Here is a 56,903-nt window from a genome sequence, read left to right as displayed (position 1 = left end):
CGGCCGGCGGAGTCCCGCCCGGCGCGCTGTCGAGCTGCCCCGGCGGTGCACCCGTCCCGGGTGGCCGGCCGACGACCCCGATCCCGTCCCGGCTCATCCGCCGGCCCCCGCGAGCACCAGCGACACGTTGTTGCCGCCGAAGGCGTACCCGTTGACCATGATCCGATCGGATCCGAGCGGGGTGACCATGCCCTGCGGCAGCCAGACCCGGCACTCCGGGTCCTGCTCGGCGATCGGCACGTTCGGCGGCACGGTCCGGTGCCGCAGGATCAGCGCCGCCGCCACCGCGGCGACCGCGGCCGCCGCCCCGCCGGTGTGCCCGATCAGCGCCTTGAGGCTGTAGAGCGGCACGTCGGCGCCGAGCACCTCGTTGAGCGCCCGGCTCTCCACCACGTCGTTGAGCTGGGTGCCGGTGCCGTGCGGCAGAACGCAGCCGATCCGGTCCCAGTCGGCACCGGTCTCCGCCAGCGCGGCCCGCATCGCCCGGATGATCTGGGTGCCCGCAGGCTCCGGCGCGGTCAGGTGGTAGGCGTCGCAGGTCCAGCCGGAGCCCTCCACCACGGCGTGCACGGTCGCGCCCCGGGCCCGGGCGTGCTCCTCCGACTCGACCACCAGGGCGCCGGCGGCCTCGCCGAACGACGTACCCCCGCGGTGCAGGTCGAACGGGCGGCACCGGACCGGGTCCACCGCGCCCATCCGGTTGAAGCAGGCCAGCATCACCCGGCTGTACGCGTCCGCACCGACCGCCAGCACCACGTCCGCCTCGCCGGAGCGGACCAGGTCGGCCGCGGCACCGAGGGCGAAGCCGCCGGCCGCGCAGGCGTTGCTGATCGTGGTGGCGACGCTCAGCGGCCCGAGCCGGTCGGCGACCTCCGAGGCGACGCCGAGCGCCGTGGTGAACCGGGCGGCCGGCTTGCCGCCGTCCGCCCGCCACTGCTCGTGCAGGCTCGCGTCACCCATGCAGGTGCCCAGGGCCAGCCCGATCCGGGGCCCCGCCGTCGCCGCTCCGCCCAGCGGCAGGCCGGCGTCGGCGATGGCCTCGTCGACCGCGCGGAGCGCCAGCCGGGAGGTCCGGGCGAGCGCCTCCGACTGCGCCGGGAGGTCGGCGTCGGGGACGCCCTGCACCACCGGCACGTCCATGTTCGCGTACGGGTCCGGCACGGGACCCGGGTCGGTAACCGGTGCCGCCATCATCGCGTCCCAGAGGGCGCGCGTACCACTGCCGTGGCACGTGACGACACCGAGGCCGGTGATGGCGACGCCGGTCATCGACGCGTACTCGGAGCAGCCGGCGTGCCTTCCAGCGCGCTGGCGAGACGGTCGTCGAAGTCCACCAGGCTCCAGTCGCGGCGGTTCTCGATCACCGCGTACCCGTGGGTGATCTTGCCGGTGGCGGTCGGCACCAGGATGCCGTCGCGGAGCACGTAGCAGTCCATCCGCGAGGTGTAGGTGAGCCGCTTGAAGACGTTTTCGACGGTGAAGACGGTGTAGAGGTCCTCCTCCATCCGCGCCTCGTCCAGCAGCGTGATCCGGGAGTGCGGCACCACCGGGATCCAGTCCTGCTCGTCCAGCAGCCGCTTGATCGAGACGTTCCGGTCGGCCAGGAAGAGGTCGACGACCTCCTCCATCTGCCGCAGGTAGCCGGACATCTGCATCCGCTCGGTGAAGTGGCAGTAGAAGTACGGGATCCGCCACTTCCAGGCGTACGCGTTGCGGCCGGCGGTGAGCGCGGCCAGCAGGTCGCCATCGGGCGCCGGGCCGGCGGCGGCCGGCTGGCTCACCTTGACCGGCGCCTGGCCCAGCCGCGCCACCGTGTACGGGGCCAGCTCGGCCGGCGCCGGCTCCGCCGGGTGCCCGTGCGGGTCGAGCCGCAGCTCCACCCGGACCTTGGCACTGACCGCCTTGATCGGCGGGGTGCCGTTGACCGAGATCTCCACCGCGAAGGCGAGCGCCTCCCCGGGCAGCGGCCGGACCTCGGCCGTCGCCACGTCGTCGATGTGGAAGGCGTGGGTGATCCGGCTGTCGATGTCGACGACGTCGACGCAGAGGCCGTGCCGCTCGTAGAGCCCGCCGGGGGCGAAGCCGCGCTGCCGCAGGTGGTCGAGGACGGCCTCCTCCACCAGGTAGTTGACGTGCTTGAAGCCGATCCAGGTGCAGATGTTGGACCCCTCGTACCGGGGCCGCAGCTCCACACGGGTCACGCCGTCCGCGGCTGGTTCGGAGACGGGGCGGGGTGCCAGGGTCGTCGAGTTCACGTGCGCTCCAGATGTGTGTCGAGGATCGGTTCCGCAGATTGCGTCGGGGCCGACAGCGGGTGGGCGAAGTCCGCCACCAGGGCGGCGAACCGGTCGGGGTGCTCGGCCATCGCGAAGTGGCCGCAGTCGGTGAGCAGCGCGTACCGGCCGGCGGGTGCGGCGTCGGCCAGCGCCCGCCCGTCACCGGGCCGAGCGGCGAAGTCGCCGTCGCCAGCGATCACCAGCAGCGGCAGCGCCAGGTCGGCGACGGGCAGGAAGGGGGTACGCAGGTACGCGTCGAAGAAGCGCATCCAGCCGTACGGGCCGATCCGCTCCCGGACCCGCTCGCCCATCGCGGCACGTACCTCGGCGGGCAGCCCGGCCGGGGCACTGACCCGGATCCCCTCTTCCAGAATCCGGTGGAAGTGGTTGAGATAGAAGTCGATCGCCGCCCAGTCGAAGTCGTCGGCGGCCGGCCGGTAGAACGGCGAGACCAGCACCACCGCCCGGGGCAGCGGCACCGCGGCCGTGGCCGCCGGAGCCATCGCCATCGCCGGCCGGACGCTCTCCGGCTCCGTCGCCGCGCCGACCCGGCCGAGCAGTTCCAGCAGGGTGTTCGCGGCGAACGAGTGCGCGACCACCAGGTCGGCGCCGTCGGGGACCCCGGCCAGCGCCCGTGCCGCCCAGCCGGTGGCGTCGGCCCGGTGGCTCCAGCCGGTGTCGCCGACGCTCGCCCAGGGCAGCTCGGCGTCCCACAGCTCCAGCCACTCCGGCGCCCGCGACTCGAAGCGGTCCCAGACGCCCCGGCTGCTGCCCAGGCCATGCAGCAGCAGGGTGCGTACCGGCCGCACACCGACACCGGGCCGGCGGCACCGGACCGGTACCCCGGTCCCGGGCGACCCGGCACGGTCCGTCCTCGGCGGCGCGGAGATGCTCATCACCGGCCTCCACCGGCGGTCAGCAGCAGCGCCGCCGCCGCGTCCGAGCCCTCGCCGTCGGCGGTGGCCAGTACGGCGCCCCGGTCGTGCCCGTTCAGCCACGCGGTGCCGGCGACGCACTGGAGCACGCCGAGCGCCCCGGAGCAGTGCCCGTGGTACGCGGTCAGGTCGTGGCTGGTCCGCTCGGTCACCCCGGCCGGTCCACCCGCCCCGGCGCCGAACCACATGTCCACCGGTCGCGGGTCGGTACGCCGGATCGCCGCCACCGCCGCCGGCTGGTCCGCCTTGCGGGCGTACGGGCCGAGTTCGGCGAGCGCCTCGACGCCCCGGTCCCGCACCGACTCCGCCGACTCCAGCACCAGCGCGGCGGCACCGTCGAAGAGCCGCAGGTCGTCCTCGCCGTTGCTGCGACCACCGCTGACCAGGTGCCGCACCGGCGCGTTCGCCGGCTCGACCCCGACCACCAGCACCCGGTCCACCCGGCCGGCCAGCACCAGCAGCCGGCCCCAGTTGACCGCGTCCAGCCCGGAGGTCGGGCCGTTGCACATGGTCAGGTTGGCGCCGCGCAGCCGGAACCAGATCGCCAGCCAGGACGCGATCACGTTGCTGGCGGTGGCCGGCAGGGCCATCGGGCTCAGCCCGACGTAGGTCTCCGCGGCGATGGTCGACACCGTGTCGCATACCGTGTCGACGTTGCCGTAGTTGGAGCTGACCACCACGCCGACGGTCTCGCCGGGGACGGTCAGGCCCGGGTCGCCGAGCAGCCCGGCGTCGGCCAGCGCGTCCCGGCCGGCGCAGAGCGCGAGCCGGGTGGCCCGGTCCTTGTAGCGCAGCCCCTTGCCGACCAGGCGGCGGGTCGGGTCGTCCCCGTCGGCACCGGCCGGGGTACGCCGGAGCAGGTCGTCGGGGCCGGCGATCCCGGAGACCGCCACGCCCACCCCGCTGACCACCACGTCGACCGGAGCCATCAGGACACCTTCTCCACGATCGCGACGGCATTCAGCCCGCCGAAGCCGAACGAGTCCACCTGGGCGACCCGCAGGGTGGCCAGCTCGGCGTGCTCGCGTACCAGTCGGAAGCCGTCGACCTCGTCGATCGGGTTGTCCAGGCCGAGGATCGGCGGCACCACCCCGGAGCGCAGCGCCTCGACCGCCACCACCAGGCTGTGCAGCCCGGAGGCGCCGGCGGTGTGCCCGGTCATCGACTTGATCGCGGTCATGTACGGCGAGGGCGCCACCCCGGAGAAGACCTCCCGGACGGCCTGCGCCTCGGCCTCGTCGTTCAGCGCCGTCCCGGTGCCGTGCAGCATCAGCAGGTCGACCTCGGCCGGTTCCACCCCGGCCCGGCGGTGCGCCTCCCGGGTGACCAGCGCGATGTTCTTGGCGTCCGGCGCCGACGGGTGGTAGGCGTCGCAGTTCATCGCCACGCCCCGGACCCGCGCGTGCCGGTGCCCGGCACCGGGGCCGTCCGCCTCCCGGCGCAGCACCACGGCCACCGCACCCTCGCCCTGGAGCATGCCCCGGCGGTCCCGGTCGAACGGCCGCACCTGTGCGGGCGCCTCCGGGTAACAGCGGTCCAGCAGCCCGTAGGTGCTCTCGGTGATGGTGTCGACCCCGGCCACCACCACGGTGTCGGCGGCGCCGATCGCCAGCAGGTCCATGCCGAGCCCGAGGGCGTAGAGCGAGGCCGAGCAGGCGTTCGCCACCGTGTGCGTGTTGGTGGCGCCGAACCGCTTCCGCAGCGCGCTGCCGAAGTGCAGGTCGCGTACGTCGAACGGGACGCCGTCCCGCCAGCTCAGCTCGACCGACCGCAGTTCGCGCAGCGTGGTGCCGATCAGTACCGGCGTGTCGCCGAGGTCGTCGTCGAGGCCGGCGTCGGCCAGCGCGGCGGCGACCGCCTGCTCCAGCCACCGGCTGGCCCGCAGGGTCTCGTCGCAGCCCGGCCCCGGCCGGTCGTCGATCTCGTACGCGTGCTGTGCCCGGTACCGGCTGCGGTCGAAGCCGCGCAGTTCGGCCAGCCCGCTGTAGCCGGCGCAGAGCGAGTCGAAGAACTCGACGGTGTTGCCGCCGATGCTGGCCACCGCGCCCATCCCCACCACCAGCGCGGTCATGGCGTCACCTCGTACCTGCCGAGGATCAGCACCGCGTTGTTGCCGCCGAAGGCGAGCGCGTTGTTCTGCACCACCCGCAGGTCGGCGTCCTGGGCCACGTTCGGTACACAGTCGAGCCCGCACTCGGGGTCGGTCTCGACGTGGTTGATGGTCGGCGGGATGAATTTGTGGGTGATGGCCAGGGCGCAGGCCGCCGAGGCGAGGGCGCTCGCCGCCCCCATGGTGTGCCCGATCATCCCCTTGATCGAGACCGTACGCGGCGGGCGCTGCCCGAAGACCTGCCGGATGGCGCCGGCCTCGGTCACGTCGTTCGCCTTGGTCCCGGTGCCGTGCGCGGAGATGAAGTCGATGTCGCCCGGCTTCACCCCGGCGTTGCGGTGGGCCAGCTCGATGCAGCGGGCGATGCTGTTCCGGTCCGGCGCGACCGGGTGGTACGCGTCGCAGTTGAGCCCGTAGCCGAGCACCTCCGCGTAGATCCGGGCGCCCCGGGCCTGCGCCGAGTCGAGGCTCTCCATCAGCAGGATGCCGGCGCCCTCACCGGTGAGGATGCCCTTGCGGTTGCGGTCGAACGGCTGGCATGCCTCCGGGGCGATGGTGCCGAGCCGGTAGAAGCCGGTGAAGGTCTTCCGGCACAGCGCGTCGGCGCCGCCGCAGAGGGCCACCTCCACGTCGCCGCTGCGGATCGCGTCGAAGCCGTACCCGACCGCGTAGTTGCCGGCCGCGCAGGCGGTCGGGATCGTCACCGCCTCGACGTCGGTCAGCCCGAGTTCGGCGACGATGCTCGACGAGAGGCGGCCGGCGGGGACCCGACGCGCCACGACCGGGTCGAAGTGCTCGGCACCCCGGTCGACCTGCACCCCGACCAGTTGGTCGAGGTCGTGGGATTCACCGTCCGTGGTCCCCACCGACACCAGCGCGCGGCGGGACCGCAGCGCCTCGACGGACATGCCCGCGTCCGCGACCGCCATGCCGGCGGCGGCGGCCGAGAGCTGGCTCGCCCGGCCGAGCTGCGCCGGGTCGACGTGGTGCAGCCAGCGGGCCGGGTCGAAGTCGGTGATCTCGCACCCGTTGGCGTGTGCGAACCCGGTCGTGTCGAACGCGGTGATCGGCTTGACCCCGCTCCGACCGGCCCGCAGCCCGGCGAGAAACTCCTCGACCCCGATCCCGATGCTGGTCACCACGCCGAGCCCGGTGACGACCACCCGGCGGGGCGATCGAGCATCGCCTGGCAGAACGCTCATCATCGCGCCTCACTCACCTGTAGTCTTCCGACCCGACTCCGCCGTCCGCGCGACGCGCTCAGGCGTTCGACGCCTCGCCGACGACGGCGTAAACGCCCTGGAGATTCACCATTCGACTCAGTTCCGCCTGGTCGATGGTGACGTGCAGATTCCGCTCCAGCGCCGCGAGAATTTCGATCGCCAGCAGCGAGTCCGCACCGTGGTCCTCTTTGAAGAGACTGGTCTCGGTGACCTCGTCGGCGTCGATTTCCAGAATCTCGCAGACGATCTCCTTGACCTGCTCGCGGTCGATGTCGGTGCTGGTGGTCGGGGTCGTGCTGGTCATGTCGCCTCCAGAAACGGATCGGTTGAGTGAATATCTCGATGGCTACCTCTGGCCGGCGGCGCCGTGCGCCTCTTAGCCCGATACCGTTTGCCGCTCCGCCGTCTGGCGGCACCATCGGATCGCGGTACTGTCCCGAGTCTGTGAGCCGCGACTATATTTCTCCTATATGGCGACGGGCGGTCCGCCATATCCGGTCCGACCGCCGGATTTCCGACTAGCGCGGTCGCCGGCCCACCCGGATGGCAGGGTGGGGGCATGGCGGTCGACATCGTCTACGAGACGCACGCGATGACCACCGACAACGAGGCCGGGCTGGCCACCGGCTGGCAGCCCGGCCAGCTCTCCGAGTACGGCCGGCAAGAGGCCCACGAGTTGGGTGAGCGGCGCCGCGACGACGGGCTGCGCGTCGTCTTCTGCTCCGACCTGGCCCGCGCGGTGGAGACCGTGGAGATCGCGTTTCCGTTGCGGAAGCTGCCGGTGCACCAGGACTCCCGGCTCCGCGAGTGCGACTACGGCGAGCTGACCGGCCGCCCGGTGGCCGAGCTTGCCCCGCTGCGCCTCCGGCACCTGGACGAGCCCTTTCCGGGCGGGCAGAGCTACCGGCAGGTGGTGGAGCAGACCCGGAACTTCCTCCGGGACCTGGCCGCCGCCTGGGACGGGTCCCGGGTGTTGATCGTGGCGCACTCGGCGAACCGGTGGGCCCTCGACCACCTGCTGCACGGGGCCCCGCTCGCCGACCTGGTCGCCGCGCCGTTCGAGTGGCGCCCGGGCTGGACGTACCGGCTGCCGTCGCGCTGGGGCGCCGACCGCCGCCCGCCGGCCCGGTCGCAACCCGGGCAGCCCACCCCGGAACACTGAACCTTTTCCACCTGGACCGCGCGGCACTCACGCACCGCGTCCGACCTTGGGTCCGCCGGACCGCAAGGGGAGGTTGAGAAAGGTCCACCGGTAGCCGGTGCCGGGAGGGACGGTGTCGTCGCCGTCCCGCCTCGCCCGGCTGGTCGGGCCCCCGGACCGGAGCATCGGTAACTCGCGGGCGGTCGCCGCCCGGGCCTGCCTATTCTTGGCGACGACATGCAGACGCCACCGCCCGCCCCTGCCGTACCCGCCGCCGACCTTCCCGCGCTCCGGGCCCGGCTGCCGGAGTTGATGTTCCGCGACCAGCGCCGGATCCAGCGCCGGATGGAAGGGCTGGCCAAGATCCGTGATCTCGGGCGGCGGCAGGCGGCCACCGCCGAGATCGCCGCCGAGATCGCCGCCGCGGAGCAGCGGCTCGCCCGCCGCCGGGCCGCCGTACCGGTGATCACCTATCCCGCCGGACTGCCGGTCAGCGACCGCAAGGACGACCTGCTCGCCGCGATCCGGGACCACCAGGTGGTGATCGTGGCCGGCGAGACCGGCTCCGGCAAGACCACCCAGCTACCCAAGATCTGCCTGGAACTGGGTCGGGGCATCCGGGGGCTGATCGGGCACACCCAGCCGCGCCGGCTGGCCGCGCGTACCGTGGCGGACCGGATCGCCGACGAGCTCGGCACCGAACTGGGCGGGGTGGTCGGCTACAAGGTCCGCTTCACCGACCAGGTCGGCGACGGCACCCTGGTCAAGCTGATGACCGACGGCATCCTGCTCGCCGAGCTCCAGCAGGACCGGATGCTCCGGCAGTACGACACGCTGATCATCGACGAGGCGCACGAGCGCAGCCTCAACATCGACTTCATCCTCGGCTACCTCCGGCAACTACTGCCGCGTCGGCCCGACCTGAAGGTGATCATCACCTCGGCGACCATCGACCCGGAGCGGTTCGCCCGGCACTTCGCCGCAGGCGGCGAGCCGGCGCCGGTACTGGAGGTCTCCGGCCGGACCTATCCGGTCGAGACCCGCTACCGGCCGCTGGTCGAGTTGGGCGACAGCGAGGACCCGGACGACGACGGGGACACCGTACGGGACCAGATCCAGGCGATCGGCGACGCGGTGCAGGAGTTGGCCGCCGAGGGTCCCGGGGACGTCCTGGTCTTCCTCAGCGGCGAACGGGAGATCCGGGACACCGCCGACGCGCTGGGCAAACTCGTGCAGAATCGCCCCGCCCTGCGGGACACCGAGATCCTGCCGCTCTTCGCCCGGCTCTCCACCGCCGAGCAGCACCGGGTCTTCCAGCCGCACCGGGGCCGCCGGGTCGTACTGGCCACCAACGTCGCCGAGACCTCACTCACGGTCCCCGGCATAAAGTACGTGGTGGATCCCGGCACCGCCCGGATCTCCCGGTACAGCCACCGGCTCAAGGTGCAGCGGTTGCCGATCGAGCCGGTCTCCCAGGCGTCGGCCAACCAGCGCAAGGGGCGCTGCGGGCGTACCTCGGACGGGATCTGCATCCGGCTCTACGACGAGCCGGACTTCCTGTCCCGGCCCGAGTTCACCGACCCGGAGATCCTGCGTACCAATCTCGCCTCGGTCATCCTCCAGATGACCGCGATCGGGCTGGGCGACATCGCCGCGTTCCCGTTCATCGACCCGCCGGACAAGCGCAACATCGCCGACGGGGTCAACCTGCTGCGCGAGCTGGGCGCGCTGGAGGAGACCGGCGAGGAGACCGGGCACCGGCTCACCCCGCTGGGCCGGCGGCTGGCACAGCTCCCGGTCGACCCCCGGCTGGCCCGGATGGTGCTGGAGGGCGAGCGCAACGGCTGCGCCACCGAGGTGTCGGTGATCGCGGCCGCGCTCTCCATCCAGGATCCCCGGGAGCGGCCGGCCGACAAGCAGGCCCAGGCCGACCAGGCGCACGCCCGGTTCACCGACAAGGAGTCGGACTTCGCCGCCCTGCTCAACCTCTGGCGATATCTCCAGGAGCGGCAGCGCGAGCTGTCGTCCAGCGGGTTCCGCCGGATGTGCAAGGCCGAATACCTCAACTACCTGCGGGTCCGGGAGTGGCAGGACATCCACTCCCAACTCCGCCAGGTGTTGCGGACCACCGGCGGCGGGCCGCCCGACGGCCGCCCGGGGCGGGGCGGGCGCGGCGCGGGCCCGACCACCGACGGGGCCGCAACCGGCGGCCGCGCCGGCACCGACCGGGCCGACACCGGACCGGGTACGCCGACCGCGACCGGCGGGGCCGGTGACACCGCGCCGGACGGGTTCGACAGCGACCGGATCCACCAGTCGCTGCTCGCCGGGCTGCTCTCGCACGTCGGCCTGAAGGAGGCGCAGAAGAACGAGTACCTGGGTGCCCGGGGGGCCAAGTTCGCCCTCTTCCCCGGCTCGGCGCTGTTCCGCAAGCCGCCGCGCTGGGTGATGGCCGCCGAGCTGGTCGAGACGTCCCGGCTCTGGGGCCGGGTCGCCGCCCGGATCGAGCCGGAGTGGGTCGAGGCGCTCGCCCAGCACCTGGTGAAGCGCAGCTACAGCGAGCCGCACTGGGAGAAGAAGCAGGCCGCGGTGATGGCCTTCGAGAAGGTCACCCTCTACGGCATCCCGCTGGTCAGCGGCCGGAAGGTCAACTTCGGCCGGATCGACCCGGCGCTGAGCCGGGAACTGTTCATCCGGCACGCGCTGGTCGAGGGCGACTGGCAGACCCACCACAAGTTCTTCCACGACAACCGGGCCCTGCTCGACGAGGTCGAGGAGCTGGAGCACCGGGCCCGGCGCCGGGACATCCTGGTCGACGACGAGACCCTGTACGCCTTCTACGATCAGCGGATCCCCGCCGAGGTGGTATCCGGCCGGCACTTCGACTCCTGGTGGAAGAAGACCCGCCGGGACCGGCCCGACCTGCTCACCTTCGACCGGCAGATGCTGGTCAACGAGGGCCGGGGCGGGGTGGACGCGGCGGACTACCCGGACGAGTGGCACTCGGACGGGGTGGCGCTGCCGTTGACGTACCGGTTCGAGCCGGGGACGGCGACCGACGGGGTGACGGTGGACATCCCGCTGCCGATGCTCAACCAGGTCGACGCGGAGAGCTTCGACTGGCAGGTGCCGGGACTCCGCGAGGAGCTGGTGGTGGCGCTGATCCGGTCGCTACCGAAGGCCGTACGCCGCAACTTCGTCCCGGTGCCGGACTACGCCCGGGCGGTACTGGCCTCGATCACACCCGGCCGGGAGCCGCTGCTCGACGCGCTGACCCGGGAGCTGCGCCGGATGACCGGGGTGACCGTGCCGCGCGACGCCTGGGACACCGAGCGGCTGCCGGCACACCTGCGCCCCACCTTCCGGGTGGTCGGCGAGGAGCGGCAGACCGTCGCCGAGGGCAAGGACCTGCCGGCGCTGCAACGGCAGCTCACCACCCAGGTACGCCGGATGGTGGCCGCCGCCGCGCCGGACGTCGAACGCTCCGGCCTGCGGGAGTGGAGCATCGGCACGCTGCCGCGCTCGATCGAGCAGGACCGGGCCGGCTACCTGGTCACCGCCTATCCGGCGCTGACCGACGAGGGCGACAGCGTCGGCGTACGGGTCTTCGAGACCGAGGCCGAGCAGCGCCGGCAGATGTGGGCCGGCACCCGACGGCTGCTCCGGCTGACCCTCGGCTCGCCGCAGAAGTTCGTCTCCGGACGGCTCTCCAACGAGGCGAAGCTGGCCCTGAGCCGCAACCCGCACCGCAACGTGCAGGACCTGCTCGACGACGCCGCCGACGCGGCGGTGGACAAGCTGATCGCCGATGCCGGCGGGCCGGCCTGGGACGCCGAGGGTTTCGCCGCGCTACGCGACCGGGTCCGCTCGGAGTTGGTCGACACCACGTTCGAGGTCGTCGACCGGGTACGCCGGGTGCTGGCCACCGCCTACGCCGTGGAACAGCGGCTGGCCCGGACCAACAACCTGACCATGGTGGCGGCGCTGGCCGACATCCGCGCCCAGCTCTCCGGGCTGGTGCACCGGGGCTTCGTCACCGAGACCGGCTACGCCCGGCTGGCCGACCTGCCGCGCTATCTGACCGCGATCGAGCGACGCCTTGACCGGCTGCCGCAGAACCCGCAGCGGGACCGCGACCAGCAGGCCCGGATCGCCCAGGTGCAGCAGGAATACCAGGAGATGCTCGACGCGTTGCCACCGGCCCGCCGGGGCGACGACGCGGTACGGCAGATCCGCTGGATGATCGAGGAACTCCGGGTGAACGTCTTCGCCCAGGCGCTCGGTACGCCGTACCCGATCTCGGAACAGCGGATCTACCGGGCGATGGACGTGGCCGAGGCGGGCTGAGCCGGGAACGGTAAGGAACATGTCAAGATTGACGGGCCCGAATCGGTCCACGTAGGCTGACCAGGTCGGCGGCGGCAGTTTTCCCGTTTACTCAAGTCCGGGAGCGCCCGTATGAGACGCCACCGCACGACCGTCCTCGCCCTGCTCGCGATCGTGACCCTGCTGCTGGGCATGGCACCCGTCCCCGCCTCGGCAGCGGCCCGGTTCCGGGTCCTGGTCTTCTCCAAGACCACGAACTACTACCACGACTCGATCCCGGCCGGCATCGCCGCGATCGAGCGGCTCGGCGCCGAGCACGACTTCGAGGTCGAGGCGACCACCGACGCCGGGGCGTTCACCGACGCCAACCTCGGCCGGTTCGACGTACTCGTCTTCAACAACACCAACTCCACCCCGGAGTCCGGCGACCTGCTCGACGCCGCGCAGCGCAGCGCGTTGCAGAACTTCGTCCGGGCCGGCGGTGGCTGGGTCGGCCTGCACGCCGCCTCGGCCAGTGAACGCGACTGGGCCTGGTACGAGGGCCTGGTCGGCACGATCTTCGACTTCCATCCCGACTTCTCCTCGACCGGCGGCACGTACCCGGGCCGGGTCAAGGTGCTGGACGGGGCGCATCCGTCCACGAAGGACCTGCCGGAGCTGTGGGAGCGCGGCGAGGAGTGGTACAACTGGCGCACCAACCCGACCGGCCGGGTGCACACGCTCGCCCAGATCAAGGTCCGGGACGGCATCCCCGGGCTGGACGAGGGGCACGACCACGCGTACTCGTGGTGCCAGCACTACGACGGCGGCCGGTCCTGGTTCACCGCTGGCGGGCACGCCAGCTCCGCCTTTGCCGAACCGGCCTTCCTGGCCCACCTGCGCGGCGGCATCGAGTGGGCGGCCGGGGCGGTGCCCGGCGACTGCGGGGCCACCCGGACCGGCAACTTCCAGCGGGTACCGCTGGTCACCGCGGACCTGGCCGACCCGTTCGAGCTGGCCGTGGCGCCGGACCGGCGGGTCTTCTACATCCAGCGGACCGGCGCGGTGAAGGTGATCGACCAGGAGACCCTGGCCGTCCGCACGCTTATCGACTTCGCCTACACCCCGACCCAGACCAGCCAGTCCGACGGGCTGCTCGGGATGACCCTGGACAACGACTTCGGCACCAACAACTGGATCTATCTGCTCTGGTCGGACAAGACCGCCAACCAGCTCAACCTGTCCCGGTTCACCGTCGCGGACGACGCGATCGCGATGAGCAGCGAGCGGCGGTTGCTGACCATACCCACCTACCGGGGCGAGGGGCGGGCCAACTCGCACATGGGCGGCTCGCTGACCATGGACCGGCACGGCAACCTCTACGCCGGGATCGGCGACAACACCGACCCCTTCGAGTCCAGCGGCTACACCCCGATCGACGAGCGGGCCGGCCGGCGGGCCTGGGACGCGCAGGCGACCGCCGGGAACACCAACGACCTGCGGGGCAAGATCCTGCGCATCACCCCCCGCCCCGACGGCACGTACGCGGTGCCGGCCGGCAACCTCTTCGCCCCGGGTACCGCCCGGACGCGGCCGGAGATCTTCGCCATGGGGATGCGCAACCCGTTCCGGATCACCGTCGACCCGCTGACCGACGCGCTGCTGGTCGCCGACTACGGGCCGGACGCCCGGGCCGCCGACCCGAACCGGGGTCCGGAGGGGACGGTCGAGTTCAACCGGATCACCAGCGCCGGCAACTACGGCTGGCCGTACTGCACCGGCGACAACGTGCCGTTCAACGACTACAACTTCGCGACCTCGACCCCGGGGCCGAAGTTCGACTGCGCCGCCCTGGTCAACAACTCCCCCAACAACACCGGGCTGACCAACCTGCCGGCGGCCCGCTCGGCCCTGGTCTGGTACGCCTACTCCGCCTCGGCCCGCTTCCCCGAGCTGGGTACCGGCGGTGGCGGCCCGATGAGCGGCCCGGTCTACGACTTCGACCCGGCCAACCCGAGGCCGACGAAGTTCCCGGAGTACTACGAGGGCAAGTGGATCGTCTACGAGCTGACCCGGCAGTGGTGGAAGACCCTGTCGACACACGACACCGCGCAGACCTTCACCGACCCGAGGTTCGGGCCGACCCGGGTCGGCGACCTCCAGTCGATCAACGGGATCTTCGCCGACATGAGCTGGATCCAGCCCTTCGAGGCGGAGTTCGGCCCGGACGGCTCGCTCTACGTGATCGACTTCGGGGTCGGCAGCGGCAGCGGCCGGGGCGGCAGCAACGAGGGGGCCGGGATCTACCGGATCGACTACGTGGCGAACGGCCGCCCGCCGGTGGCGAAGCTGACCGTGGACCGGGACAACGGTCCGGGGCCGCTGACGGTCCGGTTCTCCAGCGCCGGCTCGGCCTCCGGTGACGGCTCGCCGATCACGTACGCCTGGGATCTCGACGGCGACGGTGACACCGACTCGACGGCGGCGAACCCGACGCACACGTACGCCGACCGGGGCCGGTTCACCGCCCGGCTGACGGTGAGCAGCGCGGGTGGGCTCAGTTCGGTGGCGACCGTACAGATCACGGTCGGCAACACCCGGCCGACGGTCGCACTGAACGTGCCGAACGGCGGCTTCTTCGACTTCGGCGACCAGATCCCGTACGCGGTCACCGTCACCGACCCGGAGGAGAGCACCGTCGACTGCGCCCGGGTGGTCACCCAGACCCAACTCGGGCACGACAGCCACAGCCACCCGATGGACAACTACCTCGGCTGCTCCGGCTCGCTCGGCACCGAGCCGGCCGGCGGCGACGGGCACGGCCCGGGCCAGAACCTCTACACGGTGCTGACCGCCCAGTACACCGACGGCGGCGGCCCCGGCGGGGTGCCGGCGCTGATCGGCTCGGTCCGGCACGAGTTGCAGACCAAGAGCAAGGAGGCGGAGCACTTCGACGCCTCGAACGGGATCCAGGTGCTGGACCGGGCGACCGCCCGGGCCGGGCGGCGGGTCGGCGACGTCGACCACGGCGAGTGGATCAGCTTCGGCCCGGTGAACCTGACCGGGATCGGCTCGGTCACCGCCGGGGTCAGCTCGGGCAGCGGCGGCGGCAGCATCGAGTTCCGGGCCGGTTCGCCGACCGGGCAACTGCTCGGCACGATGCCGGTCGGCAGCACCGGCGGCTGGGACAACGTGGTCTCCCCGACGGTCAACCTGGCCAACCCGGGCGCGACCTTCACCCTCTATCTGGTCTTCACCAACCCGGCGCAGACCGGTGGCACCCCCGACCTGCTCTCGCTGGACTGGTTGCGGTTCAACGGGGCGGGCGTGAAGCGGGAGACCGGCGGCAGCGTCTCGGTCACCGCCACCCCACGGACCGGGACCGCGCCGCTGTCGGTGGCGTTCACCGGTACGGCCACCGCGGCGGCCGGGCGGACGATCACCGACCGCGCCTGGGACTTCGGCGACAACACTCCGGTCGTGCACGGCGCGTCGGCGACCCACGCGTACGCCCGGCCGGGCACCTACACCGCCCGGCTGACCGTCACCGACAGCACCGGGGCGACCATGTCGAGTCACCTGACGATTACGGTCAGTTGACGGATCACCGGGTGGGCCGTGCGGCGGCGGCCCATCCGGCCCCGGAAGTCCCGCTCGGCGGTGGCAGGTGGCGAGCACCACAGCCATCCCGGCCCTGACCAGTTGGAACGTCGGGGCCCCGGTTGAGTAGGCTGATCACCGGCCATCCAGAGCGACCGAGAGACCTGGCTCGTCGACGTCGCAGCAACCCCCCACGTGGGTGCGGGTGCTACCGCCAGGACCGATGGAGGTTTCGCAGTGCGCAGCATCCAAGCCGGGCGGGCGAGCCGGCTGCATGTCACCTGGCACCGGTGGCGTCGACACGTCGACCTCTGCCGGACCAGCACCATGCTCTGTCGGGCCTCGGCGCTCTGTCGGGCCTCAGCCTGACCTGTCGGGCCTCGGCCTGACCCGTCGGGCCTCGGCCTGACCGCGACCGCCGGTCGGCGGCATCCGACCATCTCGTCAGCACCCCTGAGCGACGTCGTCCTGCACTGCTCGTGACCTGACCGGTCGGGGCAGTTGTCGGCCCATCGTCGCCGGATATTTCCTGGAGTTTCACTACAATGCGGATCAATACTCTCGCCACCCGCCTCCTCTCCGGAGTCGCCGCCGTCGCGCTGTTCGGCGCGGTCGCCGCGTGCGGCGGCTCCTCCTCCGGCGACGCCGCCGACAACCCGTACGACCTGCTGCAACCCGGCACCCTGCGGGTCGGCACGCTCACCGACGCCCCGCCGAACGTCTATCTGAAGGACGGGAAGTTCACCGGCTTCGACAACGACCTGATGACCGCCGTCGCCGGCAGGCTCGGGCTCAAGGTGGAGTTCGTCGGCACCGAGTTCTCCGCGCTGCTCGCCCAGGTCAACAACCACAAGTTCGACGCCGGCTCGTCGTCGATCACCATCACCGAGGCGCGGAAGAAGACCGTCGACTTCAGCAACGGGTACGACTTCGGCTACTTCGGACTCGACGTACCGGCCGGCTCGCCGATCAGGAGCTTCGGCGAGCTGAAGGGCAAGCGGGTGGTCGTGGTGCAGGGCACCGTGCAGGACGACTACGCCACCAAGGAGGGGCTGGACCCGGTCCGGGTACCCGACTACAACGGCGCGATCAACCAGCTCAAGGCGAAGACCGCCGACGCCTGGATCGCGCCCGCCGAGATCGGCGAGAAGTCCGCACAGGAGAGTGGCGGCAAGATCGTACTGGCCGAGAAGCAGCTCAGCTCGGCGCCGACCGCGTTCGCGGTGGCCAAGGGCGCCGACCCGCTGCGTGAGGCGCTGGACTCCGCGCTCGACCAGGTGATCGAGGACGGCACCTGGACCCGCCTCCAGGAGCAGTACTACCCGGGGCGGCCGGTGCCGGCCAGCTTCAAGCCGGGCAGCGGCACGGTGACGTACCCGCCGGTCAAGGCCGGGCCGACGAGCCCGGCCGCCACCCCGGCGAGCTGACCCGGCCAGCACCGCAGACAGCCGTCGGCCGGTCGCACCGCGCGCCGGCCGGCGGCTCCGGACCCCGAGACAGGTGAGGCCATGGAGACCCTGGCGACATTGTGGGAGACCTTCTTCGACCTGGAGTCGATGCGCGAGGCGCTGCCCGAGATGCTGACGGTCGGGCTGCCCAACACGCTGCTGCTGGCGCTGCTCTCGGCCATCCTGGGGACGCTGCTCGGCATGCTGCTGGCGATGGCCGGGCTGGCCCGGACCCGCTGGCTGCGCTGGCCGGCCCGGATCTACACCGATGTGTTCCGGGGGCTGCCGGCCGCCGTCACCATCCTGCTGATCGGGGTCGGGCTGGCGCCCCTCGGGCTCGCCTGGTGGGGCCCCAACCCGTATCCGCTGGGCATCCTGGCGCTGTCGCTGATCGCGGCGGCGTACATCGGGGAGATCTTCCGGTCCGGCATCCAGAGCGTGGAGGCCAGCCAACTGGAGGCGACCCGGGCCCTGGGCCTGTCGCACGGCGCCGCCATGCGCCTGGTGATCATCCCGCAGGGCGTACGCCGGGTCCTGCCGGCCTGGGTCAACCAGCTCATCGCACTGATCAAGGACTCCAGCCTGGTCTACTTCCTCGGCCTGGTGGCCAGCCAGCGGGAACTGTTCCGGATCGGCCAGGACTACGCGGCGAACACCGGCAACGAGTCCGCGTTGCTGCTCGCCGGGCTGTTCTACCTGGTCATCACCGTGCCGCTGACCCACCTGGTGAACTGGGTCGACCGGCGGCTGCGCGAGGGCCGGGCCGGTGGCCCGGAATCCGACTTCGACGATCCGGTGGCGCTGGCCGGCGAGACCGCGCTACCAACCGGTGGAAGGGAAACCCGGCATGCCTGAGTCTCTCCGTCCGACCGCATCCATCCGGTCGGCGTCGGCCGTCGAGGCCACACCGCCCGTCGGTTCGCCGACTCCGGCCGGCTCGACCGGGGACGGGACCGGTCCCGGGTACGAGTCGGTGAGCGTCGCGACCCGGGACGTACACCTCTCGTTCGGCCGGCACCAGGTGCTGCGCGGCATCGACCTGGAGGTCGGCCGGGGCGAGACCGCCTGCGTCATCGGCCCGTCCGGGTCCGGGAAGTCCACCCTGCTGCGGGTCGTCAACCGGCTGCTGGAGCCGGACCGGGGCGACGTACTGCTGGACGGCGTGAGCGTGCTCGACCAGGACCCGGACGCGCTGCGCCAGCGGATCGGCATGGTCTTCCAGCAGTTCAACCTCTTCCCGCACATGACGGTGCTGCGCAACGTCACGCTCGCACTCCGGCAGCTCAAGAAGCTCTCCCGGGACGAGGCCACCGAGCTGGCGCTGCGCCAGCTCGACCTGGTCGGACTGCGGCACAAGGCCGACGTCCGACCCGGCCGGCTCTCCGGCGGCCAGCAGCAGCGGGTGGCCATCGCCCGGGCACTGGCGATGTCGCCCCGGGTGATGCTCTTCGACGAGGCGACCTCGGCGCTCGACCCCGAACTCGTCAAGGGCGTGCTCTCGCTGATGGCGGAGCTGGCCGGCCAGGGCATGACGATGCTGGTCGTCACCCACGAGATGGGCTTCGCCCGGCAGGTCGCCGACCAGGTCGTCTTCCTCGACCGGGGCCGGGTGGTCGAGGCGGGCCCGCCCGCGCAGCTCTTCGAGGACCCGCGGAGCGCTCGGCTCGGGCAGTTCCTCTCCCAGGTGCTGTGACCCGGTCAGCCGCCCGAACGGATCCGGTCAGCCGCGCGGCCTGACCGGCAGTGCGGAGAGGCCACGGAGCAGCAGGCTGGACCGCCAGCCGATCTCCTCCGGCGGCGCCGCGAGGCGCATGTCGGGAAACCGGCGGGCCAGGGCGCCGAAGGCGATCTGCCCCTCCAGCCGGGCCAGCGGTGCACCGAGGCAGTAGTGGATGCCGTGCCCGAAGGCGAGGTTGGGGATGGGTGGCCGGTCGAGGTCCAGCCGGTCCGGCTCGGGGAACCGGTCCGGGTCCCGGTTCGCGGACAGCAGGGCCACCAGCACCGACGCGCCCTCGGGGATGGTCCGGCCGCCCAGCTCGACCGGCTCGATCGCGGTCCGGAACGAAGCGTTCTGCACCGGGCCCTCGTAGCGCAACACCTCCTCGATCGTCCCGGGCAGCAGCTCCGGCTCGGCCACCACCCGGGCCCACCGCTCCGGCTCGGCCAACAGCAGCAGCATGCCGTTGCCGATCAGATTGACCGTGGTCTCGTGCCCGGCGATCAGGAACAGGTAGACCATCGAGACGAGTTCGTCGTCGGTGAGCCGGTCGCCCTGCTCGTGCACGGCGATCAGCGCGGAGAGCAGGTCGTCGGCCGGGCACTCGCGCTTGGCCGCCAGCAGCGCACGGATGTAACCGACGATCGCGGTCAGCGCGGGCGGCAGCCCGGCCGGGTTCATCGGGCCGGTGACGATCGCATCCGTCCAGCTCCGGAAATCGGCCTGGTCCTCGGCCGGTACCCCGAGCAGTTCGCAGATCACCTGGATCGGCAGCGGGAAGGCGAAGCGGTCGATCAGGTCCACCTGCTCGGCGTCGGCGATGCCGTCCAGCAACTGCTCGGCCAGCTCCTCGATCCGGGGGCGCAGCGCGGCCACCCGACGTGCCGTGAACGCCCCGGAGACCAGCCGGCGCAGCCGGGTGTGGTCGGGCGGGTTCTGCGCCAGCATGTGCCGGCCCACCGCCCGGGCCACGTCGTCCGGGATCATGCCCCGATAGCTGAACCCGCCGGCCGAGGTGGTCTTGGCCAGCCGGGGGTCGCTCAGCGCCCGCTGTGCGTCCTCGTAGCGGGTGACGACCCAGGCGGTGGCGCCGGTCGGTAGTTCGACCTCCACGACCGGGCTGTCCCGGCGGAGTTCGGCGAGCACCCGGTGCAGGTCGGCGGTGGATCCGAACGGATTGGCAACGGCGGTCGACATCGTCTCCCCATCCGACGAGTGGACGCCCGGCAGCCGGAGCGGATCCGGGCTGCCTCCTATGCTGCCACCGTCGGCGCCGTGCACAGGGCCCCGCCGCCGGCCAATCTCCGGCACGAGCGGGCTACGATCTTGTGCATGGCGCTGCTGCACCGGGCCCAACTACATCCCGGCAAACTCGAACTCCTGGCGGACTGGCTGCCCGGCCGGCGCTGGTACCAGGGGTCGGCCCCCGCCCACGTCGTCCGCGTCGCGAGCTTCCGGTTCGACGACCCGGACGGAGCGGTCGGGATCGAGACCATGCTCGTCAGGTCCGGTGACGGGCCGGTGCACCAGGTTCCGCTCAGCTACCGCGCCGGACCCCTGCCCGGCGGCGACGACTGGCTGATCGGCACCGCCGAGCACTCGGTGCTCGGCCGCCGCTGGGTGTACGACGCCTGCGGCGACCCGGTCTATGCCAGCGCACTGGCCGGCGCGATCGTCACCGGCGGCGGTCAGGCGGAGGAGTTCTTCGAGGTCGACGGGGTACGCGAGGTCCGCGAGCCGAGCATGACCGTGACCGGCAGCGGCACCCCTGGCAGCACCGTGCCGTCGGTGCACGTCATCCGTCGGGTGGTCGAGGACGACGGGCACACGACCATCGTCACGGACGCCGTGGAACTCGCCGTCGCCCGCCGCCCCGGAGCCGGGGACGACGGGCTGACCGGCGCCACGCCGATCGGCGCCACACTGACCGCCACCTGGCCCGGCCAGCCGACCCCACTGCCACTGGCCTACGCCGTCCCGCGCTGAGCCCGGGCCGCCGAGCCGGCCGTGGCGGGACCTTCGGTGGCCCAGTCCGGCCCTGCCCTCCGGGCTGTGCGACCCTGCACGGCCGGCGAACCCGAGCGCCGACGTCGACCGTTCGGCTGCGGGCCGAGCGTCGTCACATGCCCCCGGACGACTGAACCTTTTTCAACCTCCCTTGCGGTCCAGTGGACCGCGAGGTCGAACGCGGAGCGCGAGCGCCCCGCGGTTCAGGTTGAAAAAGGTTCACTGTGGTGGGAGCGGGAAGTAGTCGCGGAGCTTCGCGATCCGGCCGTCGCGGATCCGGAAGATCTGCACCAGGGACATGGTCGTACGCTGCCCGGTCGGCCCGACGAGGGCGGTGTCGATCTCGACGACGAAGACGTCGGGATCGGCGGTGTCGTGCAGTACGTACCCGGACTCCGCCATGTCGACCGTACCCTGGTAGGCCGGCTCCCGGTGGTACGCGCCCATGCCGGCCCGGATCGCCTCCCGGCCGGCCAGCCGGCGCGGCAGCGGATGACCCTCCGGCACCAGTGGTGCCTCGTATTCACCGTCGTCGGTGAAGAGGGCGGCGGTCGCCTCGGGGTCCCGGCTGATCGCACCGGCGTAGACGTACCGTTCGAAGAGTTCCCGGTGGGTGAGGGTCACTCTCCCCAGCCTACCGACCGTCGTCCGGCCCGGGCGCCCACGACCATCTCCCCGCACCGCCCCGCCAGGAGGAGAGTGGGCGGTGCGGACCGCTCGACGTCAAGCGGCCCAACTGCCCAGCTATTTATACGCATCCCTGCCTTTCGCCGACCCTTCAGTGCTCTTACACCAAGATCGCCGGAAACATCCTCGGCGAGACGTCCTCTCCGCGATCAGCGCGGTCGGCTGTCGGCTACGTCGTGTCACCGGCGTGCGCGACACTTCCGCTGGTACGCCGGACTGCGCTGGTTGTCGTTTGATCGTTACGGTCGAGGCGATGGCCATGCGGCCGGAGTCGGAAGGGGTGGACGGTGGAGGGCCGGGATGAGCTGATCGGTGGGTTGGTGGAGGAGATGCCGCGCTACATCTCCGCCGCGGTGCGATTTCAGGTTGCGGTCGCTCATCAGCTCGACCTGTCGGTTTCCGATGTGCACGGGCTGGCCGCACTGCTGGAGACCGGACCGGCCGGGGTCAGGCGGCTGGCCGATCTGATGGGAATGACCACGAGTGCGGTGACCCGCCTCGTGGACCGGCTCGAACGTGCCGGATACGTGCGGCGGGAGCCGGATCCGGCGGACCGTCGGCGGGTCGTGATCCATGTGGTCCCCGAGCAGGTCGCGCGGGTCGCCGGGTACTACGAGCGGCTGAACGTTCGCTGGCAGCGGCAGATCAGCCAGTACTCCGACGCCGAGTTGCGGTTCCTGCTCGAGTTCCTGCGGCAGGGCCGCTGGGATGCCGGTGCCGAGACTGTCAACCTGCGTACCGGGGGCCGGCAGCACGCCACCCGGGGGCGCCGGGCCCGGCGACCGCCCTCTGACGAGTCTCCCGGAGGGCGCTAGGGGAGCACCCTGATCTACCCCGGATAGCTGCTGCAAGAACTTGCTGCTTGCAGCAGCGAATCGCTTGACTGAGCGGCAGACGGCAGAAGCCGTCGCTACTTGTCAATGGAGGTGGACAGTCATGCACGTACGACGCTTCCGGTTCGGTCAGTTCGTCGTCGCATCGGTCATCGCCGTGGCCGCGTTGGCCGCATGCGGCTCGGACAACGGTGGAGAGCGGGACAGGTCGGTGCCACCGTCTGCGAGTGTCGGCGCGGGAGCGGCGTCCGGAGCCGACGAGACCGAGGTTCGGGGATTGCTCGACAAGATCAACGAGGCGTGGGCGCGGGGTGACGCCGCAGCGTACGCCTCGTACCACACCGCCGACGCCGATCTGATCGACTTTCGCGGTACCCATGCTGCCGGCCGGCAGGCGATCGTCGACCTGCTTCAGCCCGCGTTCGACGGCGTACTGAAGAACAGCAAGGTCGAAGCGCGGATCGTCGACCTGCGCTTCCTCTCCGCCGATGTCGCGATCTTCCACACCAAGGGCAAGATCGTTCCAATGGGCGAGGATTCCGTCCAGACCTTCGTGGCCACCAACGGCCCCGACGGCTGGCTGATCGCGGCCTTCCAGAACACCCGCGTCCAGGCCAGCGAGTAAGGGTGTGCCTTGAATCGAAGCTGGTCCGCCAGGTCGGACGGCCCCGGCGCCGACTTCGGCACACGCGTCAGCGGCGACCGAGGAGTTCGGCGACCCGGAGAAAGCCGTCCGTGCCGTGGCCCAGCCCGATCACCCGGCGGGTCAGGCCCTCGACCGCCCGCATCACGCTGGCGTCGATCCCGTGCGCCTCGGAGGTGTGCACGATGTGCGCCATGGTCGAGGCCGCCGACGTGATCGGGTTGTCCTCGCCGGAGTAGCTGCCGTCCGCCACCTGCGCCGCCGTACCCTCGAAGATCGGCGGCAGGATCGCGCCGATGCCCATGGCGAAGGGCGCCAGCTCCCGGGCGTTGATCCCCTCCGCCCGGGCCACCGCCACCGCGTGGGCCCAGCCCGCCATCGAGGTCCAGAAGATGTCCAGCAGGGCAATGTCGTACGCCGCCGCCCGGCCGATCTCCTCGCCGACGTGGGTGTGGGTGCCGCCCAGCCGCTCCAGTGCCGGCCGGTGCCCCTGGTAGAGATCGCTCGGACCACTGTGGATGAAAACCCCGTGCGGAGTGCCGATGGTGGTGGTCGGCGTCATGATCGCACCGTCCAGGTAGCCGATGCCGTGCTCGGCCGCCCATGCCGCGACGTCCCGGGCCCGGCCGGGAGTGTCCGCGCTGAGGTTCGCCACCGTGCGACCCTTGAGCGCGTCGGCGACGGCGTCGGTCCGGAGGATGGCGTCCACCGCGTCGTTGTTCACCACGCAGACCACGGTCAGGTCGCTCGCGGCGACCGCTTCCGCCGCCGAGCCGGCGCCGACCGCGCCCCGCTCGACCATTGTGGTTTCCCGGCCGGGAGTCCGGTTCCAGACCGTGGTCGGCAGACCGGCGGCAAGGAACGCGCCGGCCAGGGCCCGGCCCATCGGTCCGAGACCGAGTACCGTGACAGCGGGCTGTTCGGGGTGCGAGGACATGCTTGTACTCCTGAAGTAGTGCGAACTGGGGTAAAGAGGACGTAGATGACGCGCAGCCGTGCCCGGGATCTGAACGTCTGCGGGGTGACCGCCGCGATCGTCGTGATCGACGGCAAGTGGAAGACTTCGCTGCTCTGGCTGCTCGAATCCGGCCCGCACCGCCCCGCCGAACTGCGCCGGCGGCTGCCGGGCCTCACCGAGAAGGTGCTGACCCAGGCGCTACGCGAGATGGAGAGCGACGGGCTGGTGCACCGGGAGGTGCACGATGTGCTGCCGCTGAAGACCGTCTATTCGCTGACCCCGTTCGGCCGCGACCTCGCCGAGGCGTTGGCGCCGCTCTCCGACTGGGGGCACCGCCGCCTGGACGGGCTGCACGCCGCCCAGTCGTCGGCCTCCTGACACACCGCCGACCTCCCGTCGATCCGGACCCGGCGGCCGTCCGACCGCCCACGACCAGAGTCGTCCAGCGCGACCGGACCGACAAGTACGCACAAAAAAGTGGCTACTCGCGGTGGCGCGGGCGGCGGCCCCTGCCGCGATTTCGGAGGGGCCGCCGACCCCGCGTTCCGGACGGTCAGACCGAAGACGCCCCGTTCCTCAGTGACGCCGTGAAGGCCGTCCAGGCAGCCGGGCGGAACGTCAGCACCGGACCGGACCGGTCCTTGCTGTCCCGTACCGCGACGACGGCCCCGAGGTTGTCGGCAACCTCGACACAGTTGCCATTGGCTCCCGAACGACTGCTCGTACGCCACCCGGCATCGGTCGGATCGAAGTCGTACATCTTCTTCACCTCCTTCCGTCAATCCTGCTCGGCGGCACGGGTGATCAAGCGGACCGAGGCCGCCGGATTGAGCGCTGCCGCGCGTAGGTGCTCGAAGAGATCGGTGTAACTGGCAATGTCGGTGTCGCGTTCGAGGAACAGTGCGTTGACCCGGTTCTCGATGTAGACCAGGTCGGAATCGGCCGGATCTGGAAAACTCATGACGGCAAATGCGCCATACATGCCCGGGTGCGCGCCGACCTCGTAGGGCAGTACCTGAACGGTGATGTTGGGCAGCTTGGTGAGCTTGGCAAGGTGCTGCAACTGGTCGTGCATCACTGCCGCCCCACCGACCTTGCGGTGCAACACGCTCTCATCGAGAATCGCCCACACCTTGAGCGGTTCGGCCTTGCTGATCGACTCCTGGCGCCTGAGCCGCGCCTCGACTCGCCGTTCAACCTCCGCCTCCGTGCCGCCCGGCAACAGTCCGGCAGTGACGGCTCGGGCGTACGCCTCGGTCTGGAGCAGGCCGGGGACGAACAGCGACTCGTAGTTGCGGACCGACTGGGCCTCGGACTCGAACGAGATGTAGGTGCTGTATTCGTCGGGCAACTGGTCCTCGTACGCCTGCAACCAGCCCAACTGTCCGGCGTCCTTGGCAAGATCGACCAGCTCGGCCCGGCGCTCTGGATCGGTGACGCCGTAAAGGTCGAGCAACCCGAGCAGGGTTCGGCGCTGGGGACGGGCCCGCGCGGTTTCGAGGCGCCAGAGGGTGGCCGGGTTCATGTGGGTCCGCTCGGCGACATCCTCACGGGTGAGACCGGCGCCGTGTCGCAGTGCGCGGATTTCCGCCGCCAGTCGGCGCAGTCTGACGGTCGGCGGTTGCTTTCGTGCCGCCACGTTCATGCTCCTTCGCTCCTCTCCAGTCTCATGTGGCTTGCGTTTGCAAGGCAATGGAAAAGCCGCGCGATTGTGAACAGTGCGGAGGCTTCGCAAGCCTTGCGTTCGTGCATGACGCTCCAGCAACATGACCCACGGTACGGCGTTGGTCACGCATCGACTGGCCCGTACCGGCCACGGCGCGCCGCGCACCTTCCCCCGCTGGGGCGCGCCGTGGCCGCTCCGCCCTCGGGCGGATGTCCCGCTCCCGGGATGCCGGACAGACCTTCTGGCGGCAACCAGCCGCCCGGCATCCCTCCATCCAGGAGGCCGCCATGCTGCTGCGCCTGTTCTGCACGGTCGTCGGCTGCACACTGCTCGGCTTCGGCGCCGGGCTCTTCGCCTTCAGGGTCAAGTCCCGCTGGTGTCCACGCTGCGGTACGACCACCTCCGAACTGGCCGGCCAGCACCGCGCCCGGCCCTGATCTCGGTGACCGGATCGGCAGGAAGGAGTCGCTCATGAGCCTGGAGGAACTGACCCACCAGGAACCCTTCTACGCGGCTATGCGAATGATGACCGAGACGGCGTGGCGGCGGAACATGACGGTCGAGGCCCTGCTGGCCCTGACCGAACTACTCGACCCGATCGACGACGCGAAGGCCGCGCAACCGATCCCCGAGACGCGGACGCGGGGAACGCGCGGAGCACCAGATACGCCGGACTGAACCGCCGGGCTTCTATACCTGTCGACCGAACCGTAGTGTTGGTCAGGTGAGTGGCGACGTGGTCCCGTCGAAACGGGCGGTACGCATATCCGACGCCGAGCGGGAGGCCGTGATTGCCCGGCTGAGCGCGGCGGTCGCGGAGGGCCGGCTGACCCTGCCCGAGTTCGAGGAACGCGTCGACGGGGTGCTGCGGGCCCGGACCGACGGCGACGTGGAGCCCTTCGTCGCCGACCTGCCGGCCACCGCCTCGGCCGTCGCACCCGACGAGGTCGTCGAGCTGACCAGCTTCGCCGGGGAGATCAAGCGCTCTGGCCGGTGGGCCGTACCCCGGCGGTTGGTGGTGCGCAGCAAGGCCGGCAGCGTCAAGCTCGACCTGCGGCACGCCGTGATCAGTCACCGGGTGGTCGACATCAACCTCGCCACCCAGGCCGGCTCGACGACCATCGTGCTGCCAGCCGGCGCGACCGCCAACATCGACGGGGTCAACACGAGCGCCGGCACGGCGACGGCCAAGGTGCCGTCCACGCCCGAACCGGGCTCGACCGCCCCGCACATCGTCGTCACCGGCAGCACCGCCGCCGGCACGCTGGTGGTCCGCTACGAGCGCCGCTTCTGGCGCTGGCGCTGGTAGCGCGGCCGACGACGGCCTCGACGCGTCCGCGACAAACAACCCGGCAGATGTGGCTCAGGTAACGCAGAGACGGAGTCGACGGCGGCTCAACCGGGCGGCTCTGCGAGTCTGCGTCGATGCAGGACTGGGAGCGGCGGGTCGCCGAGGCGTGGGCGTCGATCGACGACTACGAGGACCGCGAGGGCGACTTCCGTGCTCTGATCGACAGTCTGGCGACGGAACTGCCCGACGACGACCCGGTCGGCGCGTTCGAGCGGGCCTGCGCGTGGGATTCGACCGGGCACTCCGACCGGGCCGTACCGCTCTACCGCTGGGCGCTCGACCACGGGCTCTCCGGTTACCGGCGGCGCCGGGCCGTGATCCAGATGTCCAGCTCGCTGCGGAACATCGGGCAGGCCGAGCTCGCGGTCACGTTGCTGAAGGCCGAGCGCGACATCGACCCGGCGACGCTGGACGAGCCGACCCGGGGCCTCGCCGACGCGATCAGCGCGACGCTGGCGCTCTGCCTGGCCGACACCGGTCGCGAGCGCGAGGCGGTGTCGGTCGCGGTCCGCGCGCTCGCCCCGCACCTGCCCCGCTACCAGCGCTCGATGGCGAACTACGCGCGGCTGTTGATCAGCCCCGAGGCCAAGCCGGAATAGCCGGCATCAGTACGGCGTGACGCCCGCCGGCAGCGTCGAGTTCGCGGCGGCCGTACCGATGGATTCCAGCAGGATCCGCCGGAACGCCCGGGCCGCGTGCGTGGGTTCCGGCTCCCGGCGTCGGGCCAGCGCGATGGTCCGGTGCACGCCCGGCGAGGCCAGCGGGGTGACCCAGAGCCTCGGCCGCCGCGCCACCACGATGCCCGGCACCAGGGCCACGCCGAGTCCCGCCTCCACGAAGCTGAGCACCGCGTCCATCTCGCCGCCGTCCACCGCGAGCGACGGCTCGAAGCCCGCCTCCCGGCAGGCCCGCAGGGTGACGTCCCGCAGGTCGTAGCCCTGCCGGAACATCACCAGCGGCTGGTGGCGCAGGTCGGTGAGGTGCATGGTGCCGGCCGAGTCGGTCATCGGCAACGGGTTGAGCGAGGCGACCACCAGGTTGTCCCGGAGGATCGGCTCGGCGATCAGCGCCGGGTCGGCACCGGTCGCGGGGAGGATGATCAGCGCCAGGTCCAGCTCGCCCCGGAGCAGGTCGCGGACGAGGTCCTGCGAGCCGCTCTCCTCCACCCGCAGGTCGACGCCGGGGTGGGCGTCCCGGAACCGGCGCAGCACCGCCGGGGCGAGCGAGGTGGCCAGGCTGGGGGTGGCGCCGAGGCGTACCCGGCCGCGCCGGACCCCGACGAGTTCCTGTACCTCGCGGCGGGCGGTGTCGACGTCGGCGAGGATGCGCTCGGCGAGCGGCAGCAGCACCTCGCCGGCGGCCGTCAGCCCGATGTTGCCGCGTACCCGTTCGAAGAGCGGGGCGCCGAGATCGGTCTCCAGGGCGTGAATCTGCTTACTCAACGACGGCTGGGTGATCCCGACATTGTCGGCGGCATGAGTGAAATGCCGGGTTTCTGCCACCGCCACGAAGTATCTCAACTGGTGGAGCTGCACATGCATAGCCTACAGCTATCGTCTCTGAGGCTTCGATGCATTGGACGACTAATCGGAGGTCTCCTAGCGTTTGTGAGGTGACAGCTACCTCGACGCGGTCGCCGATCCGGTCCAGCATCGGTCTCAAGGCCGTGATGGCGGTGACGGGCATCCTGCTGGTGCTCTTCCTGATCGCGCACATGCTCGGCAACCTGAAGATCTTCTTCGGCCCCGAGTCGTTCGACCACTACGCGCACTGGCTGCGTACCATCGGCGCCCCCGTGCTGCCGGACACCTGGTACCTGTGGATCCAGCGCGCGGTGCTCGGCATCGCCCTGGTCGCGCACATCTGGTCGGCGACCGTGCTGGCCCGGCGGGCCCGGGCGGCCCGACCCGTCCGGTACGCGCACCGCCCCAAGGTGCAGGGCAGCTACGCGGCCCGGACCATGCGCTGGGGCGGGGTGATCATCGCGCTCTTCGTCGTCTACCACCTGCTCGACCTGACCACCGGCGACCTGAACCCGGTCGGCGACCCGCGCCGGCCGTACGCGAACGTGGCCGCCGACTTCGCCCCGGAACGCTGGTACGTCACCCTGCTCTACACCGTCGCGATCGTGACGCTCGGCTTCCACCTGCGGCACGGGATGTTCAGCGCGTTCCGCAGCCTCGGTCAGCAGACTCCCCGGGGCGAGGCCCGGGCCCGGGCGATCTCGCTCGGCTTCGCCGTCGCGCTCTGCGCCGGATACCTGGTCGTCCCCTTCGCGGTGATCGCGGGATTGGTGCGTTGACGATGAACCCCACTAACGGGCTGGACCTCTTCACCATCGGCGAGCCGATCGCCGACACCAAGGCACCGGACGGGCCGATCGAGACCCGCTGGCAGCGCCGCCGGTTCGCCGCCAAGCTGGTCAACCCGGCCAACCGGCGCAAGCTCACGGTGATCGTGGTCGGCACCGGGCTGGCCGGCGGGTCGGCCGCGGCGACGCTGGGCGAGCAGGGCTACCGGGTCAAGTCATACTGCTACCAGGACAGCCCGCGCCGGGCGCACTCGATCGCCGCCCAGGGCGGCATCAACGCCGCCAAGAACTACCGCAACGACGGCGACTCGATCCAGCGCCTCTTCTACGACACCGTCAAGGGCGGCGACTTCCGCTCCCGCGAGTCGAACGTACGCCGGCTCGCCGAGGTCTCGGTGGAGATCATCGACCAGGCGGTGGCCCAGGGCGTACCGTTCGCCCGGGAGTACGGCGGCCTGCTCGACACCCGCTCGTTCGGCGGCGCCCAGGTGCAGCGCACCTTCTATGCCCGGGGCCAGACGGGCCAGCAGTTGCTGCTCGGGGCGTACCAGGCGCTGGAGCGGCAGATCGGGCAGGGCCGGGTCGAGATGCACAGCCGGCACGAGATGCTGGAACTGATCGTCGTCGACGGCCGGGCCCGGGGCATCGTGGCCCGGGACCTGGTCACCGGCGAGATAACGTGCGACTTCGCCGACGCCGTGGTGCTCGCCTCCGGCGGCTACGGCAACGTCTTCTACCTCTCCACCAACGCCAAGGGCTGCAACGTCACCGCCACCTGGCGGGCGCACCGCAAGGGCGCGCTCTTCGCCAACCCCTGCTACACGCAGATCCATCCGACCTGCATCCCGGTCTCCGGCGACCACCAGTCGAAGCTGACCCTGATGAGCGAGTCGCTGCGCAACGACGGCCGGGTCTGGGTGCCGAAGGCGGCCGGCGACGACCGTCCGCCCCGGCAGATCCCGGAGGAGGAGCGGGACTACTTCCTGGAGCGGATGTATCCGTCCTTCGGCAACCTGGTCCCCCGGGACATCGCGTCCCGGGCGGCCAAGAACGTCTGCGACTCCGGTCGGGGCGTCGGGCAGACCGGGCTCGGCGTCTATCTCGACTTCGCCGACGCGATCGACCGACTCGGCCGGTCCACCATCGCCGACCGGTACGGCAACCTCTTCGAGATGTACCAGCGGATCACCGGCGAGGATCCGTACGAGGTGCCGATGCGGATCTATCCGGCGGTGCACTACACGATGGGCGGGCTCTGGGTCGACTACGACCTCCAGGCGACCATCCCCGGCCTGTTCGTGATCGGCGAGGCGAACTTCTCCGACCACGGTGCCAACCGGCTCGGCGCCTCGGCGCTGATGCAGGGCCTGGCCGACGGCTATTTCGTGCTGCCCAGCACCATCGCCGACTACCTGGCGGCCGGACCCTTCGAGCCGCTGACCGACGAGCACCCCGAGGTGGTGTCGGCCCGGGACGACGTCACCGACCGGCTGTCCCGGCTGCTCGCCTGCCAGGGCGACCGCACCGTCGACTCGTTCCACCGCGAACTGGGCCAGATCATGTGGGACCACTGTGGAATGGAGCGGACCGACGCCGGGCTGCGCAAGGCACTCGCCGAGATCCGCAGCCTGCGGGAGCAGTTCTGGCAGCGGGTGAAGGTGCCCGGTGGCGGCGAGGGGCTCAACCAGGCGCTGGAGAAGGCCGGCCGGGTCGCCGACTTCTTCGAGCTGGCCGAGCTGATGTGCATCGACGCGCTGCACCGCACCGAGTCGGCCGGCGGTCACTTCCGGGCCGAGAGCCAGACCCCGGAGGGCGAGGCGCAGCGCGACGACGAGCACTTCAGCTACGTGGCGGCCTGGGAGTTCACCGGGGCCGACCGCCCGCCGGTGCTGCACAAGGAAGACCTGCACTTCGAGTACGTCCACCCCACCCAGCGGAGTTACAAGTGAACCTGACCCTGCGGATCTGGCGCCAGAGCGGACCGGACGATCCCGGCCGGATGGTGAGCTACCAGGTCCCGGACGTCTCCCCCGACATGTCGTTCCTGGAGATGCTGGACGTACTCAACGAACGGCTGACCCTCGACGGCGAGGAACCGGTCGCCTTCGACCACGACTGCCGGGAAGGCATCTGCGGCGCCTGTGGCATGGTGATCAACGGCGTGGCGCACGGCCCGGAGCGGGCCACCACCGCCTGCCAGCTCCACATGCGACACTTCACCGACGGCCAGACCGTCGACATCGAGCCGTGGCGGGCCAAGGCGTTCCCGGTGATCAAGGATCTGGTGGTGGACCGGAGCGCGTTCGACCGGATCATCGCGGCCGGCGGATACATCACCGCGCCGACCGGCGCCGCCCCGGAGGCGCACGCCCAACTGGTCCGCAAGTCCGACGCGGACGCCGCCTTCGAGTCGGCCGCCTGCATCGGCTGCGGCGCCTGCGTCGCGGCCTGCCCGAACGGCTCGGCGATGCTCTTCACCGCCGCCAAGGTGAGCCACCTGAGCCTGCTGCCGCAGGGCCAGCCGGAGCGCACCACCCGGGTCGTCCGGATGGTGGACGCGCACGACGAGGCCGGCTTCGGCGGCTGCACCAACATCGGCGAGTGCACGGCCGTCTGTCCGAAGGGGATTCCGCTGACCAGCATCGGCCGGCTCAACCGGGACTACCTGAAGGCGACCCGGGAGCGGGACGGCGCACCCGGCACCTGACCCGCCGGCACCCCTGGCCGGCACTCCCACCTACACCGCCGATACATCGCGTCGTACGGGATCAGTAGGGCACAGCGGTATGGGCCTCGGTCGCCTATTGTTACCGGTCGGCAAGCCGCAAATCCGGCAGCCGCTCTCGCGGACCCGTCCGCACCGGGCAGCCGCCGGTCGGCGACAACGACCCTCCGATGGGAGACCACGTGGTGAGCAGGGTGAATCGCAGGACCGCACTGGGCATCGGCACCGCCGCCACCGCCGGCGTCGTGCTCGGGACGGCGACTCCGGCGATGGCCGCTCCGAACAGCGGACAGGGACTCGAGAGCCCCGGCCAGGCCCGGGCCGACCAGGTCGCCGCGGTCTACCGACGGGAGAAGACCAAGGCCGGCGGCAACTGGTACGCGTACCTGAGCGTGGCCAGCGGGACCGGGCCGGCGCCGCTGCCGGCGGTACGGGAGAACCCGGACACGGTCGTGGAGGCGTACAGCGTCAACAAGATCGCGGTGGCCACGGCGGTGCTGGACAAGGTCGACCGGGGGCTGCTCGCCCTGGACCAGCGGGTCGACGTCACCTCGTCGATCGTGGTGCCCGGCGGCGACGGCATATTCAGCCTGGACGGCGCCTACCCCAGCTCGGTGACCCTGGGGCACGTGCTCGCCGCACTGCTGACCGTCTCGGACGACACCGCCGTCCGGCTCTGCGGCCTGGTCTGCCCGGCCGCCGAACTCAACCAGATCCTGGTCGCCAAGGGCTTCCCGAAGACCCAGGTCGAACCGGTCGCCAACCCGAACCGGTTCTTCCTCGGCACCAGCACCGCCCGGGAGACCCACGACCTGCTCCAGGCGCTGGTCCGGGGCACGCTGCTCTCGGCCACGTCGACCACCTTCCTGCTCAACCAGCTCCGCGCCCCGATCGCGTTCACCGACGGCATCCGCCGGAACATGTCGTCGGCCGACCGGGCCCGGATCGCCACCAAGGCGGGCTGGTTCGGCAACGCCCGGCACGAGGCCGGGCTGATCTTCGACCCGGCCGGCACGCCGGTACTGACGTACGTGCTCTTCGCCGACGGCCAGGCCGACCCGGACAACTTCGGCTCGACCCACCCGGCGGTGCAGGCCCGGGCGGCGATGGGACCGGCCTTCCTCGCCGCGGTCGACGGTCTGCGGAACCTGTCCGTGCCGGCCCGCCGGCCGAGGATGTACCAGCCGGCCAACGGCGGCTGACCTCCCCCGCCCGCCGGCCGGCGCCGCGCTGCCGTCCGCAGCGGTGCCGGCCGGCGTACCCTCGCTCGTGAGGACGAGGGGGCGTCGGCACATGCGGGGAAGAGCAGGACGGGGCGACGTCGCGGCCCGGCGCCGCCGGCGCCTCCGGTGGTCGCTCGCGGTGGCCGCGCTCGGCGCGGCCGGCTGGGCGGTCCGGGACGTGCCGGCCGCGCTCGGCCGGCTCCCGGACGGCGCCCGGGCCGACCGGGTACGCCGCTCCCCGCAGTTCCGGGGCGGTGCGTTCCGCAACCCGGTCACTACCCGGACCGCGCTGCCCGGCACCGGAAAGGGCATCCTCCGGGAGTTGCTCTTCGGCAACCAGCCCCGGCGCCCGTCCGGCAGCGTGCCGGTGCTGCTGCCGGAGACCGTCGAGCCGGCCGCCGCCCCGCCCGGTGAGCTCAGTGTGCTGTGGTACGGCCACGCGTCGGCGCTGATCGAGATCGAGGGACGGCGGATACTGCTCGATCCGGTCTGGAGCGACCGCTGTTCGCCGTCGGCCCGGATCGGCCCGCGCCGGCTGCACCCGGTGCCGGTGCCGCTGGACCGGCTCCCCCGGCTGGACGCCGTGCTCATCTCGCACGACCACTACGACCACCTGGACATGCCGACCGTACGCGCCCTGCGCGACGCCCAGTCCGCACCGTTCCTGGTGCCGCTCGGGGTCGGCGCCCATCTGGAGCGCTGGGGCGTACCGCCGGAGCGGATCGTCGAGCTGGACTGGGGCGAGCACGCCTCGGTCGCCGGGCTCGACGTGACCGCCACCCCGGCCCGGCACTTCTCCGGGCGCGGGCTCGCCCGGGACCGTACCCTCTGGGGCTCCTGGGTGGTCGCCGGCCCGACCCGCCGGGTCTTCTGCTCCGGCGACTCCGGCTACTTCGACGGCTACGCCGAGATCGGCGCCGAGTACGGTCCGTTCGACGTCACGCTCATCCAGATCGGCGCGTACGCCACCGCCTGGCCGAACATCCACATGTTTCCGGAGGAGGCGGTCACCGCCCACCTGGACCTGCGCGGCGGGCTCTTCGTGCCGGTGCACTGGGGCACCTTCAACCTCGCCCCGCACGGCTGGACCGAGCCGGTGGACCGGCTGTGGCGCGAGGCCGAGGCCCGGGGCGTACGCCTGGCGGTGCCGCGCCCCGGTGAGCGGGTGGTCGTCGACCACCCGCCCCCGGTGGACGGTTGGTGGCAGTCGCTCGGCTGATCCGTCCACGGATGCCGGGCGCCGCCGGTGGAGGCGGCGGTCAGCGGCTCAGGGTGAGCTCCGGGTCCTCGGCGGGCGGCGGCGGATCGGCCACGCCCCGGCCGACGGCCTCGTACACGGCCGGCCGCCTGGCCCGGAGCAGGAGCCCCCAGCCGAGCCCGACCAGCGCGGCGACCAGGGTGACCCCGGGCAGCAGCCAGGCCAGGTAGCTCGGGTTGCCCGGGGCGAGCAACGCGTCGAAGTTCACCAGCAGCACCAGCAGGACGGCGGAGAGCAGCACGGTGGCCGACGCCGGGGCGACCAGCCGCTGCCAGGCGCTCACCCCGACCTCCGGGCGGCGGCGGAAGAAGCCCACCACCGAGGCGGAGGTGAGGGTCATCAGCAGCACCACCCCGACCGCCGAGACACCGCTGAGCCAGGTGAAGAGGTCGACCACCGGATCCCGGTCGGCCAGCACGAAGGCCAGCACCACGCCGAGGGCCAGTACGGTCTGGGCCAGCGAGCCGGCCACCGGCGCCCCGGTGCGGACCCCGGTCTGACTGAGGAAGGCCGGGAGGACCCGCTCCCGGCCCAGCGCGAAGAGGTAACGGGCGACTCCGTTGTGGAACGAGAGCAGGGCGGCCAGCACCGAGGTGATGAAGAGCAGGTTCGCCACGTCCGCCACCGTGCTGCCGGCATAGTCGGCCAGGGTGCCGAAGACCACTCCCGGGCCGGCTTCGACCGAGGCGGCCTGCGCGTTCTCCGGGCCGGTGACCACGGTCAGCGCCCAGGCGGAGAGTGCGTAGAAGGCACCGGTGAAGGCCACCGCGACGTAGGTGGCCCGGGCCACCGTACGGCGCGGATCCCGGACCTCCTCGCTGTAGATCGCCCCGGACTCGAACCCGGTGAAGCTGGCGATCCCCAGCGCCAGCACCGCACCGAGCCCCGCCGCGAAGAGGTTGCCGGGATCCAGCCCGGCCAGGCTGATGCTGCCGCCGGCCGGGTTGCCGAACGAGACCACGTCGAAGACGCCGACCGCGAGGCATTCGAGCAGGAGCAGCACCGCGAGGACCGTCGCGTTCAGGTCGACCTGGAGTACCCCGAGCACCCCGACCAGCGCCAGCCCGACCAGTGCCCAGACCCACCACTGCTGCTCGACACCGAACTTCGTCGCCATGAAGTCACCGAGGATGGCGCCGAAGAGCCCGTACAGTCCGATCTGGATGGCGTTGTAGGAGGCCAGGGCGACGAACGAGCCGGAAACGCCGCCCGCCCGGCCCAGCCCGTTCGCGATGTACGAGTAGAAGGCACCGGCGTTGCTGACGAATCGGCTCATCGCGGCGTAGCCGACCGCGAACACGCCCAGGATGGCGGCGAGCAGCACATAGGACAGTGCCGCGCCGACGTTGCCGCTGACGGCGTACATCGTGGTGATGCCACCGCCGAGCACGGTCAGCGGTGCCGACGCCGCGACGGTGAAGAAGACGAGGTGCACGGTGCCCAGGCGTCCCCGGCGTAGGCCGGTCTCCAGGGCGGGGCTGGATGACATATGTGGGTCTCTCTCGGTGTGGGGGTGAGGAGAAAGGGACTCTCGAACGACACCGGAGAGGGTATGGGCGATCACGCCCCGCGACAAGAGATTGATGGACCACAGTGTTCGGACACGCAGGGCCAGGGCGGGTTGAACGGACAGTGCCCATGCCGTACCGTCCTGCATCGACATTGAGGAGTGACCGATCCGGCATGTCGGCCGGCCGGCCAAGGATGACGGATGACGAATTACCCTGGCCCACCCACCGAGCGGCTGGCCGACGAACTGTTCCTCATCGCACACGACGACTACAGCGGCAAGCCCCTCGCCGCGGCGATCCTGGTCGATGCCGCCCTCGCCGGCGCGCTCCTCGCCGAACTGCTCTTCGACGGGCGGATCACCCTGGTCCGGTCCGCCGTCTACGTCGCTGACGACCGGGGCTGGCAGGAGCCGGTGACCGACCGGGTGCTGGCCGAGATCGTACGTCGGGGCGACAGCCATCCCGCGCGCTCCTGGCTGGAGTTCCTCGCCCCCCGGGTCCGGGACCACGTCGGCGACCGCCTGGTCAGCGCGGGTGCGGTCCGCCGGATGACCTCCCGCGGGCTGAACCTCCGCACGACGGTCCGGTTTCCCGGGCTCGACCCGAACCGGGTCGCCCGGCCCCGAGTCCGGCTCAACGCCGTCCTGGAGCGCTCCGACCAGCCGCTGGACCCCCGCACCGCGACGCTGGCCGGACTGGTCCGGGCCAGCGGGCTGGTCCGGGCGCTGATCCCGGCCAACCGGTCGATGGTGACCGAGCGGATCGCCGCCGCGCGACGACTGCTCCCGACGGAACTGGGCGACCTGCTCAACGCGGTCGACGCGGCCGTCGCCGCCACGGCACTCACCGTACGCCGCTGAACCGCCCCGATCTCAGCCGCCGTGGCAGGTGGCGGGTCCGCCGTCGCCGGGTGTGCCGCAGTGTGTCGCCGTGCTCGCCGGCACGTCCAGGGCGGGGTTGCGGTCGAAGAAGCCGTCCGGCCGCAGCGTGAAGCCGCACCGGTCCACCGGCATCACCGGCCACTCCTCCGGGCGGGGGAAGTGGGTGGTGCCGAAGGTGTGCCACAGCACGATGTCCTCGCCGTCGATCGGCCGGTCGGCCGCGACGTACTCCGGCAGCCCGGCGTGGCCCGGGTGCTGGTTGACCAGGTCACCGGCGGGGTAGCGCTGCTCCGGGTCGTACCGGGTGACCCAGAGCGAGCGGGTGGCGAAGGCGGCCCGGCGAGCCACCGAGGAGTCGGGGGCGGCCAGCAGCACCGTCTGGCCCTCGGGGCGGAGTTGGTAGCCGACCGGCCGGCCGAGCCGACCCAGCCGCTCCGGGTTGGAGATCCGCCAGGTCCGACCGACCGAGGCGTCCGCGTCCCGGGCGCCGTCCGACTCCGACGACAGCCGGGTCGCCACCCGGGTGAAGGCGTTGCCGTACGGGTTCTCCGGGCCGACCGGCAGGGCTCGGACGTCCACCTCGTCGACGGCGTTGCGGGTCCCGTCGACCGTGACGTCGAGCCGGGCGCTGAACAGGTGCTGGTGGTACGGCGCACCGAGCCCCGGCGCCACCTCGGTCGCGTACCCGCTGCCCTGCTGGTACGCCGAGGTGAAGAGCACCCCGGTGGCCTTCACCTCCAGTTGGATGGTGCCGTCGAGGTAGAGGTACCAGTAGAAGCCGTAGTCGTAGTTGCCGACGGTGGCGAAGTAGGAGATGACGAGGCGGCGCTGCCGGCGGGTCTCCGCCGACTCCGTGAACAGGTCGGTGTGCTTCCACAGCACCCCGTGGTCCTCCTCGTGCAGGCAGATCGCGTTGCGCACCTCGCGCGGCTCCCCCGCCCCGTCGGCGAGGATCGCGTCGAAGTAGTAGATCTCGCCGAGGCAGTCGCAGCCCAGCACCAGCGAGTTCACCTGCTGGCCGAGGAGGTATTCCCCGGCGTCGAAGTAGTTCTGCCAGAACCGCACCGGGCTCGGGTCGGCGTACGGGACGACCATCTCGGCGACCGAGGCGCGGTAGAGCACCGGGCGCTCCCGGCCGCCGTCGGTGATGCCGAGCTGGTGCAGCACCAGACCCTCCCGGGGGTCGAAGCCGACCCGGAAACTCCAGTTCTCCCAGCGCACCACGTCACCGTCGACCGAGAAGCTGGGCCCCTCCGGCTGGGTGATCTCGATCGGCTTCAGGCTGGTCCGGGCCGGCCCGACGTACGCCGGGTCGTCGAAGTTGCCCTCCTCGGCCGGTACCGGCAGCAGTTCGTGGTCGATCAGCTCGACGACCCGGCGCTCGATCAGGTCGACGTACGCCACCACGCCGTCGATCGGGTGCGCCCAGCAGTGGTCCTCGGGCCGGTGGGCCAGGAAGGAGAGCACCCGCAGCAGCCGCCGGCCCCGCTCGCCCGGCAGGTCGAAGTCGCCGGCCGAGAGCGGGCAGGGCCGGACCAGGTCGAGTTCGGTGATGCCCCGGCGTTCCATCGCCGCCCGCCAGCCCGGGTCGGCCTTGACGATCTCGTCGACCGCGACGAACTCCTCCAGCATGATCGGCGGCTGTCCGTCCCGGGCCGCGTCGTGCTCGCGTACCGAATCGACGGTGCCGCTGGTCACCGAGGCCAGCACGGTCCGGGCGACGCCGGTGGCGACGTCGAGGAGTACCGCCCGGACCCGGCGGTCCACCGGATCACCCGGCCGGTACGCCAGCACCACGTCCTTGGCCGGCTCCTCCAGGGCCAGCAGGGCGAACCGGGTGGTCGGGCCGAGCAGCCCGTGCCGGTCCAGCAGGGCCCGGGTGGCCCGGATCTCGTCGGCGGTGAGCCGGGCCAGTGGATGTCCGTCGGTGACGCCCGCCCCGGAGCCGGCGGGCCGGTCGTCGCTCAGAAGAGTCATAACGTCCCTCGTCGATTCGCGGACCATTCCGAGCCGACCTAACCCGAATCACTCTCGGTTGTCCATAGCCGACGGCGCGTGAAGTTGCGGCGCCCGCGCATCGCCGCCGCCTGCGAGGGCGACCGCCGCCGGGTGGGGCACAATGCTTCCCGGCACCCAGTTGCCCTGCGCCGGTCCCGGCGACGGGTGAGGGCGGAACCGAGTGGAGAAGGCGGAACAGGACGTGACAACCTCTGCGCAGCCGCGCTCTGTGCACCAGCGGATCGCCGAGGAGCTCGGCGTACACGAGCGGCAGGTACGGGCCGCAGTGGACCTGCTCGACGGCGGGTCGACCGTGCCGTTCATCGCCCGCTACCGCAAGGAGGCCACCGAGTCGCTCGACGACACCCAGCTGCGCACCCTGGAGGAGCGGCTGCGCTACCTGCGGGAGCTGGAGGAGCGCCGGGCCGCGGTGCTGGAGTCGATCCGTGGCCAGGGCAAGCTGGACGAGGCGCTGGAAGCGCAGATCATGGCGGCCGACTCGAAGGCCCGGCTGGAGGACATCTACCTGCCCTACAAGCCGAAGCGGCGGACGAAGGCGCAGATCGCCCGGGAGGCCGGGCTGGAGCCGCTGGCCGACACGCTGCTGGCCGATCCGTCGCAGGACCCGCGCACGGTGGCGACCGGCTTCGTCAACCCGGACGCCGGGGTGGCCGACCCGACCGGCGCGCTGGACGGTGCCCGGGCCATCCTGGTGGAGCGGTTCGCCGAGGACGCCGACCTGATCGGCTCGCTGCGCGAGAAGATGTGGTCGCGGGGCCGGCTGGTCTCCCGGGTACGCGACGGCCAGCAGGAAGCCGGCGCCAAGTTCGCCGACTACTTCGACTTCGCCGAGCCGTACACCAAGCTGCCCTCGCACCGGATCCTGGCGATGTTCCGGGGCGAGAAGGAGGGCATGCTCGACCTGACCATGGACCCGGAGGAGGCGCCCGCGCCGGACGACGCCCCGGTCGGGCCGACCCGCTACGAACAGGAGATCGCCGCTCGGTTCGGCGTCGCGGACCGGGGACGGCCGGCGGACCGCTGGCTGGTCGACACGGTGCGCTGGGCGTGGCGTACCCGGATCCTCATCCACCTCGGCGCCGACCTGCGGATGCGGCTCTGGCAGGCGGCCGAGGACGAGGCGGTCCGGGTCTTCGCCACCAACCTGCGCGACCTGCTGCTCGCCGCGCCGGCCGGTACCCGCCCGACGATGGGGCTGGACCCGGGGCTGCGTACCGGGGTGAAGGTGGCGGTGGTCGACGCGACCGGCAAGGTGGTGGCGACCGACACGATCTATCCGCACGAGCCGCGCCGGCAGTGGGACGCCTCGATCGAGACGCTGGCCAAGCTGGCCCGGGCGCACAAGGTCGAGCTGGTCGCCATCGGCAACGGCACCGCCTCCCGGGAGACCGACAAGCTGGCCGGCGACCTGATCAAGCGGTACGCCGACCTGAACCTGACCAAGGTGGTGGTCTCCGAGGCCGGCGCCTCGGTCTACTCCGCCTCGGAGTACGCCTCCCAGGAGCTGCCCGGCCTCGACGTCTCGCTGCGCGGCGCGGTCTCGATCGCCCGCCGCCTCCAGGACCCGCTGGCCGAGCTGGTCAAGATCGACCCACGCTCGATCGGCGTCGGGCAGTACCAGCACGACCTCTCCGAGGTGAAGCTCTCCCGCTCGCTGGACGCGGTGGTGGAGGACTGTGTGAACGGCGTCGGGGTCGACGTCAACACCGCCTCCGCACCGCTGCTGACCCGGGTCTCCGGGATCGGCGCCGGGCTGGCCGAGAACATCGTGCTGCACCGGGACGCCAACGGCCCGTTCCGGACCCGGCAGGCGCTCAAGCAGGTGCCCCGGCTCGGCCCGAAGGCGTTCGAGCAGTGTGCCGGCTTCCTGCGCATCCCCGGCGGGGACGACCCGCTGGACGCCTCCAGCGTGCACCCCGAGGCGTACCCGGTGGTCCGGCGGATCCTGGCCAGCACCGGCGGCGACCTCTCCGCGCTGATCGGCAAGACCGCCGTGCTGCACAAGCTCAGGCCCGCCGAGTACGTGGACGACACCTTCGGGCTGCCGACCGTGACCGACATCCTGAAGGAGTTGGAGAAGCCGGGCCGGGACCCCCGACCGGCGTTCCGGACCGCGACCTTCGCCGACGGGGTGGAGAAGATCGGCGACCTGTTGCCGGGGATGCTGCTGGAGGGCGTGGTCACCAACGTGGCCGCGTTCGGCGCGTTCGTGGACGTCGGGGTGCACCAGGACGGCCTGGTACACGTCTCGGCGATGTCCCGGACCTTCGTCAAGGACCCGCGGGACGTGGTCAAGTCCGGTGACGTGGTCCGGGTGAAGGTGCTGGACGTGGACGTACCCCGGAAGCGGATCTCGCTCACCCTGCGGCTGGAGGACGAGGCCGAGCCCCGCCCCGCGCGGGACCGGGGTGGCGACCGCACCGGCCAGCCGCGCCAGGGGCGCGGTGGCGGCGGCGGGCGGTCCGGCGGCGGGAACCGGTCCGGCGGCGGCCAGGGCGGCGGGTTCGGCGGCGGTGCGCTGGCCGACGCGCTGCGCCGGGCCGGGCTGGACAAGGGACTGGACGGCAACCGCCCCGGGCGGTAGTTCCGCGACGGACGCCGCGACCGGCCGCCGGCCGGTCGCGGCGCGCCCGGTCAGCCTCGTGGCGGGCGGGGCCGGTCAGTCTCGTGGCGGACGGGCCGGTGGTCAGCCACCGCCGGTACGGTCCGGGACGGAACGGGGTGGGCTGGTCGGGTCGGGTTCGCCCCGGGGAGCCGGCGCGGAACGGGCCCAGCGGAGCCAGGCCGGCCGGGCGGCGGCGACCCGTTCCCACCACAGCCGCTGCACCAGCAGGGTCAGCACGCCGGCCACGACGATCGCGCAGAGGTTGATCAGCAACTGGACGAGCGATCCGAGCGCCTCGTCGAAGACGCCGTAGCCGAGCGCGACCGCGACGTTCGCCGCGGCCGGGACGGTGGTGACCGAGATCAGCACTCCGACCAGCGAGCCGGACCGGTTCGAGGTGACCGAGAGCATCCCGGCCACCCCGGCCAGGAAGCCGACCACCCAGGAGAGCGCGTCGGGCCGCCAGATGAAGTCGGTCATGGGTCGGTCGGCGAGCAGCATCGACCGGTCGATCAGGCCGGCGGCGGTCAGCGTCCAGGTGCTGAGCACGGTCACCGCCATCGCGGTGAGGAAGCCGACGCCGAGCGCCAGCAGCGAGCGCCGGATGACCGGCCCGCGCCAGCGCAACAGCGCCACGCAGAGCGCGGCGAGCGGCCCGAACTCCGGGCCGACCACCATCGCGCCGACGATCAGGATCGGCTGGTCGAGCAGCACCCCGATGCCGGCGATGATCGTGGCCAGGGTGATCAGCAGCAGGTACGTCACCGAGAGCCGGGTCTCCTCGCCGGTCTTCTGGGCGATCTCGTCCCAGACCACCGCGTCGGTGCCCAGTCCCGGTGCCGCCCGGGCGGCCCGGTCGGCGGCGGCCGAGAGGGTGACGTCCACCCCGTCGCCGACCACCCCGCCGGCCCGGTCCACGCCGAGGGTCCGCAACGCCTCCAGTACCTCGTCGGCACCCTCCCGGACGACGTCGCAGAGCACCACGTCCCCGGGCGGGGTGCGGGCGGCGCCGGGCAGCACGATGAGGTGCGCCACGGCGGGGTCGGCGGAGAGCATCTCCTGCACGGCCGCGGACCGGTCGGTCGGCACGATGATCCTCAGGTGCAGCACGCCAGTCACCCTCCCCACTCCGGCCACGGGCCCCTCGTGGGCCGGTCGGCGACGACTCTAGTGCGCCGTGCCGGTCGATCCGGACGCTCGACGGCATATACCCGGCGGCCGTGATACCACAGAGTCATCATGATGCCCCGGTGGTATCACGACGAAATTGACAGTGTCGGTCGGGAAGCGCGGCAGGGCCGGTCGGGAAGCGCGGCAGGGCGCTCTATCCGGCACCGCCGGCCGGCCCGAGGTGCGCCTCGCCGGGACCGGCGCGCAGCCCGGCCGCCGCATCGGCCCGGCGCAGGGCCAGGGTCTCCCGGATCCGGCGCCGGACGGCCGACCGCCGGGCCTGGTCAGCCGTCCCGGACCGGCCGGCCGCGCCGGGTACGACTGAGCTCTCTTTCGACATGCCGGCACGGTAGGAGCCCGGATATGCGGAAGCTGTCAAGAACGTGTGCGCACCGGGTGCGGGCCGCCGTCTGACCGTTTCCGGATCGCGACTTCATCACATCTTCACCGCTGCGGCGCTCTAATCGATGCCGCCCAGGAGCAGGCAGAATGGGGAGCGATGAGCGCGAGGATACTGGTCGCCGAGGACGACCCGAAGCAGGCCAACCTGGTCCGGGTCTACCTCGAACGGGAGGGCCACAGCGTGCTGGTCGTCGGCGACGGCCGGGCCGCCCTGGAGCAGGTCCGGTCCCGCCGCCCCGACCTCGTGGTGCTGGACGTGATGATGCCGGTGGTGGACGGGCTCGACGTGTGCCGGATCCTGCGGGCCGAGTCCAACCTGCCGATCCTGCTGCTGACCGCCCGGACCACCGAGGACGACGTACTGCTCGGGCTGGACATCGGTGCCGACGACTACCTGACCAAGCCGTACAGCCCACGGGAGCTGGCCGCCCGGGTCCGCGCCCTGCTCCGCCGCTCCGGGGTGCTCAGCGCGGGCAACCAGGCGGTGCTCCGGGTCGGTGACCTGGAGGTCGACCCCGGCCGGTTCGAGGTGCGGATCGGCGGGCGGCTGGTCACGCTCACCGCCAAGGAGTTCGGCATCCTCGAGGTGCTGGCCGGCGAGCCGGGCCGGGCGTTCACCCGGGCTCAGATCATCGACCGGGCCTTCGGGTTCGACCACTACGTGCTGGAACGGACCGTCGACGCGCACGTGATGAACCTGCGCCGCAAGATCGAGGTCGACCCGGCCGAGCCGCGCTACGTGCAGACCGTCTTCGGCCGGGGCTACCGGCTGGCGGAGCAGCCCGGCGGGGAGCGGAGCCCGGAGGACGCCGCCGCCGGGGTGGACCCGTCGGCGTGAGCTTCCGATTGCGGGTACTCGGTCTGGTGATGCTCGTCGCGGTCAGCGCGACCGCCGCGACCCTCTGGCTGGTACTCCGGCAGGCGTCCCGGCAGATCGACGAGTCCGGCGCCGCCGCCGCCTCGGTGGACCAGGTCACCACCGCGCTCACCGACTACGGCCGCCGGCACGGCACCTGGGAGGGCGTCCGGGATCTGGTCGTACGCCTTGGCGTGCAGACCGGGCAGCGCATCCACCTGGTCGCCGAGTCCGGCTGGGTACTCGTGGACACCGACCGCGAGAACGATCCGGACCGGCGGGTACGCCCACTCGGCACCGTGGTCGGATACGTCAACCCCCGCCCCACGCTCAACCTCTCCGGCGCGGTCGCCGACCCAGCGGCGATCGCCGCCAAGGAGCTGTACCGGTACCGCACCGGTGTCCGGTTCGCCGCCTGCCTGACCCGCAACGGCGTCGAACCGATCCAGACGCCGGGCCGGTTCGGGGTGCCCGAATACGACCTGGCCTCGGCCGCCTCGACCAACCCGAGGCTGAATCGGAGCTGCCGGGACCAGGCGACCCAGTCCGAGCAGGCAAGCACGGCCGTCCTGGGGGACCTGTCGGCCGCGTGCGCCGTCGACGACCCGAGCGAGCCGACGGACTACTGCCTGGCCGAGGCGTTCAACGCCCGGATCGCGGAGGTGGCGCCCGAGCCGGCCCGGGTCATCCTCGGTGTCGGCGACGAGGGCGATCGCGCCCTGGTGGTCGGCCCGCTGCTCGCCGCCGCGGCCGGGGTGGCGGCGGTGGCGATCGTCGCGACCGCCCTGCTCAGCCACCGGGTGCTGCGCCCGATCGGGATCCTGACCGCGGCCTCCCAGCGACTCGGCCGGGGCGACCTGACCAGCCGGGTGCCGGTGCAGGGGAATGACGAGATCGCCGTACTGGCCCGGTCGTTCAACCGGATGGCGGACTCGTTGCAACGCGGCGAGGAACGCCAGCGCCGGCTGGTGGCCGACGTGGCGCACGAGTTGCGTACCCCGCTGGCCAACCTGCGCGGCTATCTGGAGGCGCTCTCCGACGGGGTGATCGACCCCGATCCGGAGTTGTTCGCCTCGCTGCACGAGGAGGCGGTGCTACAGCAGCGGATCGTCGACGACCTCCAGGATCTCGCCCTGGCCGAGGCGGGCAGCCTGGCGTACCACCGGACAACGGTCGACCTGGCCGAGCTGCTGGAGACGTGTCGTACCGCCCACCGGGCCGGTGCCGACGCGGCCGGGGTGACCCTGGAGGTCGGCGCCGAGCCGGTCACCGTGCACGCCGACCCGGACCGGCTGCGCCAGGTGGTCGGCAACCTGATCACCAACGCGCTGCGGGCCACCGCCCAGGGCGGTCGGGTGACGCTCACGCTCCGCCGGGAGGGCGACTCCGCGGTGGTCCAGGTCGCCGACACCGGTTCGGGGATCGCCCCGGACGCGCTGCCGTACGTCTTCGACCGGTTCTGGCGGGCCGACTCGGCGCGCGGCCGGCAGACCGGGGGCAGCGGGCTGGGCCTCTCCATCGTCCGGCAGATCGTCACCGACCACGGCGGCGTCATCCGGGTCGCCAGCCAACCGCAGGTCGGCACCACGTTCACCATCACCCTGCCGGTCCGGCCGGCCTGACGGCGCACCTCCCGGCCCGGGCGACGGGCAGCCGCCGCTACCGGCGGATGCCGGCCCAGTCGTGGTGCCGGCGGACGGTGGAGAGGATGAAGTCGACGACCCGGCGCGAGGTGTCGGTGACCTGGTAGTCCGCCGGGCAGGGCACCCCGGCCGCCGCGACCTGGTCGACGGTGACCTCGACCGCCTCCAGCACGCCGGCCGGGTCCAGACCGGTCATCACGATGCCGCCCGCGTCCAGCGCCTCCGGCCGTTCGATCGACTCCCGCAGGGTCACCGCCGGGAAGCCGAGGATCGCCGCCTCCTCGCTGATCGTCCCGCTGTCCGACAGCGTGCAGCGGGCCTGCGACTGGAGGCGTACGTAGTCGAAGAGCCCGAACGGCTCGTGGAACGCGATACCGTCCAGTGTGGACGCGTCGGCGGCCAGCGCCTCCAGCCGTTTGCGGGTACGCGGGTGCGTGGAGACCAGCACCGGCAGCCGCCAGGTGTCCCGGACGGCCCGCAGGCAGTCGAGCAGCCGACCCAGCCGCGCCGGGTCGTCGACGTTCTCCTCGCGGTGCGCGCTGACCACGAAATAGCCGCGCGGTTCCAGTTCGAGCTGGCGCAGGATCGTCGAGGCGGCCACGTCCGGCCGGTAGTGGTCCAGCACCTCGCGCATCGGCGAGCCGGTGTGCAGGATGCGGCGCGGGTGCAGCCCCTCGGCCAGCAGGTTGCGCCGGGCGTGTTCGGTGTAGACCAGGTTGAAGTCGGCGACGTGGTCGACCAGCCGCCGGTTGGTCTCCTCCGGCACGTTCAGGTCGAAGCACCGGTTGCCGGCCTCCATGTGGTAGACCGGCACCCGCATCCGCCGGGCCATCAGCGCGGCGATGCAGCTGTTGGTGTCGCCGAGCACCAGCAGCGCGTCCGGGCGCAGCTCGGTGATGGCCTGCTCGATGCCGGTCAGCACCCCGCCGAGTACCCGGCCAAGCGAGGTGGTGTCGACCCGGAGGAACCGGTCCGGCTCGCGCAGCCGCAGCTCGGTGAAGAAGACCTCGGAGAGGTTCCGGTCCCAGTTCTGCCCGGTGTGCACCAGCAGGTGCTCGACCGTACGGTCCAGCCGGTCCAGCACCCGGGAGAGCCGGATGATCTCCGGTCGGGTCCCCACCACCGTCATCACCCGGGTCATCGCGGCGTCACCCCTGTCTCTCGATCGGGCCGCCACCGCCGGAGGAACCGGCGGGCGGTCGCCCGCCCGAGGCCGCCCGCCGGCGGTACGACGCTCTTGGTCAGCAGGTCCTCCACCTGGTCGGCGCCGACCCGCAACGACATCCGCTCCCGGTAGACCTCGCGGGCCCGCCGGCCGAGCGCGGTCCGGGTCGCCGCCGGCAGTGCCGCCGCCTCGGCGAACCGGACGGCCAGCGCGGTCGGGTCCTCGGGCCGGCAGACCAGGCCCACCCCGGTCGACTCCACCAGCCGGGCCGCGTCACCGGCCGCCGAGACGACCACCGGGGCGCCGCAGGCGAGTGCCGCCTGGAGTTTGGAGGGCACGGTGCCGCGCAGCCCGGGCAGGTCCCGCAGGCAGACGAGCTGGTAGTCGGCCGCCGCGTAGAGGTCGGCCATCTCCGCCGGCCGGCGCCGGCCGAGGAAGCGTACGTTGTCGGCGCCCAGCTCGGTGGCGAGCCGGCGGGCGCGCTCCTCCTCGGTACCCGAGCCGACCAGGACCAGGTCGACCCGGTCCCGGGCCGCGTACGCCGCCCGGATCGCGGTCTCGACCCGCTGGAACGGCCCCATGTTGCCGGCGAACATGACGGTGCAGCGGCCCCGGTGGCCGAGCGCGGCCCGCGCCGACGCGGTCGCCGGCGCCGGGCGGAACAGCCGCTCGTCGGTCCAGTTCAGCACCACCCGGACCTTGCCCGGGTCGGCGCCCCGCGCCACCACCAGCTCGGCCATGGACGGCGAGATGACCGCGATCGCGGTGGCGGACCGGTAGAGCCGGCGCATCGTCGCCGACAGGAGGCCCTCGATCATCCGGCCGGCGCCGCCACCGGGACCCATCGCGGACGCGGTGACCGACTCCGGCCACATGTCCTGGACGTGCAGCACGATCGGGATCCGCCGGACCAGCCGGACCAGCGCCGCCGCGGTGAACGCGGTCGCGGGCGGATGGTAGACGTACAGCGCGTCGGCGCCGGTCAGATAGCCCGGGGCGGCCAGCGCGCTGGTCGTGGCGAAGCTGACGAAGTTGGCGGTCCGGCCGAGCGTGGACGAGTCATGGCTCGGATAGACCGGCACCCGGCGTACGGTGACGGCGTCGCTGCCTTCGTCGGTGCCGCCGCCCGGCCCGGGCCACCGCTGCCGGTAGCCGGGATAGATCCGCCCCTCCGGATAGTTCGGATAGCCGGTGAGCACCCGCACCCGGTGCCCACGGGCGCCGAGTTCCCGGGCGAGTTCGCCGGGGACGAAGACCGGCTCGGGCGGATACCACTGGGTGACGAAGCCGATCCTCACCCGACCACCACCGGCGCCGTCACGGCAGGTTCCGCCACCGGCTCCGGATAGGTGTCGGGCCGCGCGGGGTCGAAGAGTTCGTTCGCCCAGAAGAGGGTGAGCAGCTCGCCGTCGCCGGTGTTGGTGATGTTGTGCGCCCACATCGTCGGCATGTCGACCACCACCGGCTCGTCACCGCCGACCCGGAACCGCAGCACCTCGCGGTACCCGACCCGGCGCAGCGCGATCTCGGCGGTGCCGCGCAGCACCGCGAACCGCTCCACCTTGGCCAGGTGGAAGTGTTCGCCCCGGGTGACCCCCGGCCCGCTGGTCGAGGCGAACGTCTGCCCGGCCCCGCCGTGCGCCTTGACCACCTCGACCAGCGCGCCGCGCCGGTCGGCGTGCCGGACCAGCGGCCGGGGATGGTCGGCCGGGAAGCGGTGCGACCGGTAGGTGTTGAACAGGCGTATGTCGTGGCGGTCGGCCAGTGGCGGTATCTCCCCGGTGCGGTAGGTCCGGGCGAGCCCGGCCAGCCGGTCGGCCAGGGCACGCACCCCGATCCGCAACGCCGGCATGCCCGCGTCCCAGGGCACGGTCGGGGCGGCGGTCCCGGCCGGCTGCGCGGCGGGGTCGGTGGGCGGCAGGCCGAGCAACCGGGCGGCGGCGTCCAGCGCGTGCACCAGGGTCAGTTCGCGGTCGTCGCGCACCTGGGGCGGGTCGCCGTCGGCCAACTGGCGGCAGAAGGTGGCGACCACCGAGTTGTAGTGCGGACGGCCGTGTTCGCCGTACAGGTTCGGCAGCGGGACGTCGTCGAAGGCACACCGGCCGTGCACCGCGCCGGCCAGGGTGGCGGCGGCGGCCCGCTTGGAGTCACCGTACGGGGTGCCGTTGCCGGCCTGCACGGAGTTGGCGAAGACCACCGTCTCCGGCGGGATCGGGCACTGCCGGAGTCCCCGGGCCAGCGCGGCGGCGAGTTCGACATTGCCGGCCGCCACGTCGGCCGGGTCACCGCGGTTGACGCCGGCCAGGTGCAGCACCCGGTCGGCCCCGCCGACCGCGGCCGCGACGCTGACCGGATCGGCCAGGTCGACCCGGGTCAGCACGACCGGGTCGGGCCAGCCGAGGGCGCGGACCAGCACCCGTACGTGCCAGCCGAGGAATCCGCCGGCACCGGTCAGTACCAGCCTCACGGCGCCATCGCCAGGTCTCGGGCGGCCAGCTCGGCCCGGATCTCCGGCAGGCTCCGCAGCAGTTCCACGATCTCGGGTACGCCGAGCCGGGGCGCGTTGGCCGAGTTGAAGTCCTCGCCGCCGGGGCAGGTCGGGTCGCCCTCGGAGACGTAGAGCGCGTAGTTGAGGTCGCGGGCGTCGAGTGGTACCCGGAAGAACTCGCCGAAGTCCTCGGCCTGGGCGATCTCCTCCCCGCTGGCCAGCGTCTCGTGCAGCTTCTCGCCGTGCCGGACCCCGATCAGGTCGAGTTTGGCCGGTACGTCGAAGAGCTGGCAGAGCGCGGTGGCCAGGTCGCCGATGGTGCAGGCACTGGCCCTGCGGACGAAGATGTCCCCGGTCCGGGCGTGCATGAAGGCGTGCTCGACGAGCTGCACCGACTCGGCCAGCGACATCAGGAACCGGGTCATCGCCGGGTTGGTCACCGTCGGCGCCCGGCCGGCCTTGATCTGCTCGACGAAGAGCGGGATGACCGAGCCGCGGGAGTACATCACGTTGCCGTAGCGCACGCAGGAGACCGTGGTCCGGCTGCCCGGGTGGTGCCGGGCGTGCGACTGGACGACCTTCTCCATCAGGGCCTTGCTCATCCCCATCGCGTTGACCGGATAGACCGCCTTGTCGGTGCTGAGCACCACCACCGAGGACACGCCGTTACGCTCGGCCGCCTCGACGACGTTGGCGCTGCCCAGCACGTTGGTGCGGACCGCCTCCAGTGGGAAGAACTCGCAGGACGGCACCTGTTTGAGGGCGGCGGCGTGGAAGACGAAGTCGACGCCCCGGCTCGCCCGCAGCATGCTGTCGTAGTCCCGGACGTCCCCGACGTGGTAGCGGACCCGGTCGTCGCCGAGCCGGTGCCGCATCAGATCCTGTTTGGCCTCGTCCCGGCTGAGTACCCGTACCTCACCGACGTCCTGGTCGAGCAGCCGGCGCACCATCGTCTGGCCGAAGGAACCGGTGCCGCCGGTGATCAGGACCCGGCGGCCAGCAGGCAGAGATGTCACTGGTGCTCCGTTCGCGCATGCGGGTCGGCCGGTCCGGCACCTCGTCGAGGTCTGCGGCTCGACCGTGCCCTTCCCCCGGTCCGGACCGTTGGTGTCTGGTGTGCCACCTCCGTCAACGACGGGAGTGGCGACAAGTCACGCGTACCGGACAATAGTTATCTGGTGCAGTTATTATTGAATTTTTATTCATATATGGCTTGATACTTACTTCTGTCCTTTCAGTCTGATAGAACACTTGCGGTCAGCTTGCTGTTCCGGCTCTGGAGGCCCCCACCTGTGGATCTTTCTGAACGCCCGCCGTCGCCGGAGCCGGGCAGCCCGCCGGACACGTCCCGCTCACCCGACCCCGTGCTGCTCTCCCCGCCGGACGTCGGGCCACTGGAGGAGTCGTACCTGATCCGGGCGCTCCGGTCCGGCTGGGTCGCGCCGCTCGGGCCCGAGGTCGACGCCTTCGAGCGCGAGGTCGCCGACCGGTCCGGCACCGCGCACGCGGTGGCGTTGAGTTCGGGTACGGCCGCACTGCACCTCGGCCTGCTCGGCCTGGGTGCCGGACCCGGCCGGACGGTGGTGGTGCCCACCCTGACCTTCGTGGCCACGACGAACGCGGTCGTCTACACCGGCGCGGAGCCGGTCTTCGTCGACTGCGACCCGGCGACCGGGAACGTCGACGTGCCGCTGCTGGCAGCGCTCCTCGACGAGCTGCGCGCCGCCGGGCGCGACGTCGCGGCGGTGATCCCGGTCGACATGTTCGGCGCCTGCGTCGACTACACCCGGCTGACCCCGGTCTGCGCGGCCGCCGGGGTGCCGGTGCTGGAGGACGCGGCCGAGGCGCTCGGCGCCAGCCACGCCGGACGGCCGGCCGGTGCCTTCGGCCGGGCCGGCGTCTTCTCGTTCAACGGCAACAAGATCATTACCACCTCCGGCGGCGGCATGCTGGTCACCGACGACGGCGCCCTCGCCGACCGGTGCCGCTACCTGGCCACCCAGGCCCGGCAACCGGTGCCGCACTACGAGCACACCGAGATCGGCTACAACTACCGGCTCAGCAACCTGCTGGCCGCCGTCGGCCGGGCCCAGCTACGCAGGCTGGACCGGATGCTGGCTCGCCGCCGCGAGCTGCGGGAACGCTACGCCAAACTCTTCGCGACCGCGCCCGGGGTACGGCTGCTCGCCGAGGGCGACACCGGCGCCAACTGCTGGCTGACCATCGTCGTCGTCGACCCGGTCACGGCCGGCTGGCGGGCCGGCGAACTGGCCGCACACCTGCACGCGGCGCGGATCGAGACCCGTCCGGTGTGGAAGCCGATGCACCTGCAACCGGCGTTCGCCGGGACGGCGGGGGCGATCACCGGCGCCGCGGAGCGGCTCTTCACCGACGGCCTGACCCTGCCCAGCGGCTCCGGCCTGACCGAAGCGCAGGTCAACCGGGTGCTGGACGCCATCGCGAGCTTCCTGGAGGCCCGAGCGTGACTACCCGCCACCGGCGGTACGACCGACGCAAGCGCGTCCTCGACATGCTGGTCGCGGCCGTGCTGCTCGTGTTGCTCTCCCCCGTCCTGCTCGGCTGCGCCGCCGCGGTGGCGCTGGCACTGGGCCGCCCGGTGCTGTTCCGGCAGAACCGGCCCGGCCGGGACGGCCGGCTCTTCGAGCTGCGCAAGTTCCGCACCATGCGACCGGTCTCCCCCGGCCGGACCAGCGACGCGGACCGGCTGACCCGGCTCGGCCGCTGGCTGCGGGCGACCAGCCTGGACGAGCTGCCGACGCTGTGGAACGTGCTGCGCGGCGACATGAGCCTGGTCGGGCCGCGCCCGCTGCTGGTGGGCTACCTCGACCTGTACACCCCGGAACAGGCCCGCCGGCACGAGGTGCGGCCCGGCATCACCGGCCTGGCCCAGGTACGCGGCCGCAACGCGCTGAGCTGGGAGGAGAAGTTCCGCTACGACGTCGAGTACGTCGACGGCCGGTGCCTCGCGCTCGACCTGCGGATCCTGCTGGAGACCGTGCTCCAGGTGCTGCGCCGGCAGGGGATCAGCGCACCGGGCAGCGCGACCATGCCGGAGTTCACCGGCAGCCGACCCGTCGGTGCCGAGCCGGGGCCGGGCCGGGGCGCGGACTCGTGACCACCGATCTGGTAGTCGTCGGCCTCGGCGGGCACGGCCGGGAGGTGCTCGGCATCGTCCGGGCGATCATCGCCACCGGCCGGGCCCCCGGTTGGCGGGTGATCGGCTTCGTGGACGACCACCCCGCCGAGCCGAGCCTCAAGCTGGTCCACCGGCTCGACGTGCCGTACCTCGGCCCGGTCGAGGAGCTGCGGCAGGCGTCACCGGGCACCGCCGTGGTGCTCGGCATCGGCGATCCCCGGATCCGGCGCACCGTCGCGGACCGGATCGACGGGTACGGCCTGCCGGCCCCCGCACTGGTGCACCCGGACGCGACCGTCGGCCCGGACACCGTGGCCGGGGACGGGCTGGTGGTCTTCGCCGGAGCCCGGGTCACCACCAACGTACGGCTGGGCCGGCACGTGCACCTCAACCAGAACTGCACCGTCGGCCACGACACCGTGCTGGCCGACCACGTGTCGGTGAACCCGCTGGCCGCGATCTCCGGCAACTGCGTACTCGAGGCCGGGGTGCTGGTCGGGACGACCGCGGCCGTACTCCAGGGGTTGCGGGTGGGCCGGGACGCCACCGTGGGCGCGGGCGCCTGCGTGGTCCGGGACGTGCCGGCCGGCACGGTGGTCAAGGGGGTGCCGGCGCGGTGACCGCGACGAAGGGCAGCGGTATCCCGAGCCCGCGGGTCAGTGCCGACGGCCCGGTTCCACCGGTCGACCCCGGCGACGTCGTGCTGGACGCGGCCGGCGGGGACCGGGGCGGCGCCGCCCGGTGGCGGGGCGAGCTGGACGCGTACCTGTCCGGGGTGCCGGGGCGGCCCCGGGTGATCGGCCGGGGGCAGCAGCTCAGCCCCGGCTGGCTGCTGAGCCGGGAGCGGCTGGTCCGCCGCGCCCGGCTGGTGGTCGCGCCGAACAACGTCTCGTTCGGCTACGCCGGCGACGAGCGCCGGGTGCTGCTGCGCAACGCCCTGCACTTCCTCTACCCCGACGAGGAGCACCTACTCGGCCGGCTGCCCCGCTCCTTCCGGGCCCAGATCCCGGTCATCCGCCTCCTGCTGCACCGGGCCGACCTCGTCGTCGTACCGTGCGGCGCGATGGCCGAGCGGGTCGTCCGGCACGTCCGGGCAGTACGCGACCGGATCGTGGTGCGACCGCATCCGGTGACCCCGGTCGAGGGGTGGGCCCCGGACCACCGGACCTTCCTGCTCGTCCCGGTGGTCGCCGCCGGCTACAAGAACCTGGTCCCGCAACTGCGGATGCTGCTCGACGCGTTGGGTCGCGACGGGCTCGGCCCGGCCGGGCGGGGCGGCGGTCCGGAGGCCGGCGGCATCGAGGTCCTGGTCACCGCCCGCCCCGGTGACCTGCCGCCGGACGTGACGGCCCATCCGACGCTCCGGGCGATCGGCGTGGTCCCGCACGACCGGCTCCTCGGGTACTGGCGTCGGGCCACCGCCATCTTCTATCCGTCCTCGCTGGAGTCGTTCGGCTATCCCCTGGCCGAGGCCCGGGCCAGCGGAATCCCGATCATCGCGCCGGACACCGCGCAGGCCCGGGAGGTCGCCGGCCGGGCACTGCTGCCGTACCAGCCGGACGATCCGGAGAGCTTGGCGGCGGCGCTGAGCCGGATCCGGGAGCCGGTGTCCGCCGACCCCGCTCCGTTCGACCGGGCCGACTACTTCGGCTGGCTGCTCGGTTCCGACGTCTGCGCCGGGAGCGGCCGATGAGGGACGGCGCCGGACTGGACCTCTCGCACCCCGGACAGCGCCGCGCGTCCACCCCGGCTTCCGCCCGCGGCCACGACGGACCGCGAAGGGAGGTCGGCAAGGGTGCGCTGGTCGTGCTGGGCACCTCCGGACATGCCCGCGAGATACTCGCCATCGCCGAGGCGGCCGGCGGCTACGAGCTGCTGGGCTGTCTCGGTCCGCGCCGCGCGGCGGAGCTGGCCCGGCTGCCGGTCGACTGGCTCGGCCCGGACGACTGGCTGCGGGACGCCGACGACACCGTCCGGTACGTGCTCGGCGTCGGCTCGGGCGCCGTGCGGACCCGGCTCGACGGGCAACTCGGCCCGTACCGGCCGACCCCGGCCCGGCTGGTGCACCCGGCGGCGGTGGTCGGCCCGGCCGTGGGACTCGGCCCGGGCACCGTGCTCTGGCCCGGGGCCGTGCTCACCGCCGACGTCGTGACCGGCCGGCACGTGCACGTGGGCACGAACGTCAGCGTCGGGCACGACGCCGTCCTCGACGACTTCGCCACGCTGCTGCCCGGCTGCACCGTCGCCGGCTCCACCCGGATCGGGCCGGGCGCGACGGTCGGCGCCGGCGCGACGGTGATCGACGGGATCTCGGTGGGCGCCGGGGCGATGGTCGGCGCCGGTGCGGCGGTGGTCCGGGACGTGCCGGTCGGCGCCGTGGTGGTCGGGGTGCCGGCCCGGCCGATCGAGCGGCGAGACCACTGAGTTTCCGACAGATCACCGAGGAACCGCAGGCCGGTCGCGCCCCGGCCCGTCGCGGACCGCAACTCCGAGAGGGCAGACGATGCCGAAGGTCGCGCTGATCACCGGGATCACCGGGCAGGACGGGAGCTATCTCGCCGAACTCCTGCTCGGCAAGGGCTATGTCGTACACGGGCTGAAACGCCGGTCGTCGAGCTTCAACACCGAGCGGATCGAACGGATCGACCTGCACCCCCGGGATCCGGACGCGCACCTGTTCCTGCACTACGGCGACCTCTCCGACGCGGCGGCGCTGACCGGGCTGCTTCGGGACATCCGGCCGGACGAGGTCTACAACCTCGGTGCGCAGAGCCACGTCCGGGTCTCCTTCGAGATCCCCAACTACACCGCCGACATCACCGGGCTGGGCGCGATCCGGATGCTGGACGCGATCCGGACCGCCAAGCTGGACTGCCGGTACTACCAGGCGTCCTCGTCGGAGATGTTCGGTGCCACCCCGCCGCCGCAGCGGGAGACCACCCCGTTCCACCCGCGCAGCCCGTACGCCTGCGCCAAGGTCTTCGGCTACTGGGCGGCGGTGAACTACCGGGAGGCCTGGGGCATGTACGCCGCCAACGGCATCCTGTTCAACCACGAGAGTCCCCGGCGCGGCGAGAACTTCGTGACCCGCAAGATCACTCGGGCGATCGCCCGGATCGAGGCGGGCATGCAGGACAAGCTCTACCTCGGCAACCTCGACGCGGTACGGGACTGGGGCTACGCCCCCGAGTACGTCGAGGCGATGTGGCTCGCGCTCCAGCAGGACCAACCCGACGACTACGTGGTGGCCACCGGCACCGGACACACCGTACGGGAGTTCCTCACCACCGCCTTCTGCTACGCCGGCCTCGACTGGGAGAAGTACGTGGCGATCGACCCGGCGTACTACCGGCCGTCCGAGGTGGACGCGCTGATCGGTGATGCCACGAAGGCCCGCCGGAAGCTCGGCTGGGCGCCGAAGACACTCTTCGCCGACCTGGTCCGGATCATGGTCGACGCCGACCGGCAACTGCTGGAGGACGAGCGCACGGGCCGGCTGGTCCGAGTGGACCGGTAACCGGGCCTGCCGGAAGGGACGACCAGGTGGACATCAAGATCGACGGCAGTGCGATCCTGCCCGGACACTCGGCCGGAGTGGAGGCCTTCACCTACGGCCTGCTCCGTGGACTCGCCGCCGACGAGGCGCACCGGATCGAGGTGACCATCGTCCGGGGTACCCGGCAGAGCTGGCGACGCGAGGTGCCCGACGACGCGCGGGTGCGCTGGACCGAGGTCCGGCAGCCGCTCCGGCCCGACGCCCCGCTCGGCGGCGGGCTGCGCCGGATGCTGCCCCGGCAACTCCGGTCCGCACCGCTGGCGCACCGGATGGTCACCCGGCTGCGTAACCGGGCCAACCCGGTGGCCGCCGACGACGACCGGGTCACCCTCTATCCGTTCGGTGGCGTGCCGGCCCGGGCCCGCCGCTCGGTGGTGGTGGTGCACGACATGCGCCGGTTCCACCTGCGCTACGACTCCGCGCCGATCACCGACATCTTCGCCCGGAACATCGCCGAGGCGGACGCCCTGGTCGCCTCCTGGCCACACCCGTACCAGCAGCTCCTGCGCACCTTTCCGGAGGTCGCGGCGAAGACGGCGCTGATCCCGCTGCCTGTCTTCCACGCCCGCCCGGCCGGGGCGGCCTCGGAACCCGATCCCGGTCTGCTGCTCTATCCCTCCTCGACCGCGCCGCACAAGAACCACCTCAACCTGCTGGAGGCGCTCACCCGGCTGCCGGAACTCCGGCTCGTCTGCCCCGGGCCGCTGGTGGAGCCGCAGGCCGGGCAGCTCACCGCCCGCGCGTCGGCGGCCGAGTTGCGTACCCGGGTCGTCTTCCCCGGCTTCGTGCCGGTGCCGGCGCTGGAGCAGCTCTACGCCCGGGCCACCGCCGTGGTCGTACCGTCGCTGTGGGAGGCGGCCAGCGGCGCCATCTTCGAGGCGTTCAGCTGGGGCCTGCCGGTGGCCTGTGCCGACGTGGAGCCGCTGCGCGCCCAGGTCGAGTTCGCCGGTGCCGAGGTGTGCTACTTCGATCCGCACGACCCGGACTCCATCGCCGCGGCCGTCCGCCGGCTGCTCGCCGACCGCGCCCGGTA

At 72.1% G+C, this 56,903-nt stretch carries 52 protein-coding genes and 1 riboswitch (2 of these 53 running past the window's edge); of the genes, 30 read left to right on the top strand and 22 right to left on the bottom strand.

Going from position 1 to position 56,903, the window contains the following annotated elements; all coding sequences use genetic code 11:
• The 8 genes in view from AAH979_RS14795 to AAH979_RS14760 are tightly spaced (at most 58 nt apart) and all read right to left on the bottom strand, a layout consistent with a single transcriptional unit that may run on beyond the window.
• Positions 1-97, bottom strand: partial view of a beta-ketoacyl synthase N-terminal-like domain-containing protein gene (locus AAH979_RS14795; RefSeq protein WP_346258660.1) — the 5' end (the start) only. Its footprint begins 1,043 nt before the window's first position; the window shows 97 of its 1,140 coding nt (coding positions 1-97); it begins with the start codon at positions 95-97; its stop codon lies beyond the left edge, outside the window.
• Complete coding sequence (locus tag AAH979_RS14790; protein ID WP_346258659.1) at positions 94-1,269, bottom strand: beta-ketoacyl synthase N-terminal-like domain-containing protein; 1,176 nt, start codon at positions 1,267-1,269, stop codon at positions 94-96. The genes AAH979_RS14795 and AAH979_RS14790 overlap by 4 nt, the downstream gene beginning before the upstream one ends.
• Positions 1,266-2,255 carry a thioesterase gene (locus AAH979_RS14785; protein WP_346258658.1) on the bottom strand — a complete coding sequence of 330 codons (990 nt, stop codon included), beginning with the start codon at positions 2,253-2,255 and terminating at the stop codon, positions 1,266-1,268. Before AAH979_RS14785 ends, AAH979_RS14790 begins: the two co-directional genes overlap by 4 nt.
• Entirely contained in the window at positions 2,252-3,172 is a 921-nt protein-coding gene (locus AAH979_RS14780) for an alpha/beta hydrolase (RefSeq protein WP_346258657.1), read from the bottom strand. The genes AAH979_RS14785 and AAH979_RS14780 overlap by 4 nt, the downstream gene beginning before the upstream one ends.
• Complete coding sequence (locus AAH979_RS14775) at positions 3,172-4,140, bottom strand: beta-ketoacyl synthase N-terminal-like domain-containing protein (RefSeq protein WP_346258656.1); 969 nt, start codon at positions 4,138-4,140, stop codon at positions 3,172-3,174. The genes AAH979_RS14780 and AAH979_RS14775 overlap by 1 nt, the downstream gene beginning before the upstream one ends.
• Complete coding sequence (locus AAH979_RS14770) at positions 4,140-5,282, bottom strand: beta-ketoacyl synthase N-terminal-like domain-containing protein (RefSeq protein WP_346258655.1); 1,143 nt, start codon at positions 5,280-5,282, stop codon at positions 4,140-4,142. The genes AAH979_RS14775 and AAH979_RS14770 overlap by 1 nt, the downstream gene beginning before the upstream one ends.
• On the bottom strand, positions 5,279-6,523 hold the full coding sequence (locus tag AAH979_RS14765; protein WP_346258654.1) for a beta-ketoacyl-[acyl-carrier-protein] synthase family protein: 1,245 nt from the start codon (positions 6,521-6,523) through the stop codon (positions 5,279-5,281). The genes AAH979_RS14770 and AAH979_RS14765 overlap by 4 nt, the downstream gene beginning before the upstream one ends.
• 58 nt (positions 6,524-6,581) lie before the next feature.
• On the bottom strand, positions 6,582-6,848 hold the full coding sequence (locus AAH979_RS14760) for an acyl carrier protein (protein ID WP_203870081.1): 267 nt from the start codon (positions 6,846-6,848) through the stop codon (positions 6,582-6,584).
• 255 nt (positions 6,849-7,103) lie between these two features.
• Here AAH979_RS14760 and AAH979_RS14755 point away from each other — a divergent pair, with 255 nt between their 5' ends.
• The 6 genes from AAH979_RS14755 to AAH979_RS14730 all read left to right on the top strand — a co-directional run bounded on the left by AAH979_RS14755 (position 7,104) and on the right by AAH979_RS14730 (position 18,731).
• A complete protein-coding gene (locus tag AAH979_RS14755) occupies positions 7,104-7,706 on the top strand; it encodes a histidine phosphatase family protein (protein WP_346258653.1) in 603 nt (200 codons plus the stop codon).
• Between the two features lie 216 nt (positions 7,707-7,922).
• Positions 7,923-12,032 carry an ATP-dependent RNA helicase HrpA gene (gene hrpA, locus AAH979_RS14750; RefSeq protein ID WP_346258652.1) on the top strand — a complete coding sequence of 1,370 codons (4,110 nt, stop codon included), beginning with the start codon at positions 7,923-7,925 and terminating at the stop codon, positions 12,030-12,032.
• A 111-nt stretch (positions 12,033-12,143) separates the two neighbouring features.
• Positions 12,144-15,590: a ThuA domain-containing protein gene (locus AAH979_RS14745; protein ID WP_346258651.1), complete on the top strand. Its 3,447-nt coding sequence runs from the start codon at positions 12,144-12,146 to the stop codon at positions 15,588-15,590.
• Positions 15,591-15,729: 139 nt separating this feature from the next.
• A riboswitch (SAM riboswitch) is annotated at positions 15,730-15,820 on the top strand.
• A gap of 315 nt (positions 15,821-16,135) precedes the next feature.
• A complete protein-coding gene (locus AAH979_RS14740) occupies positions 16,136-17,017 on the top strand; it encodes an ABC transporter substrate-binding protein (protein WP_346258650.1) in 882 nt (293 codons plus the stop codon).
• A gap of 81 nt (positions 17,018-17,098) precedes the next feature.
• Positions 17,099-17,893, top strand: coding sequence for an amino acid ABC transporter permease (locus tag AAH979_RS14735; RefSeq protein ID WP_346258649.1), 795 nt, complete (start codon positions 17,099-17,101; stop codon positions 17,891-17,893).
• The gene (locus AAH979_RS14730; protein WP_346258648.1) at positions 17,886-18,731 is read left to right on the top strand and encodes an amino acid ABC transporter ATP-binding protein; all 846 of its coding nucleotides are present in this window, start codon (positions 17,886-17,888) and stop codon (positions 18,729-18,731) included. The genes AAH979_RS14735 and AAH979_RS14730 overlap by 8 nt, the downstream gene beginning before the upstream one ends.
• A 27-nt stretch (positions 18,732-18,758) precedes the next feature.
• Here AAH979_RS14730 and AAH979_RS14725 read toward each other — a convergent pair whose 3' ends face one another.
• The gene (locus AAH979_RS14725; RefSeq protein WP_346258647.1) at positions 18,759-19,952 is read right to left on the bottom strand and encodes a cytochrome P450; all 1,194 of its coding nucleotides are present in this window, start codon (positions 19,950-19,952) and stop codon (positions 18,759-18,761) included.
• Positions 19,953-20,087: 135 nt separating this feature from the next.
• Between AAH979_RS14725 and AAH979_RS14720 the strand changes: the two genes are divergently transcribed.
• Positions 20,088-20,741 carry a hypothetical protein gene (locus AAH979_RS14720; RefSeq protein WP_346258646.1) on the top strand — a complete coding sequence of 218 codons (654 nt, stop codon included), beginning with the start codon at positions 20,088-20,090 and terminating at the stop codon, positions 20,739-20,741.
• A gap of 240 nt (positions 20,742-20,981) precedes the next feature.
• On the opposite strand, the gene AAH979_RS14715 is transcribed toward AAH979_RS14720, so the two are convergent.
• Positions 20,982-21,386, bottom strand: a complete 405-nt coding sequence (locus AAH979_RS14715) for a nuclear transport factor 2 family protein (protein ID WP_346258645.1) — start codon at positions 21,384-21,386, stop codon at positions 20,982-20,984.
• Positions 21,387-21,736: 350 nt separating this feature from the next.
• On the opposite strand from AAH979_RS14715, the gene AAH979_RS14710 reads away from it, so the two are divergent.
• Both AAH979_RS14710 and AAH979_RS14705 read left to right on the top strand, forming a co-directional pair.
• Positions 21,737-22,264, top strand: coding sequence for a MarR family transcriptional regulator (locus AAH979_RS14710; protein WP_346258644.1), 528 nt, complete (start codon positions 21,737-21,739; stop codon positions 22,262-22,264).
• A 121-nt stretch (positions 22,265-22,385) separates the two neighbouring features.
• Positions 22,386-22,907: an SgcJ/EcaC family oxidoreductase gene (locus tag AAH979_RS14705; protein WP_346258688.1), complete on the top strand. Its 522-nt coding sequence runs from the start codon at positions 22,386-22,388 to the stop codon at positions 22,905-22,907.
• Positions 22,908-22,974: 67 nt separating this feature from the next.
• On the opposite strand, the gene AAH979_RS14700 is transcribed toward AAH979_RS14705, so the two are convergent.
• Entirely contained in the window at positions 22,975-23,862 is an 888-nt protein-coding gene (locus AAH979_RS14700) for an NAD(P)-binding domain-containing protein (protein WP_346258643.1), read from the bottom strand.
• 45 nt (positions 23,863-23,907) lie between these two features.
• Here AAH979_RS14700 and AAH979_RS14695 point away from each other — a divergent pair, with 45 nt between their 5' ends.
• The gene (locus tag AAH979_RS14695) at positions 23,908-24,261 is read left to right on the top strand and encodes a helix-turn-helix domain-containing protein (protein WP_346258642.1); all 354 of its coding nucleotides are present in this window, start codon (positions 23,908-23,910) and stop codon (positions 24,259-24,261) included.
• A gap of 175 nt (positions 24,262-24,436) precedes the next feature.
• On the opposite strand, the gene AAH979_RS14690 is transcribed toward AAH979_RS14695, so the two are convergent.
• Together AAH979_RS14690 and AAH979_RS14685 are read right to left on the bottom strand one after the other, a co-directional pair.
• Positions 24,437-24,643, bottom strand: a complete 207-nt coding sequence (locus AAH979_RS14690; RefSeq protein WP_346258687.1) for a DUF397 domain-containing protein — start codon at positions 24,641-24,643, stop codon at positions 24,437-24,439.
• An 18-nt stretch (positions 24,644-24,661) separates the two neighbouring features.
• A complete protein-coding gene (locus tag AAH979_RS14685) occupies positions 24,662-25,528 on the bottom strand; it encodes a helix-turn-helix transcriptional regulator (protein WP_346258641.1) in 867 nt (288 codons plus the stop codon).
• 230 nt (positions 25,529-25,758) lie between these two features.
• Here AAH979_RS14685 and AAH979_RS14680 point away from each other — a divergent pair, with 230 nt between their 5' ends.
• The 4 genes from AAH979_RS14680 to AAH979_RS14665 all read left to right on the top strand — a co-directional run bounded on the left by AAH979_RS14680 (position 25,759) and on the right by AAH979_RS14665 (position 27,499).
• On the top strand, positions 25,759-25,986 hold the full coding sequence (locus tag AAH979_RS14680) for a hypothetical protein (protein ID WP_346258640.1): 228 nt from the start codon (positions 25,759-25,761) through the stop codon (positions 25,984-25,986).
• A gap of 34 nt (positions 25,987-26,020) precedes the next feature.
• Positions 26,021-26,227 (top strand): hypothetical protein, encoded by a 207-nt coding sequence (locus AAH979_RS14675; RefSeq protein ID WP_346258639.1) that lies wholly within the window; start codon positions 26,021-26,023, stop codon positions 26,225-26,227.
• Positions 26,228-26,273: 46 nt separating this feature from the next.
• The gene (locus AAH979_RS14670) at positions 26,274-26,858 is read left to right on the top strand and encodes a DUF1707 domain-containing protein (protein WP_346258638.1); all 585 of its coding nucleotides are present in this window, start codon (positions 26,274-26,276) and stop codon (positions 26,856-26,858) included.
• 116 nt (positions 26,859-26,974) lie between these two features.
• The gene (locus AAH979_RS14665; RefSeq protein ID WP_346258637.1) at positions 26,975-27,499 is read left to right on the top strand and encodes a tetratricopeptide repeat protein; all 525 of its coding nucleotides are present in this window, start codon (positions 26,975-26,977) and stop codon (positions 27,497-27,499) included.
• A 6-nt stretch (positions 27,500-27,505) separates the two neighbouring features.
• Here AAH979_RS14665 and AAH979_RS14660 read toward each other — a convergent pair whose 3' ends face one another.
• Positions 27,506-28,441: a LysR family transcriptional regulator gene (locus AAH979_RS14660; protein ID WP_346258636.1), complete on the bottom strand. Its 936-nt coding sequence runs from the start codon at positions 28,439-28,441 to the stop codon at positions 27,506-27,508.
• Between the two features lie 71 nt (positions 28,442-28,512).
• Between AAH979_RS14660 and AAH979_RS14655 the strand changes: the two genes are divergently transcribed.
• The 5 genes from AAH979_RS14655 (at position 28,513) to AAH979_RS14635 (ending at position 34,378) form a co-directional block, all read left to right on the top strand.
• Complete coding sequence (locus tag AAH979_RS14655) at positions 28,513-29,202, top strand: succinate dehydrogenase cytochrome b subunit (RefSeq protein WP_346258635.1); 690 nt, start codon at positions 28,513-28,515, stop codon at positions 29,200-29,202.
• A 20-nt stretch (positions 29,203-29,222) separates the two neighbouring features.
• Complete coding sequence (locus AAH979_RS14650) at positions 29,223-31,160, top strand: fumarate reductase/succinate dehydrogenase flavoprotein subunit (protein WP_346258686.1); 1,938 nt, start codon at positions 29,223-29,225, stop codon at positions 31,158-31,160.
• Positions 31,157-31,918: a succinate dehydrogenase/fumarate reductase iron-sulfur subunit gene (locus tag AAH979_RS14645; RefSeq protein WP_346258634.1), complete on the top strand. Its 762-nt coding sequence runs from the start codon at positions 31,157-31,159 to the stop codon at positions 31,916-31,918. The genes AAH979_RS14650 and AAH979_RS14645 overlap by 4 nt, the downstream gene beginning before the upstream one ends.
• Before the next feature lie 212 nt (positions 31,919-32,130).
• Complete coding sequence (locus AAH979_RS14640; protein ID WP_346258633.1) at positions 32,131-33,138, top strand: serine hydrolase; 1,008 nt, start codon at positions 32,131-32,133, stop codon at positions 33,136-33,138.
• Positions 33,139-33,298: 160 nt separating this feature from the next.
• Complete coding sequence (locus AAH979_RS14635; RefSeq protein WP_346258685.1) at positions 33,299-34,378, top strand: MBL fold metallo-hydrolase; 1,080 nt, start codon at positions 33,299-33,301, stop codon at positions 34,376-34,378.
• Between the two features lie 40 nt (positions 34,379-34,418).
• Here AAH979_RS14635 and AAH979_RS14630 read toward each other — a convergent pair whose 3' ends face one another.
• On the bottom strand, positions 34,419-35,906 hold the full coding sequence (locus tag AAH979_RS14630; RefSeq protein WP_346258632.1) for an APC family permease: 1,488 nt from the start codon (positions 35,904-35,906) through the stop codon (positions 34,419-34,421).
• Between the two features lie 222 nt (positions 35,907-36,128).
• Here AAH979_RS14630 and AAH979_RS14625 point away from each other — a divergent pair, with 222 nt between their 5' ends.
• The gene (locus tag AAH979_RS14625; RefSeq protein WP_346258631.1) at positions 36,129-36,788 is read left to right on the top strand and encodes a GPP34 family phosphoprotein; all 660 of its coding nucleotides are present in this window, start codon (positions 36,129-36,131) and stop codon (positions 36,786-36,788) included.
• A 12-nt stretch (positions 36,789-36,800) separates the two neighbouring features.
• Here the strand turns inward: AAH979_RS14625 and AAH979_RS14620 are convergent, their stop codons facing one another.
• Entirely contained in the window at positions 36,801-38,786 is a 1,986-nt protein-coding gene (locus AAH979_RS14620; RefSeq protein WP_346258630.1) for a primary-amine oxidase, read from the bottom strand.
• 223 nt (positions 38,787-39,009) lie between these two features.
• Here AAH979_RS14620 and AAH979_RS14615 point away from each other — a divergent pair, with 223 nt between their 5' ends.
• Positions 39,010-41,412, top strand: a complete 2,403-nt coding sequence (locus AAH979_RS14615; protein ID WP_346258629.1) for a Tex family protein — start codon at positions 39,010-39,012, stop codon at positions 41,410-41,412.
• Between the two features lie 102 nt (positions 41,413-41,514).
• Here the strand turns inward: AAH979_RS14615 and AAH979_RS14610 are convergent, their stop codons facing one another.
• Positions 41,515-42,543 carry a DUF389 domain-containing protein gene (locus tag AAH979_RS14610; protein WP_346258628.1) on the bottom strand — a complete coding sequence of 343 codons (1,029 nt, stop codon included), beginning with the start codon at positions 42,541-42,543 and terminating at the stop codon, positions 41,515-41,517.
• A gap of 214 nt (positions 42,544-42,757) precedes the next feature.
• Positions 42,758-42,943: a hypothetical protein gene (locus AAH979_RS14605; protein WP_346258627.1), complete on the bottom strand. Its 186-nt coding sequence runs from the start codon at positions 42,941-42,943 to the stop codon at positions 42,758-42,760.
• A gap of 159 nt (positions 42,944-43,102) precedes the next feature.
• Here AAH979_RS14605 and AAH979_RS14600 point away from each other — a divergent pair, with 159 nt between their 5' ends.
• Positions 43,103-43,843, top strand: a complete 741-nt coding sequence (locus AAH979_RS14600; RefSeq protein WP_346258626.1) for a response regulator transcription factor — start codon at positions 43,103-43,105, stop codon at positions 43,841-43,843.
• Entirely contained in the window at positions 43,840-45,483 is a 1,644-nt protein-coding gene (locus AAH979_RS14595) for an ATP-binding protein (protein WP_346258625.1), read from the top strand. The genes AAH979_RS14600 and AAH979_RS14595 overlap by 4 nt, the downstream gene beginning before the upstream one ends.
• A 37-nt stretch (positions 45,484-45,520) precedes the next feature.
• On the opposite strand, the gene wecB is transcribed toward AAH979_RS14595, so the two are convergent.
• From wecB to AAH979_RS14575, 4 genes are read right to left on the bottom strand one after another with little or no spacing between them, the layout of a single operon-like run.
• Complete coding sequence (wecB, locus tag AAH979_RS14590; protein ID WP_346258624.1) at positions 45,521-46,645, bottom strand: UDP-N-acetylglucosamine 2-epimerase (non-hydrolyzing); 1,125 nt, start codon at positions 46,643-46,645, stop codon at positions 45,521-45,523.
• Positions 46,642-47,967, bottom strand: coding sequence for a glycosyltransferase family 4 protein (locus AAH979_RS14585; protein WP_346258623.1), 1,326 nt, complete (start codon positions 47,965-47,967; stop codon positions 46,642-46,644). The genes wecB and AAH979_RS14585 overlap by 4 nt, the downstream gene beginning before the upstream one ends.
• A complete protein-coding gene (locus AAH979_RS14580) occupies positions 47,964-49,136 on the bottom strand; it encodes an NAD-dependent epimerase/dehydratase family protein (protein WP_346258622.1) in 1,173 nt (390 codons plus the stop codon). The genes AAH979_RS14585 and AAH979_RS14580 overlap by 4 nt, the downstream gene beginning before the upstream one ends.
• A complete protein-coding gene (locus AAH979_RS14575) occupies positions 49,133-50,173 on the bottom strand; it encodes a polysaccharide biosynthesis protein (RefSeq protein WP_346258621.1) in 1,041 nt (346 codons plus the stop codon). Before AAH979_RS14575 ends, AAH979_RS14580 begins: the two co-directional genes overlap by 4 nt.
• 348 nt (positions 50,174-50,521) lie before the next feature.
• Here AAH979_RS14575 and AAH979_RS14570 point away from each other — a divergent pair, with 348 nt between their 5' ends.
• The 7 genes from AAH979_RS14570 to AAH979_RS14540 form a co-directional block, all read left to right on the top strand.
• Positions 50,522-51,643, top strand: a complete 1,122-nt coding sequence (locus AAH979_RS14570) for an aminotransferase class I/II-fold pyridoxal phosphate-dependent enzyme (protein WP_346258684.1) — start codon at positions 50,522-50,524, stop codon at positions 51,641-51,643.
• Positions 51,640-52,293, top strand: coding sequence for a sugar transferase (locus tag AAH979_RS14565; RefSeq protein ID WP_346258620.1), 654 nt, complete (start codon positions 51,640-51,642; stop codon positions 52,291-52,293). The genes AAH979_RS14570 and AAH979_RS14565 overlap by 4 nt, the downstream gene beginning before the upstream one ends.
• Positions 52,290-52,934, top strand: coding sequence for an acetyltransferase (locus tag AAH979_RS14560; protein WP_346258619.1), 645 nt, complete (start codon positions 52,290-52,292; stop codon positions 52,932-52,934). Before AAH979_RS14565 ends, AAH979_RS14560 begins: the two co-directional genes overlap by 4 nt.
• On the top strand, positions 52,931-54,007 hold the full coding sequence (locus tag AAH979_RS14555; RefSeq protein WP_346258618.1) for a glycosyltransferase: 1,077 nt from the start codon (positions 52,931-52,933) through the stop codon (positions 54,005-54,007). Before AAH979_RS14560 ends, AAH979_RS14555 begins: the two co-directional genes overlap by 4 nt.
• Entirely contained in the window at positions 54,004-54,738 is a 735-nt protein-coding gene (locus AAH979_RS14550) for a NeuD/PglB/VioB family sugar acetyltransferase (RefSeq protein WP_346258617.1), read from the top strand. Before AAH979_RS14555 ends, AAH979_RS14550 begins: the two co-directional genes overlap by 4 nt.
• Before the next feature lie 79 nt (positions 54,739-54,817).
• Entirely contained in the window at positions 54,818-55,831 is a 1,014-nt protein-coding gene (gmd, locus tag AAH979_RS14545) for a GDP-mannose 4,6-dehydratase (protein ID WP_346258616.1), read from the top strand.
• 26 nt (positions 55,832-55,857) lie between these two features.
• Positions 55,858-56,903, top strand: the 5' portion of a protein-coding gene (locus AAH979_RS14540; protein WP_346258615.1) for a glycosyltransferase. The gene runs 166 nt beyond the window's last position; only the first 1,046 of its 1,212 coding nucleotides appear in the window; the start codon lies at positions 55,858-55,860; its stop codon lies off the right edge, out of view.

It is taken from the genome of Plantactinospora sp. ZYX-F-223, from assembly GCF_039649625.1.
Taxonomy (GTDB): Bacteria; Actinomycetota; Actinomycetes; order Mycobacteriales; family Micromonosporaceae; genus Plantactinospora.
This window is presented reverse-complemented; position numbering and strand designations above follow the sequence as displayed.

What these genes read in the sequence shown, in the direction of transcription:
- AAH979_RS14620 (WP_346258630.1), bottom strand. Translation starts at nt 38,786, where the DNA reads ATGACTCTTCTGAGCGACGACCGGCCCGCCGGCTCCGGGGCGGGCGTC.
- AAH979_RS14705 (WP_346258688.1), top strand. Translation starts at nt 22,386, where the DNA reads ATGCACGTACGACGCTTCCGGTTCGGTCAGTTCGTCGTCGCATCGGTC.
- AAH979_RS14675 (WP_346258639.1), top strand. Translation starts at nt 26,021, where the DNA reads ATGAGCCTGGAGGAACTGACCCACCAGGAACCCTTCTACGCGGCTATG.
- AAH979_RS14685 (WP_346258641.1), bottom strand. Translation starts at nt 25,528, where the DNA reads ATGAACGTGGCGGCACGAAAGCAACCGCCGACCGTCAGACTGCGCCGA.
- AAH979_RS14770 (WP_346258655.1), bottom strand. Translation starts at nt 5,282, where the DNA reads ATGACCGCGCTGGTGGTGGGGATGGGCGCGGTGGCCAGCATCGGCGGC.
- AAH979_RS14780 (WP_346258657.1), bottom strand. Translation starts at nt 3,172, where the DNA reads ATGAGCATCTCCGCGCCGCCGAGGACGGACCGTGCCGGGTCGCCCGGG.
- AAH979_RS14755 (WP_346258653.1), top strand. Translation starts at nt 7,104, where the DNA reads ATGGCGGTCGACATCGTCTACGAGACGCACGCGATGACCACCGACAAC.
- AAH979_RS14550 (WP_346258617.1), top strand. Translation starts at nt 54,004, where the DNA reads ATGAGGGACGGCGCCGGACTGGACCTCTCGCACCCCGGACAGCGCCGC.
- AAH979_RS14600 (WP_346258626.1), top strand. Translation starts at nt 43,103, where the DNA reads ATGAGCGCGAGGATACTGGTCGCCGAGGACGACCCGAAGCAGGCCAAC.
- AAH979_RS14605 (WP_346258627.1), bottom strand. Translation starts at nt 42,943, where the DNA reads ATGTCGAAAGAGAGCTCAGTCGTACCCGGCGCGGCCGGCCGGTCCGGG.
- AAH979_RS14690 (WP_346258687.1), bottom strand. Translation starts at nt 24,643, where the DNA reads ATGTACGACTTCGATCCGACCGATGCCGGGTGGCGTACGAGCAGTCGT.
- AAH979_RS14660 (WP_346258636.1), bottom strand. Translation starts at nt 28,441, where the DNA reads ATGCATGTGCAGCTCCACCAGTTGAGATACTTCGTGGCGGTGGCAGAA.
- gmd (WP_346258616.1), top strand. Translation starts at nt 54,818, where the DNA reads ATGCCGAAGGTCGCGCTGATCACCGGGATCACCGGGCAGGACGGGAGC.
- AAH979_RS14625 (WP_346258631.1), top strand. Translation starts at nt 36,129, where the DNA reads ATGACGAATTACCCTGGCCCACCCACCGAGCGGCTGGCCGACGAACTG.
- AAH979_RS14665 (WP_346258637.1), top strand. Translation starts at nt 26,975, where the DNA reads ATGCAGGACTGGGAGCGGCGGGTCGCCGAGGCGTGGGCGTCGATCGAC.
- AAH979_RS14735 (WP_346258649.1), top strand. Translation starts at nt 17,099, where the DNA reads ATGGAGACCCTGGCGACATTGTGGGAGACCTTCTTCGACCTGGAGTCG.
- wecB (WP_346258624.1), bottom strand. Translation starts at nt 46,645, where the DNA reads ATGACCCGGGTGATGACGGTGGTGGGGACCCGACCGGAGATCATCCGG.
- AAH979_RS14740 (WP_346258650.1), top strand. Translation starts at nt 16,136, where the DNA reads ATGCGGATCAATACTCTCGCCACCCGCCTCCTCTCCGGAGTCGCCGCC.
- AAH979_RS14765 (WP_346258654.1), bottom strand. Translation starts at nt 6,523, where the DNA reads ATGAGCGTTCTGCCAGGCGATGCTCGATCGCCCCGCCGGGTGGTCGTC.
- AAH979_RS14790 (WP_346258659.1), bottom strand. Translation starts at nt 1,269, where the DNA reads ATGACCGGCGTCGCCATCACCGGCCTCGGTGTCGTCACGTGCCACGGC.
- AAH979_RS14775 (WP_346258656.1), bottom strand. Translation starts at nt 4,140, where the DNA reads ATGGCTCCGGTCGACGTGGTGGTCAGCGGGGTGGGCGTGGCGGTCTCC.
- AAH979_RS14760 (WP_203870081.1), bottom strand. Translation starts at nt 6,848, where the DNA reads ATGACCAGCACGACCCCGACCACCAGCACCGACATCGACCGCGAGCAG.
- AAH979_RS14680 (WP_346258640.1), top strand. Translation starts at nt 25,759, where the DNA reads ATGTCCCGCTCCCGGGATGCCGGACAGACCTTCTGGCGGCAACCAGCC.
- AAH979_RS14745 (WP_346258651.1), top strand. Translation starts at nt 12,144, where the DNA reads ATGAGACGCCACCGCACGACCGTCCTCGCCCTGCTCGCGATCGTGACC.
- AAH979_RS14725 (WP_346258647.1), bottom strand. Translation starts at nt 19,952, where the DNA reads ATGTCGACCGCCGTTGCCAATCCGTTCGGATCCACCGCCGACCTGCAC.
- AAH979_RS14695 (WP_346258642.1), top strand. Translation starts at nt 23,908, where the DNA reads ATGACGCGCAGCCGTGCCCGGGATCTGAACGTCTGCGGGGTGACCGCC.
- AAH979_RS14700 (WP_346258643.1), bottom strand. Translation starts at nt 23,862, where the DNA reads ATGTCCTCGCACCCCGAACAGCCCGCTGTCACGGTACTCGGTCTCGGA.
- AAH979_RS14630 (WP_346258632.1), bottom strand. Translation starts at nt 35,906, where the DNA reads ATGTCATCCAGCCCCGCCCTGGAGACCGGCCTACGCCGGGGACGCCTG.
- hrpA (WP_346258652.1), top strand. Translation starts at nt 7,923, where the DNA reads ATGCAGACGCCACCGCCCGCCCCTGCCGTACCCGCCGCCGACCTTCCC.
- AAH979_RS14720 (WP_346258646.1), top strand. Translation starts at nt 20,088, where the DNA reads ATGGCGCTGCTGCACCGGGCCCAACTACATCCCGGCAAACTCGAACTC.
- AAH979_RS14730 (WP_346258648.1), top strand. Translation starts at nt 17,886, where the DNA reads ATGCCTGAGTCTCTCCGTCCGACCGCATCCATCCGGTCGGCGTCGGCC.